General features: G+C 66.3%; 48 protein-coding genes (1 of these 48 running past the window's edge). 15 read left to right on the top strand and 33 right to left on the bottom strand.

From position 1 onward, the window contains the following. The 12 genes from J7J50_RS09965 to J7J50_RS09910 all read right to left on the bottom strand — a co-directional run. Positions 1–1,353, bottom strand: the 5' portion of a protein-coding gene (locus J7J50_RS09965; protein ID WP_215058211.1) for a M14 family zinc carboxypeptidase. The gene continues 930 nt to the left of window position 1, outside the view; 1,353 of the gene's 2,283 nt are visible here — the first part of the coding sequence; the start codon lies at positions 1,351–1,353; its stop codon lies off the left edge, out of view. A 304-nt stretch (positions 1,354–1,657) separates the two neighbouring features. Then, positions 1,658–3,670 (bottom strand): PKD domain-containing protein, encoded by a 2,013-nt coding sequence (locus J7J50_RS09960; protein ID WP_215058212.1) that lies wholly within the window; start codon positions 3,668–3,670, stop codon positions 1,658–1,660. 1,135 nt (positions 3,671–4,805) lie between these two features. After that, positions 4,806–6,818, bottom strand: a complete 2,013-nt coding sequence (locus J7J50_RS09955) for a proprotein convertase P-domain-containing protein (RefSeq protein WP_215058213.1) — start codon at positions 6,816–6,818, stop codon at positions 4,806–4,808. A gap of 279 nt (positions 6,819–7,097) precedes the next feature. Further along, the gene (locus J7J50_RS09950; protein ID WP_215058214.1) at positions 7,098–9,035 is read right to left on the bottom strand and encodes a M12 family metallo-peptidase; all 1,938 of its coding nucleotides are present in this window, start codon (positions 9,033–9,035) and stop codon (positions 7,098–7,100) included. A gap of 446 nt (positions 9,036–9,481) precedes the next feature. Further along, a complete protein-coding gene (locus J7J50_RS09945; RefSeq protein ID WP_215058215.1) occupies positions 9,482–9,979 on the bottom strand; it encodes a hypothetical protein in 498 nt (165 codons plus the stop codon). Positions 9,980–10,231: 252 nt separating this feature from the next. Further along, on the bottom strand, positions 10,232–10,915 hold the full coding sequence (locus tag J7J50_RS09940; RefSeq protein ID WP_215058216.1) for an NAD-dependent epimerase/dehydratase family protein: 684 nt from the start codon (positions 10,913–10,915) through the stop codon (positions 10,232–10,234). Next, a complete protein-coding gene (locus J7J50_RS09935; protein ID WP_215058217.1) occupies positions 10,912–11,913 on the bottom strand; it encodes an oxidoreductase in 1,002 nt (333 codons plus the stop codon). Before J7J50_RS09935 ends, J7J50_RS09940 begins: the two co-directional genes overlap by 4 nt. A 24-nt stretch (positions 11,914–11,937) precedes the next feature. After that, entirely contained in the window at positions 11,938–12,831 is an 894-nt protein-coding gene (locus tag J7J50_RS09930; RefSeq protein WP_215058218.1) for an SDR family NAD(P)-dependent oxidoreductase, read from the bottom strand. 100 nt (positions 12,832–12,931) lie between these two features. Further along, positions 12,932–13,507, bottom strand: a complete 576-nt coding sequence (locus J7J50_RS09925) for a TetR/AcrR family transcriptional regulator (RefSeq protein ID WP_215058219.1) — start codon at positions 13,505–13,507, stop codon at positions 12,932–12,934. A gap of 382 nt (positions 13,508–13,889) precedes the next feature. Next, the gene (locus J7J50_RS09920; RefSeq protein WP_215058220.1) at positions 13,890–15,395 is read right to left on the bottom strand and encodes a S8 family peptidase; all 1,506 of its coding nucleotides are present in this window, start codon (positions 15,393–15,395) and stop codon (positions 13,890–13,892) included. Positions 15,396–15,843: 448 nt separating this feature from the next. Continuing rightward, entirely contained in the window at positions 15,844–17,280 is a 1,437-nt protein-coding gene (locus J7J50_RS09915) for a S8 family serine peptidase (protein WP_215058221.1), read from the bottom strand. A 566-nt stretch (positions 17,281–17,846) separates the two neighbouring features. Beyond that, positions 17,847–18,257, bottom strand: coding sequence for a hypothetical protein (locus J7J50_RS09910; protein ID WP_215058222.1), 411 nt, complete (start codon positions 18,255–18,257; stop codon positions 17,847–17,849). Between the two features lie 71 nt (positions 18,258–18,328). On the opposite strand from J7J50_RS09910, the gene J7J50_RS09905 reads away from it, so the two are divergent. Next, a complete protein-coding gene (locus J7J50_RS09905; RefSeq protein ID WP_215058223.1) occupies positions 18,329–18,601 on the top strand; it encodes a hypothetical protein in 273 nt (90 codons plus the stop codon). Positions 18,602–18,675: 74 nt separating this feature from the next. Here J7J50_RS09905 and J7J50_RS09900 read toward each other — a convergent pair whose 3' ends face one another. The 6 genes from J7J50_RS09900 to sufT form a co-directional block, all read right to left on the bottom strand. Beyond that, a complete protein-coding gene (locus J7J50_RS09900) occupies positions 18,676–19,215 on the bottom strand; it encodes a relaxation protein (protein WP_215058224.1) in 540 nt (179 codons plus the stop codon). Positions 19,216–19,250: 35 nt separating this feature from the next. Beyond that, positions 19,251–20,948 (bottom strand): hypothetical protein, encoded by a 1,698-nt coding sequence (locus J7J50_RS09895; RefSeq protein WP_215058225.1) that lies wholly within the window; start codon positions 20,946–20,948, stop codon positions 19,251–19,253. Positions 20,949–20,951: 3 nt separating this feature from the next. Continuing rightward, a complete protein-coding gene (locus tag J7J50_RS09890; RefSeq protein ID WP_215058226.1) occupies positions 20,952–21,560 on the bottom strand; it encodes a hypothetical protein in 609 nt (202 codons plus the stop codon). Between the two features lie 390 nt (positions 21,561–21,950). Then, entirely contained in the window at positions 21,951–23,759 is a 1,809-nt protein-coding gene (locus J7J50_RS09885) for a S8 family serine peptidase (RefSeq protein WP_215058227.1), read from the bottom strand. A 1,154-nt stretch (positions 23,760–24,913) separates the two neighbouring features. Beyond that, positions 24,914–26,695, bottom strand: a complete 1,782-nt coding sequence (locus J7J50_RS09880; RefSeq protein ID WP_215058228.1) for a S8 family serine peptidase — start codon at positions 26,693–26,695, stop codon at positions 24,914–24,916. Positions 26,696–27,218: 523 nt separating this feature from the next. After that, positions 27,219–27,770, bottom strand: a complete 552-nt coding sequence (sufT, locus tag J7J50_RS09875; protein ID WP_215058229.1) for a putative Fe-S cluster assembly protein SufT — start codon at positions 27,768–27,770, stop codon at positions 27,219–27,221. A gap of 101 nt (positions 27,771–27,871) precedes the next feature. Here sufT and J7J50_RS09870 point away from each other — a divergent pair, with 101 nt between their 5' ends. Beyond that, the gene (locus J7J50_RS09870; protein ID WP_251044468.1) at positions 27,872–28,312 is read left to right on the top strand and encodes a hypothetical protein; all 441 of its coding nucleotides are present in this window, start codon (positions 27,872–27,874) and stop codon (positions 28,310–28,312) included. A 14-nt stretch (positions 28,313–28,326) separates the two neighbouring features. On the opposite strand, the gene J7J50_RS09865 is transcribed toward J7J50_RS09870, so the two are convergent. Further along, a complete protein-coding gene (locus J7J50_RS09865) occupies positions 28,327–29,781 on the bottom strand; it encodes a PLP-dependent aminotransferase family protein (protein WP_215058230.1) in 1,455 nt (484 codons plus the stop codon). Between the two features lie 275 nt (positions 29,782–30,056). On the opposite strand from J7J50_RS09865, the gene J7J50_RS09860 reads away from it, so the two are divergent. From J7J50_RS09860 to J7J50_RS09845, 4 genes are all read left to right on the top strand, one after another. Continuing rightward, positions 30,057–30,929 (top strand): AraC family transcriptional regulator, encoded by an 873-nt coding sequence (locus tag J7J50_RS09860; protein WP_215058231.1) that lies wholly within the window; start codon positions 30,057–30,059, stop codon positions 30,927–30,929. A 252-nt stretch (positions 30,930–31,181) separates the two neighbouring features. After that, complete coding sequence (locus J7J50_RS09855; RefSeq protein ID WP_215058232.1) at positions 31,182–31,682, top strand: hypothetical protein; 501 nt, start codon at positions 31,182–31,184, stop codon at positions 31,680–31,682. After that, the gene (locus J7J50_RS09850) at positions 31,672–32,283 is read left to right on the top strand and encodes a cytochrome P460 family protein (RefSeq protein WP_215058233.1); all 612 of its coding nucleotides are present in this window, start codon (positions 31,672–31,674) and stop codon (positions 32,281–32,283) included. The genes J7J50_RS09855 and J7J50_RS09850 overlap by 11 nt, the downstream gene beginning before the upstream one ends. A gap of 274 nt (positions 32,284–32,557) precedes the next feature. Continuing rightward, positions 32,558–33,031: a DUF1456 family protein gene (locus J7J50_RS09845; RefSeq protein ID WP_215058234.1), complete on the top strand. Its 474-nt coding sequence runs from the start codon at positions 32,558–32,560 to the stop codon at positions 33,029–33,031. 48 nt (positions 33,032–33,079) lie between these two features. On the opposite strand, the gene J7J50_RS09840 is transcribed toward J7J50_RS09845, so the two are convergent. Beyond that, positions 33,080–34,513, bottom strand: coding sequence for an NAD(P)(+) transhydrogenase (Re/Si-specific) subunit beta (locus J7J50_RS09840; protein ID WP_215058260.1), 1,434 nt, complete (start codon positions 34,511–34,513; stop codon positions 33,080–33,082). 131 nt (positions 34,514–34,644) lie between these two features. Beyond that, positions 34,645–34,950, bottom strand: a complete 306-nt coding sequence (locus J7J50_RS09835) for an NAD(P) transhydrogenase subunit alpha (RefSeq protein ID WP_215058235.1) — start codon at positions 34,948–34,950, stop codon at positions 34,645–34,647. A gap of 437 nt (positions 34,951–35,387) precedes the next feature. On the opposite strand from J7J50_RS09835, the gene J7J50_RS09830 reads away from it, so the two are divergent. Genes J7J50_RS09830 through J7J50_RS09820 form a run of 3 tightly spaced genes read left to right on the top strand, consistent with a single transcriptional unit; the run spans position 35,388 to position 36,904 of the window. After that, positions 35,388–35,951 (top strand): RNA polymerase sigma factor, encoded by a 564-nt coding sequence (locus J7J50_RS09830; RefSeq protein ID WP_251044471.1) that lies wholly within the window; start codon positions 35,388–35,390, stop codon positions 35,949–35,951. After that, on the top strand, positions 35,948–36,385 hold the full coding sequence (locus J7J50_RS09825; protein ID WP_215058237.1) for a hypothetical protein: 438 nt from the start codon (positions 35,948–35,950) through the stop codon (positions 36,383–36,385). The genes J7J50_RS09830 and J7J50_RS09825 overlap by 4 nt, the downstream gene beginning before the upstream one ends. A gap of 6 nt (positions 36,386–36,391) precedes the next feature. Further along, positions 36,392–36,904, top strand: coding sequence for a DUF3106 domain-containing protein (locus tag J7J50_RS09820; protein ID WP_215058238.1), 513 nt, complete (start codon positions 36,392–36,394; stop codon positions 36,902–36,904). Positions 36,905–37,580: 676 nt separating this feature from the next. On the opposite strand, the gene J7J50_RS09815 is transcribed toward J7J50_RS09820, so the two are convergent. The 4 genes from J7J50_RS09815 to J7J50_RS09800 form a co-directional block, all read right to left on the bottom strand. Further along, a complete protein-coding gene (locus J7J50_RS09815; protein ID WP_251044467.1) occupies positions 37,581–37,850 on the bottom strand; it encodes a hypothetical protein in 270 nt (89 codons plus the stop codon). A 106-nt stretch (positions 37,851–37,956) separates the two neighbouring features. Further along, entirely contained in the window at positions 37,957–38,628 is a 672-nt protein-coding gene (locus J7J50_RS09810; RefSeq protein WP_215058239.1) for a hypothetical protein, read from the bottom strand. A 6-nt stretch (positions 38,629–38,634) separates the two neighbouring features. Then, entirely contained in the window at positions 38,635–39,738 is a 1,104-nt protein-coding gene (locus J7J50_RS09805) for an NAD(P) transhydrogenase subunit alpha (RefSeq protein ID WP_215058240.1), read from the bottom strand. Positions 39,739–40,111: 373 nt separating this feature from the next. Further along, positions 40,112–42,418: a DUF1631 family protein gene (locus J7J50_RS09800; protein ID WP_215058241.1), complete on the bottom strand. Its 2,307-nt coding sequence runs from the start codon at positions 42,416–42,418 to the stop codon at positions 40,112–40,114. A gap of 123 nt (positions 42,419–42,541) precedes the next feature. On the opposite strand from J7J50_RS09800, the gene J7J50_RS09795 reads away from it, so the two are divergent. From J7J50_RS09795 to J7J50_RS09775, 5 genes are all read left to right on the top strand, one after another. Beyond that, complete coding sequence (locus J7J50_RS09795) at positions 42,542–43,126, top strand: nitroreductase (protein ID WP_215058242.1); 585 nt, start codon at positions 42,542–42,544, stop codon at positions 43,124–43,126. Between the two features lie 24 nt (positions 43,127–43,150). Beyond that, complete coding sequence (locus tag J7J50_RS09790) at positions 43,151–44,080, top strand: 5'-3' exonuclease H3TH domain-containing protein (RefSeq protein WP_215058243.1); 930 nt, start codon at positions 43,151–43,153, stop codon at positions 44,078–44,080. Between the two features lie 190 nt (positions 44,081–44,270). Then, a complete protein-coding gene (locus J7J50_RS09785) occupies positions 44,271–44,837 on the top strand; it encodes an NUDIX hydrolase (protein ID WP_215058244.1) in 567 nt (188 codons plus the stop codon). A 163-nt stretch (positions 44,838–45,000) separates the two neighbouring features. Further along, positions 45,001–45,972: a UDP-glucose 4-epimerase GalE gene (gene galE / locus J7J50_RS09780; protein WP_215058245.1), complete on the top strand. Its 972-nt coding sequence runs from the start codon at positions 45,001–45,003 to the stop codon at positions 45,970–45,972. A 49-nt stretch (positions 45,973–46,021) separates the two neighbouring features. Further along, the gene (locus tag J7J50_RS09775; protein WP_215058246.1) at positions 46,022–46,747 is read left to right on the top strand and encodes a methyltransferase domain-containing protein; all 726 of its coding nucleotides are present in this window, start codon (positions 46,022–46,024) and stop codon (positions 46,745–46,747) included. A 27-nt stretch (positions 46,748–46,774) separates the two neighbouring features. On the opposite strand, the gene J7J50_RS09770 is transcribed toward J7J50_RS09775, so the two are convergent. From J7J50_RS09770 to prmC, 7 genes are all read right to left on the bottom strand, one after another. Beyond that, complete coding sequence (locus J7J50_RS09770) at positions 46,775–47,878, bottom strand: glycosyltransferase family 61 protein (RefSeq protein WP_215058247.1); 1,104 nt, start codon at positions 47,876–47,878, stop codon at positions 46,775–46,777. Beyond that, a complete protein-coding gene (locus J7J50_RS09765) occupies positions 47,875–49,017 on the bottom strand; it encodes a polysaccharide pyruvyl transferase family protein (RefSeq protein ID WP_215058248.1) in 1,143 nt (380 codons plus the stop codon). Before J7J50_RS09765 ends, J7J50_RS09770 begins: the two co-directional genes overlap by 4 nt. Further along, on the bottom strand, positions 49,002–50,303 hold the full coding sequence (locus tag J7J50_RS09760; protein ID WP_215058249.1) for a glycosyltransferase: 1,302 nt from the start codon (positions 50,301–50,303) through the stop codon (positions 49,002–49,004). The genes J7J50_RS09765 and J7J50_RS09760 overlap by 16 nt, the downstream gene beginning before the upstream one ends. Continuing rightward, positions 50,300–52,123 (bottom strand): glycosyltransferase family 2 protein, encoded by a 1,824-nt coding sequence (locus J7J50_RS09755; RefSeq protein ID WP_215058250.1) that lies wholly within the window; start codon positions 52,121–52,123, stop codon positions 50,300–50,302. Before J7J50_RS09755 ends, J7J50_RS09760 begins: the two co-directional genes overlap by 4 nt. A gap of 100 nt (positions 52,124–52,223) precedes the next feature. After that, positions 52,224–52,763: a hypothetical protein gene (locus J7J50_RS09750; RefSeq protein WP_215058251.1), complete on the bottom strand. Its 540-nt coding sequence runs from the start codon at positions 52,761–52,763 to the stop codon at positions 52,224–52,226. Between the two features lie 410 nt (positions 52,764–53,173). Next, a complete protein-coding gene (pip, locus tag J7J50_RS09745; protein WP_215058252.1) occupies positions 53,174–54,115 on the bottom strand; it encodes a prolyl aminopeptidase in 942 nt (313 codons plus the stop codon). A 161-nt stretch (positions 54,116–54,276) separates the two neighbouring features. Then, entirely contained in the window at positions 54,277–55,152 is an 876-nt protein-coding gene (gene prmC, locus J7J50_RS09740) for a peptide chain release factor N(5)-glutamine methyltransferase (RefSeq protein WP_215058253.1), read from the bottom strand. A 525-nt stretch (positions 55,153–55,677) separates the two neighbouring features. Between prmC and J7J50_RS09735 the strand changes: the two genes are divergently transcribed. After that, positions 55,678–57,285, top strand: a complete 1,608-nt coding sequence (locus tag J7J50_RS09735) for a PKD domain-containing protein (RefSeq protein WP_251044465.1) — start codon at positions 55,678–55,680, stop codon at positions 57,283–57,285. Positions 57,286–57,339: 54 nt separating this feature from the next. On the opposite strand, the gene J7J50_RS09730 is transcribed toward J7J50_RS09735, so the two are convergent. After that, the coding region (locus J7J50_RS09730) for a hypothetical protein (RefSeq protein WP_215097490.1) at positions 57,340–57,671 on the bottom strand (332 nt) is incomplete at its 5' end.

The raw sequence follows: 57,671 nt of genomic DNA, 5'->3' as shown, positions 1-57,671 counted from the left end.
CACGTTGACCACCGTGGTATCCGGGCCGCTGGGCAGCGTGTACGGCGCCCACAGGCTGCGCGCGACGTAGCGCAGGGTCTTGAGGTTGTTGGGCAAGGTGGTGCCGGTGAAGCTGCTGCAGCTTTCGAAGAAACTGCCGCCCAGTTCGATCGTATAGGCCGGCACGCCGAGCAGACCGTACATGGTGTCGTCGGTGGTGCCGTCGGTGGCGTACAGCTCATCGGACTGCTGCGGGTAGTAGCCGTTGAAATACGCCATGCGCCGGCCGAGCGTGCGCAGACCGCTCATGTTCGGCGCGGGATTGCTGGTGTCGCCCCACGACCACAGCACCAGGTCGGCGGCGCTGTGGATATCGATGAACACGCCTTGCGTATCGTCGGGCGCGGCCGTGTTGACGTCGTCGGGACGGCGGTCGGCGAAGACGCCGCCGGTGTAGACGCCGTTGCTGCCGCGGGTGCCGGCGACCAGGCCCATCAGATTCTTCGTTTCCGGGTCCGACGCCGGCGTCGGGCCGCGATAAGTCTCCGCGCACTGATTGCCGCTGGAACCGCCCGGGGCGGTGTTCCAGTGATACGGGAAATTGCGGTTGAGATCGGTGCCGTAGCTGCTCGCGCTGCAGCTTCCGCCGTTGCTGTTGTTGACGTTCTTGCGCCACGAAGCGCCCGCTTCGGCCTTCTTGCGGCCATCGGGATTGGCCTGCAGCACCAGTTGGAAGGCGAAGTTGTCGAGCAGCCAGGTCGCTTCCGGATCGGTGCCGTAGCCGTTGACCAGGCCTTCGGCGAAACGGGTGACCAGTTCGGCCGGCGCGTATTCGCGGGCGTGGATCGAACCGAACAGCACCAGCGTGGGCTTGTTCGGCAGCGCGGTGTCGGTGGCGGTGTTGCTCAGCCGCAGCACGCGCATGTCGTAGCCGGTGCCGGCGTTCTGGGTCTTCTGCCAGGTCGGGCCGATGGTGGTGATGCGCGCCAGGTTCGGCTTGTTCGCCGCCAGCGTGTCCATCGTGGAATAGGTTTCTTCCACCGTGCGGAAGCAGGTGAAACCGGGAATGCTCTTGGCGCCGTTCAAGGAACTTTGCAGCGCGCTTTGCAGGCGCTGGAGCCTGGCGGTGGCGTCCTGATCGATTTCGTACTTGAAGCCGGCGCGGGTCAGCGCGGCCAGGTCTTCTGGCAGGGCCTCCACGCGCACCGTCTTGGCCCGGCGATCGACGTTGAGATGCTGGAAGCGCGAGGCGATGCGCTGCAGTTGCGCGGGATTTTCGTACTTGGCGGTGACGAAGACGGGTTGCTCATCGGCGGCCGCGGCGCTGGCGGACAAAGCCAGCAACAGCGGCAACGCGGCGTGTTGGAAGCGCATTGGGAAACTCTCCATGTACCGGTGCGGTGGGTAGCGACGCGGGGCGTGCCTGGTATCCATGCTGCGGATGAGTTCGAAGCACTGACAAGCACCGCTGGGCGCGCGAACGCGGCGCTTTCGTGATGTTCGCAGCAGAACGACGCGGCGAGGATCGATGCGCGAAGCAATCGCGCTTTCGAACGCGGTCGATGCGGGCGATGCGGCGGCGGCCGCGGCGCGCGTGGCTTGATCGCCGCTGCCTCTTTCCCAGGAAAAACGCCGCGGCTTTTTGGGCCGCGGCGTTCGGTCGATCAAACGCGGTGGATCAGAACGTGATGCTCCACTTGTCGATGCGGCCGGTATCGAGGGTCGCATTGTCGTTGACGCGCAGCTTCCACACGCCGTTGAGCGGCTCGCTCGACAGATTCTTCGTGTAGGTGCCGATGACGTTGTCGGCGCTGCCGCCGGTGCGGTTGTGCAGGTTGTAGACCGTGCCGTCCGGAGCCACCAGGTCCACCTTCAGATCGCTCTTGTAGGTGTGGTAGATCGTCACCTGGATCGACGTGCTCGGCAGACCGTTGCCGGTGCGGCCGGACACGGTGATCGGGCTTTCGACCGTGGCGTTGTCGGTAATGGCGACGTCGGTTTCGTTCGTGTAGGTCTGCGAACCCGGCGTGCCGGATACCGTGACCGAGCCGGTCTTGGTGTTGGTGGCGCCGCCGTTGTCGGTGACGGTCAGCGTGACGGTGTAGGTACCGGCGGCGCTGTAGGTCTTGGACGGGTTGGTCGCGGTCGAGGTCGTGCCGTCGCCGAAGTTCCAGCTGCGCGAGGCGATGCTGCCGTCGCTGTCGGTGGAGCTGTCGGTGAAGGTCGCGGTCAGGCCGCTGGTGGTCGAGGTGAAGTTCGCGACCGGCGGAGTGTTCGGCGTGCCGCCGCCGGAATCCAGACCGTCGATGAACTGCGCGCCGGTGTTGCCCGCATCGAGCCAGTCGCTCAAACGGGTGCTGGCCGTGCCGCCGCCGGTCCACGAGGTGAACACGCGGCCGTACTGGTCGCTGCGGTTGGTGCCGGTGGCGCTGCAGCTGGACGGACCGCCGTGCAGCTGGCCGATCACGCGCTTTTCAGGACTGTACAACGGCGAACCCGACGAACCGGGCTCGGTCACGCCGCCGCTGGGCTGCCACTGCACGTTCAAGTGCGTGGTGCCGGCGCCGCCGCCCCAGGCCACGAACGAAGTCGGGCTGGTGGACAGGCTGATGCGCTTCTCGGCGACGTTGGGATGATGAATGCCGATCGCGCTGGAGAAGTTCTGGTCGCGACGGTCCCAACCGGCCCAGTACAGATTGAACGCCGGGTTGGCCGCGGTGTTCAGTTCCAGCAGAGTGAAGTCGGAAGCGGCGTTGGTCGCCTTGACCGTCGAACCGGACTGGTTCTGGCTCATCGAGCCGTCGCCGTTGGCGCCGCTGGCCGGCGTGTTCGGCGCGCGGCAGGTCGAGTTCTGATAGTTCCAGTACACCACGATGCTGGCCGCGGTCGAAGCCGTGGTCATGCCGCAGTGATTGGCGGTCAGGAAGTACATCTTCTTGTCGTTGGCGGTGTTGTTGACCAGCGAACCGGTACACGCCAGCGAGCCGTTCTTCGAATACGCCGCGACCGAACGGATGATGTCGCGGCGGCCGTCGCCGTCGGGACAGACCACGTCCACGTTGCACTGGCCCGACACGCCCTTCTCGCCGCTGGCCGCGGCCAGACGGCGCGCGAGCGGACCGAAACCGACGTAGTCGTGGCCGACCTGGCCCAGCTTGAGCTTGAGCTCGCCGAGCTTGGCGCGCGGCACCACCACTTCGATCACCGCTTCCTGGCCCGGCACGATCGCCGTCCACAGCTGGCCCTGCGCGTTGTTGTCGCGCGCGGTGTATTCGCTGATGAGGTTGCGGTCGCCGGCGGCGGCCTGGGTGGCCGGGTAGACCAGCAGACGGCCGCCCTGCGGCATGTGGTATTCACTGAAACCGAAGTTCAGCGACAGCGCTTTTTCCGAACGCACGCGCTGACGCCAGATGACGTTGTCGGCATCGAGGTCTTCCCACACGCCCGAGTTGAGCGGGGTCATGTCGACCTTGATCGGGAAGGCGAAACGCGGGATGTCGCCGCGCTTGTCGCGCAGCAGGTCTTCGGCCTTCAGCTTGGCCACATCGACCGCGGGCATGGCGCGCACGGCGATCTTGTCCACGCTGGAAATATTGTGATGATCGAAAGCCGCCGGGCGCGAGGCCGGCGCGGCGAGTGCGGCGCTGATCGAGAGTCCGAGCAACAACAAGGAACCACAAATGCGTTTCATTGAGTCTCTCCGTCCGTGATTAGAGGCATGAGCTCGACGCCCGGCAGGGCCGGTGCTGGTATGGCGATAGCGTCGGATCAGGCGGTGGGAACTGGATGCTCCAGTGTTTGATGCAGGCGATGCCGCATGCTTCCCCTTCAGCGTGCGTTTGCAGCTACCACGCGTGGCGCGGATCGATCAACTTTTTGCACCACGGCGCGACTTTGCGGCAGCCGCGTCGCGCACAACAAGACGCAAATCCTCCGAATCGACATCGGATTTGTGCATCGCGTCACGCATACGAGCAAGATTTGTTTCTGATGAAATCGGTGTCCCGAACAGGAAATTGAAACTGAGACATCGCGCGAATTCATAATGCAATGCAGCTCACGATGAACGGGAACTTGCAGATGGGGTGGTGTGAAGGGGCGATGGCGACGCGTTGCGTCGCGGAGAAAAATCGCGGTTATTCCATAGCTGAGCAGCATCATGTTGCGCTGCACTAGTGGATGCGCGGGCGGTACATTCAGGCGCTCGCCGATGCGACGGGCCGCCCGCTATCGAACTTTCCATCGGTGTGCGACAGCCACGGCCTCTGTTGTGGGAGGGAGCTTTAGCCCCGATGCTTTTCGGGCAGGTCGCGATGCGATTTCAGACACAAAGCTTAGTGAATGCGGATGCATGGATATCTGTACGAAGAGCATCGGGGCTGAAGCTCCCTCCTACAACAGACCTCGAAGCGTCCGCGCGAACATGGAAAAAACCGGCGGGGCCACGTTCGGCTTGCAACGTACCGCCCCTCACCCGGCCATCGCTATACGAAAATCCGGACGATGCACGGCTTGGAAACATGCCATCCCATATCGGACTTGCCAGCCGTGTGCGAGCGCCACGGCGTCTGTTGTGGGAGGGAGCTTTAGCCCCGATGCTGTTCGGTCAGGTCGCCGTGCAATTTCAAACACAAGGGTTAGTGAATGCAGATACATGGATATCTGCACGAAGAGCATCGGGGCTAAAGCTCCCTCCCACAACAGGCCCCAAGCATCTACGCGAACATCAAAAAAAGAACCCCGGCCGAAGCCGGGGTTCTGCTTGCAACATATCAGCCCTCATCCGGACATCGCGACGCGATCGCCCGGACGACGACCCGCCTGGATCAGAACGTGATCGTCCACTTGTCGATCTTGCCGATATCGCCGCCGGCGTTGTCGTTGACGCGCAGCTTCCAGGTTCCGTTCAAGGCTTCGCTCGACAGGTTCTTGGTGTAGGTCTGGTTGATGTTGTCGGCGCTGCCGCCGGTGCGGTTGTGCAGGTTGTAGACCGTGCCGTCCGGCGCGACCAGATCGACCTTCAGATCGCCCCTGTAGGTGTGGACGATGGTGACCGCGATCGGCGTGCTGCTCGCCCCGTTGCCGCTGCGGCCCGACACCACGATCGGGCTTTCCACGGTGGCATTGTCGCTGATCGCCACGTCGGTCTCGTTGCTGTAGGTCTGCGGGCCGGTGCTACCGCCCACCGTAACCGACGCGGTCTTGGTGTTGGTGGCGCCGTCGTCGTCGGTGACGGTCAGGCTGACGGTGTAGGTGCCGGCCGCGCTGTAGGTCTTGCTCGGGCTGGCCGCGGTCGACGTGGTGCCGTCGCCGAAGTTCCAGCTGCGCGAGGCGATGGTGCCGTCGCTGTCGCTGGAGCCGTCGGTGAAGGCCACGGTCAGGCCGCTGGCGCTGGAGGTGAAGTTCGCGATCGGCGGATTGTTGACCGGCGGCGTGCCGCCCGAATCCAGGCCATCGATGAACTGCACGCCGGTGCCGCCCGCGTCGAGCCAGTCGCTCAGGCGGGTCGCCGCGGTGCCGCCGCCGGTCCACGAGGTGAACACGCGGCCGTAGTAGTCGCTGCGATCGGCGCCGGTGGCGCTGCAGCTGGACGGGCCGCCGTGCAACTGGCCCAGCACGCGCTTGTCGGGGCTGTAGATCGGCGAACCGGACGAACCCGGCTCGGTCACGCCGCCGCTGGCCTGCCAGAACACATGCAGGTGCGAGGTGCCGGTGGCACCGTTGTAGCCGCTGATCTGCGTGGCGACGGTCGAGTGACTGATGCGCTTCTCGGCGACGTTGGGATGATGGATCGCGGTGGCACCCGCGAAGTTCTGATCGCGGCGGTCCCAGCCGGCCCAGAACAGGTTGTAGGCCGGGTTGGCGGCGGTGTTGAGTTCCAGCAGGGTGAAGTCGGACGCGGCGTTGGTCGCGCGCACGACCGCGCCGGTCTGCGACTGCGCGAGCGAGCCGTCGCCGTTGGCGCCGCTGGAGGACGAGCCCGGCGCGCGGCAGGTCGAATTCTGGTAGTTCCAATACACGACCATGCTCGAGGCGATCGCCGCGGTGGTCATGCCGCAATGGTTCGCGGTCAGGAAGTACATCTTCTTGTCGTTGGCGGAGTTGTTCACCAGCGAGCCGGTGCACCACATCGTGCCCTGCTTGGAATACGCCGCGACCGAGCGGATCACGTCGCGATGGCCGTTGCCTTCCGGGCACACCACGTCGATGTTGCAGCTGCCCGACACGCCCTTGGCCTGATCCAGCGCGGCGTCGCGCGCGAGCTTGCCGATGCCGACGTAGTCGTGGTTGACCTCGCCCAGGCGCAGCTTGAGTTCGCCGGCCTTGGCCCGCGGCACCACCACTTCGATCACCGCTTCGTCGCCGATCACCACCGGCGTCCACAGCTGGCCGTCGGCCTGGTTGTCGGCCGAGGTGAAGCTGCGCACGAAGTTGGCGCTGGAGCCGGGGGTCTGGTCGGCCGGATAGATCAACATGCGCGCGCCGGTCGGCAGCTTGAACTGGGTGAAGTGGAAGTTCAGCGTCAGCGCGTTCTTGGATTCGATGCGGGTGCGCCACACCACGTGGTCGGCATCCAGGTCTTCCCAGGTGCCTGAGGTGAGCGTGTCGATGTTCAGCGGCAGCGCGGTGGCGAAGCGCGGAACTTCGCGGCGCGCGGCGCGCTGTACGTCCTCGGCGCGCAGCTTGGCGACGTCCACCGCCGGCATGCTGCGCAGGGCGATGCGGTCGATGCGGGAAATGCGCGCGTTGTCGAACGCGGCCGGGCGCAGCGCCGGGCCGGCGATCGCGGTGCCGATCGACAGGGCGAGCAGGCCTAGGGTCAGGGTGAATCGTTTCATGTCTGTCTCCGTCCAGTGGGAATGCAGGCGATGGTTCGCCGCGCATCGGCGTTGACGACGATGCGCGGCCTGGTCTTGCCAGGTGCTGCGTGAGCGACGGCCCGCGCCGCCGCGGTCCGGCCCGAGGCGGAACCGGCTGCGACGGCAGGGGCGGCGGCGGCCCGCGTCCGGACCGGCGCCTGTCGCCGCGCCCGCCGATGCACGGCGGGACGACACGCGGGTGACGATGCGCTGCGGTGAGCGCGTTGGAACTTCAACGACGGCGTGCGCGCACGCGGCTTAGAAGGTGATGCTCCAGGTGTCGATCTTGCCGACGTCGGCGGAGGCGCGATCGGCGGCGCGCAGCTTCCAGCTGCCGTTGAGCGCTTCGCTCGACAGATTGAGGGTGAACGTGCCGCTGACGTTGTCGGCGCTGCCGCCGGTGCGATTGTGGATGTTGTAGACCGAACCGTCCGGCGCGATCAGATCGACGATCAGGTCGCCCTTGTACGGATGCACGATGGTCACCGCGACCTGCGCATTGCTCGGCGCGTTGCCGGTACGGCCCGACACGGCGATGCTGCTCGACACGCCGGTCGCGTTGTTGTCCGGGATGTTGACGTCGGCGCCGTTGGTGTAGGTCTGCACACCGCTGGCGCTGACCGTGACCGAGGCGGTCTTGGTGTGGGTCAGGCCGCCGTTGTCGGTGACGGTCAGGGTGACGGTGTAGGTGCCGGCCGCGCTGTAGGTCTTGCTCGGATGGGTCGCGGTCGAAGTGGTGCCGTCGCCGAAGTTCCAGCTGCGCGAGGCGATGCTGCCGTCGCTGTCGCTGGAGCTGTCGGTGAAGCTCACCGTCAACCCGCTGGCGCTGGAGCTGAAGTTGGCCACCGGCGCGGTGTTGCCGCCCGGCGCGCCGCGGAACGCGGCCATCGCGGCCTTGGTCTGCACCAGCACGCGCTGGTTGTGGTTCTTGTCGGCCGTGCCCATCGCCACGCCGTTGTAGGTCACGTCCGGGTTCGACCAGTAGTTCAGACGCGGGCAGCCGCCGCTGCAGTTGTAGGCCATGATCGTGCGCCACTTGGCGCCGCCCGCCGGTTCATAGCGATAACCGTGGCCGTAGGCGTACGGCGTGTTGGTCGGATCGGCGGCCGGATCGTGGCGCGCCGACAGCAGGTGGCCGATTTCGTGCGCGAAGCTGTAGTAGCCGGTGGCGCAGTCGTAATGCACGGTCGCGAACGCGGTGGCCGCGGTCGAGCCGATCGAATGGGCCAGGCCGCAGTTGCCGCCGTCGTCGATGACCAGCACGCTGACGTCGGCGGCGTTGGCGTCGCGACTGGCATGGATGTCGTCCATGTAGCCGTCGCTGGGGTCGGAGAAGCGGTCTTCGTCGGTGAAGTGGCCGTCGCCGGCCGAGGTGTATTCGACGGTGCGGTAGTTGGCCAGTTCCAGCGTGATGCCGACATTGGAGTTGGTGTAGCCCTGGTTGCTCTCGGCCACGGCCAGCTCGACCAGCGCCTGCATGTCGCCGCCGTACGCGGCGATGGCCTGGTTGGTGGCCACGACCTGCACGCGGATGGTCGCGGTGGCGCCCGGATCGATCGCGCTCGGGCCGACGGCGTTGATCGCGGCGCGGGTGGCGGCGCGCATGTCGATCTGCGGCAGGTCGGAATCGCGGTAATTGGCCGGGTGATCCGGCGGCATGCGGCTTTCATCGACCTCGATCACCGCATGGCTGCCATCGGCGAGCGGGCGGATGCGATACAGATGGCCGTCCACGCGCACGTTGCCGGTGACGCCGTTGCCGCGGCGCACCAGGGCGACCGAGTTGCGTTCGTCGTGGCGCACTTCGCGCGCGTCGTGGCCGGCGGCTTTCGCGTTCTCGCGCAGATGGCCCAGCCACACGGTGCTGCCGCGGCCGGTGTCGCGCGCGCTGTCGAGCACGGCGTTGACCAGATGCGAGCCCAGGCGCAGTTCGATCTCGCGCGTGTCGGCGCTGACCAGGCTGGCGTCGGCGCGCTTGAGTTGCAGCGATGCGGTGGCCGGCGCGGCGGCCAGGGCTTGCGCGCGGCCGAGCGCGGAAGCGCCTTGCGCGGACACAGTGGCGGCGCGCGCGGGCGCGGCGTCGCCGATGAACAAGGGCTGCGCGGCGAACGCCGGCAGCGCCGCGATACCCGATGCGAATACGACGGCGCGCGCCGCATTCAGACCGCGCGAGCGGCCGGAAGACTTGCTGGACATGATTGAAACCCCCGAGAGTGGAAAGCCGCAAAGCGGCCGAAAGGTGACTTCAGCGGACCTCGAGGGTGGAGCTGACGCAAACCCGCCCGTGCATCGAAGCTTCGATGCGCGAATGGAACCGATGAGCGTGCGTGCCCTGCCCTTGCGAAGATCCGTTCGCGGGTCGAGGTCGTCGTCTCACCCGCATCACGACGCTAGCGGCTCGAAGCAAGCAGCGGCAATGGCATCGGAGGCGATTGAAGAGCCACGTTCGTGATGCTTGTCATGCATCGTAAATCTGCCTTCGCCGTGTCGCTTTCTTCCATGCAATGCCTGGAATCCGAAGAAATCGTCTTATTGCGCCGCAACGAAAAAACCCCGGCTTTCGCCGGGGTTCCTGAGGTCGTCCACCGCGCCGCACCGGCCGCCGGTTTCTGTGTCGCGCATCAACGAATCGACATCGCGCCTTATTTGTCCACCGGCTCCGGGCTGCGAATGATCGGACCGAGCGAGATGTGGTTGTCGGGCTCGATGAACTGCACATCCGGATCGTTGGCGAAGGTTTCCATCAACCGCACGGCTTCGGCGCGGTCGAGCGCCGGGCTGACGGCGAACACGTCGGCGTGGATGCCCATGCGGTGTTTCCAGGTCAGCTTCAGGCCGCTCTTGTTGGCCAGGCCGGCCTGCTTCGCGGTGCGGTCCAGGCGCGGCTGCACCGCCCCGGCCTGCGTCAGCGGCGCGGTGCCGTCGCGGTACTTGACGATGAACTGGGCGAACGGCCCGGCGCCGACCGGCGCGCCGACCTGGGCGCGGCCCGGCCTGGCTTGAGCGTCGTCGGGCTGGGCGTATTGCGGCGGCGCCTGCTCGGCCTGCGCCGGTTGCGATTGCGCCGCGGCGGGCGCGGCCGCCGGGGCCGGTTTGGCGGCGGCGGATTTCGGATCGGAAGGATTGCTGCCGGATGCCATGCAGGCGCTCACTGTGAAGGAAAGCAACAAAGCCGTGGCGGGCAGCCACCGTGCGCGGATCGAGGATGACATGCGGGCACCTCCTGGGATGGAGTAGGTTGCAACGCATGCGCGGGCGCTGCGGGGTCGATGTAAGCGCGCGGGCACCGAACCTGGGCTGAAAGCGGCGCGGCCGGCTCATTCTTGCACAGCGCGGATGGCGCCTAGCGCACGGCGCAACGCTGGCGCGGCGGGCGCGAACCCGCGATCGCCCTATCCCTCGCCGCGTTCGCGACGCGCGATCGCCTCGATATCGGGCGGATCGACGATCGCCTTGGCCGCGCCGCGACGCACGACGCCGAGCATCGCCAGGCCGATGGTTTCCGTGCTCGCGATCCGGTTCGGCCAAGCCGCGCGCGCCATGCGCCACAGCGGCCTGGTCAACCGGTACAGCGTGCGCAGGCGGGAATCCTTCGGCTCGATCCCGTGCAAGGGCAGGATCGCGCCGGGCCGGAACAGATACGTCGCCTTGAAGCCGAGCCTTTGCAACTCGTTTTCGGTGCGGCCCTTGACCCGCGCCCACATCGTGCGGCCCTGCTCGCTGCTGTCGGTGCCGGCGCCGGTGACGTAGGTGAAGACCATGCCCGGGTTCAACTTCGCCAGCGTGCGCGCGGCCGCCATCGTGTAGTCGTGGGTGATGCGGGTGTAGTCGGCTTCGTTCATGCCCAGAGAACTCACGCCCAGGCAGAAAAAACACGCGTCGAAGCCGCGCAGTTGTTCTTCCACCGCGCTGAAGTCGAGGAAGTCCGCGTGCACCACTTCGCGCAGCTTGGCCTCGCCGCCGCCGGTCGCGCTGCGGCCGACGGTCTGCACCTGCTCGACGTCCGGCGCGAGCAGGCACTCGCGCAACACGCCCTGCCCGACCATGCCGGTCGCGCCGAAGATCACTACCTTCATGCCGTGCGCTCCGAATTCCAATCCGCACCGCCGGCCGCGGTGCGCGCGGGCGCGGCGGTGTCGATCAAGGTGCTCGGCCAGCTTACTCCGGTCAGTCGGGCCGAAACGTCCCACAGGCGCGCGGCGATGGCTTCATCGAGCGCTCGCGCGCCGATCCTGGCTTCGCCCACCGGACCTTTCTGTTCGAACATGTCGCTGGGGCCGTAGTATCCGCCGCGCTTGGCCTGCGGCGCGGCCGCGGCGTAGACCGTCGGCATCGCACCGCTGGCGGCGGAGTGGCTGGTCCAGGGTTGAAGCCAGCGCACGCCCAGCCGCGTGTACCACGCATCGGTGCCGGGTCCGTTGGCGATCAGATCGGTGCGCGCATAGCCCGGATGGGCGCCGTTGCCGATCAGTCCCCAATCGCCGGCATCGCTGCGCCGCTGCAGTTCGAAGGCGAAGCTGAGCATGGCCAGCTTCGACTGCGCATACGCCCGCCACGGTTTGTAGCCGCGCTGCCATTGCAGATCGTCGAAGTGGATATCGGCCAGCAGCTTGTGCGCCAGGCTGCTGACGTTGACCACGCGCGGCGCGGCGCCCTTGCGCAACTGCGGCAGCAGCCGCGCGGTCAGCGCGTAGTGGCCCAGATAATTGGTGCCGAACTGCAGTTCGAAGCCGTCGGCGGTGGTCTGCCGCTGCGGCGGCGTCATCACGCCGGCGTTGTTGATCAACACATCGAGGCTGTCGTGCTGCGCGGCGTAACGCTCGGCGAACTGCTTCACCGAGGCCAGGCTGGCGAGGTCGAGGTGTTCGTAGCGCACCCGCGCGCGCGGATGCGCATCGCGGATGCGGCGCAAGGCGATCTCGCCCTTGTCGTTGTTGCGGCCGGTGACGATCACCTCGAAATCGGCGCCGGCCAACGCCAGCGCGGTTTCCAGGCCGATGCCGCCGGTGGCGCCGGTGATGACGACGCGGCGGCCGGGTTGCGGCGCGAGTTCGCGCACAGTCCAGGGTTTCATCGAATGGGTTCCTTGTCGGATGGATCAGGCGGTGGGGAATTGCGGGATCGGGCCGCGGGCTGCGACGTCGGTCGATTCGCTGACCGCGCGCCAGCGTTCGCCGGCTTGCGCGCGCTCGTCTTGCGCCGTCAGCGCGTAGTGGCGCGCGTCGCTGCCGAGCAGCAGATGCACCGGCGGCTGCGGGTGATCGGCGATGCCCAGCACCACTTGCGCGACCCGCGCCGGATCGCCGGCGGCGGCGTTGGCGATGTCTTGCGCGGAGCCGTCGCCTCCCACGATCTGGCGCCGCACCGCCAGCATGGCGCCGAGCGATTGCTGGTACTCCGGCAGCAGCTCGGGCATGTCGCGCATCGCCTCCACGGCCCAGCCGGTGCGCATGCCGCCGGGTTCGAGCGCGCAGACCTTGACGCCGAACACGCCGACTTCGCCGGCCAGCACTTCGCTGAAACCGCCGACCGCCCATTTCGCCGCCTGATACGCCGACAACCCCGGCGTGCCGATGCGGCCGCCGACGGAGGAGACCTGGATGATGTGGCCGCTGCGTTGCGCGCGCATCGACGGCAGCACCGCGCGCGACAGATTCACCACGCCGAACAGATTGGTTTCGACCTGATCGCGGAAGTCGTCCGCGCCGGTTTGTTCGAACGGCGCGAGGCGGCCGTAGCCGGCGTTGTTGACCAGCACATCGATGCGGCCGAAGGCATCGATCGCGGCGTTCACCGCGGCCTGCGCGGCGGCGGCATCGGTGACGTCCAGGGCGAACGCGCGCACGCGCTCGCCGTAGCGCGCGAGCAGATCGTCGAGCTGCGCCGGATCGCGCGCGGTGGCGAACAAACGGTCGCCGCGCGCGAGCACGGCTTCGGAAATATCGCGGCCGAGACCGCGGCCGCTACCGGTGACCAACCAGACTTTCGACATGACAGCACTCCTTGAGGATGGATACGACGTGGGGAAACAACTAAATGACTGATTACGCACTCATTAAAAGAGCGGAAAAATCCGCCGCGGGCCGCTGCCCTCAGGCGGAGATCGATTTCCAGAACGCTTCGAACCCGGCTTCGCGGTAATGCCCGACGCGCTCGGGTTCGCGGACGACGAAGTCCATCGTGACCTCGGCGATGGCGCCGAGCAGCGCGCCGACGAAGGTGGACGACGGACTGCAGATCAGCCCCTGCTCCACGCTGTTGTGCAGGCGGCTGTTGAACACCGCGAACGCGGCCGCGCCGGCGACGCGGTTTTCGGCGCTGATGCGATCGGACAAGGCCAACGTGCTGATCACCTTGCGCTTGTGCGGATGCATCACGCCCCAGTCGATGTAGGCCACCCAGAAACGGTGCGCCAGCTCGCGCAGATCCTCTTGGTCCACCTGCCGCAGGCCTTCGCTCATCACGTCGCGCATCTCGTACTTGAGTTCGAGATACAGCTGGTTGAGCAGTTCGTCCTTGTTCGCGAAGTAAGTGAACAAGGTGCCTTCCGCGACCCCGGCCTCGCGCGCGATCTTCGCCGTCGGCGCCGCCAGGCCCTGCTCGGCGAACACGCGGGTAGCGGCGCTGAGAATGGCGTTGCGTTTGTCTTCGCTGCGGGGGCGGGCCATGGCCGGACTGGATCAGTTAATGAGTGATTGCTCAATCATAATAGCGGCGGCGGCGATTGCAAGGGCATGGCGGGAGTGGCACCGGTCCCGGTGGTCCGCGTCAATCACAAAAACCCATGCAAGTTATTTATTTTAAAGGTAAAACATGATCATAAGCCGGGACCTGCCAGCGCCGCCGCTCCGACGAACGGCAGCTATCGCAGCAGCCGCCCGCTCCGAACGACGCGATCGGGAGGACGTGCCGCCCCGCCGCGATGCCATCCCGACCAGACCAGACGCAACAAAAAAACGGCGGTCGGATACTCCCCGGCCGCCGCCTCGCCCCATCGCGCTCGCCGGCGCGCGATACCCGCGCGCCGACGAACGCTTTCCACCCGTGGTTCTACTGCCCGTTCTTCGCCGCGTTGACCGCGGCGGCCGCATCGACGATGCCCGGGCCGATCGGCTTGTCGACCGCGGCCGGGAACGCGCGCGCGGTGCGCTTGAGCAGGGAACGCATCTGCTCCAGGGTCAGCGGCGTCGGCGCCGCCGACTGCACCAGCGCGGCGACGCCGGCGACGTGCGGCGAGGCCATCGAGGTGCCGTTCATGGCCTTGTAGCTTTCCGTCCCCGGGCCCTGGCTGCCGCTGTTGTGGGTCGACACGATGTTCGAGCCCGGCGCGGCGATATCGATCCCGGCGCCGTAGTTGGAGAAGCTGGAACGCGCGCCGCTCGAGGTGGTGGAGGCCACCGAAATGACCGAGCCGCAGTTGGTCATCGTATAGCCCACCGCCGCGCCAGCGGTGTCCGTGGCGGTAAGCGTATCCTTGTCGCTGTTGCCGGCCGCGACCACCACGATGCTGCCGCGCGCCGCCGCTCCACTCAGCGCGTCCTTGTAGATCTGCGGGCAAGCGGTCGGATTGCGGCTGCCCAGGCTCATATTGATCACATCGGCCGGGTTGGGATTGGCCGGAACGCCGGGCACGCTGCCGCCGGACGCCCAGGTGATCGCATCGGCGATATCCGAGCCATAGCCGCCGCATTTGCCGAGCACGCGCACCGGCACGACCTTGGCGGCCGACGCGGTGCCGGCCACGCCCTTGGCATTGTTGGTCACCGCCGCGACAGTGCCGCTGACATGGGTGCCGTGCCAGGTCGAGGAACCGTAGCCGCAGTACTTTTTCACGGATTCGTTGGAAAAGTATTCGCTGAAGCTGATCCCGTCGCCCGGATCGGCCGGATTGGCGTCGCGCCCGTTGCCGTCGTTGGCGATGTAGTAAGGATGCGGCAGGCCATCGGCCGGATCGTCGGCGCTGATCATGTCGTAGCCGGCGATCACGTTGGCGTTGAGGTCGCTGTGACTGGTGACGCCGGTATCGATCACCGCCACCACCGCGCCGTCGCCCTTGGTCACGTCCCAGGCCTGGGTGGCGCGGATGCCGCCGGCGCCGGTGCCGAAGCCGAACTGATCCTTGAACTTGGGATCGTTGGGAGTGAGATACGGCACCATCCGGATGTCGTTGCTCACCGCCAACACGTTCTCATCGGCGGCGATTTCCTTCATCAGGGTGATCGCTTCATCGCGGCTCAGCGCGCGGTTGCTCAGCACCACGTCCGTGCCCGTGGCGGTGCGGCGCAGGCGCTTGAGTTGAACCGCGTTGTTGCCACCGCCCAGGCGGTTGCTGGCCGCGCTCGCGGCCGCGCCGATCGCCTGGTTGAAGCTGGCCGCGTCGCGACGCGGCGCGGTGCCGGGCTTGTAGGTCACCAGCAGGCGGCCGAAGCTCTGGCTGCCGTCGGCATCGAGACTGCGCAGATCGACGCGATTGGCCGCGGAGGCCGAACCGGCGGCGCACAGCGCGAGCGCCATGGCGATGGTGAGTGCGTTGAAAGTGTTGGAACGGATGGACATTGATGCAGCTCCTTTATGTCATTAAGCCGCGATGGCGGCGACGGAGCGGATGCGACCGCGCGAAACATCCCCCGCGGCAACGATCCGGATACGGTGCCGGCCACGGTGTCGGCGATGGCTTGGCCCGGTCACGCTAATGCGGCTTCGAACTCGATAGAGATGCGATCGATACCGCAGTGCGCTGACCAAGTGATAACCCCATCACACGCCATTTGAATTAGGACAAGTCCTAAATCGCGGAGGCCGAGCGCGCCGGCGATGGGCGACGATGCGTCCGGCGGGCGTATCGCCGGCGTCGCGCTCATCGCGTGGTAGTCCCTGCTCCGGTCGGCGCGGCCAGGAGTGCCGCCCCGCCGCGATGCGGTCCCGGCCAGATCGGACGCAAGAAAAAGGCGGCGATCGGAACTTCCCCGGCCGCCGCCTCGCCCATCGCGCTCGTCGCCGGAACCTACTTCTTCGCCGCGGCCACCGCCGCCGCCGCATCGATGAGGCCGGCGCCGCAGCCCGTCGCACACTGGGTCAGCGGGATCGGCCGCGCGCTGCTCTTCAGGATCTGCTCGACCTGCGCCGGAGTCTTGGTCGGCGCGGCGGAAAGGATCAGCGCCGCGACACCGGCCACGTGCGGAGCGGCCATCGAGGTGCCGACGGCCAGGCCGTAACGGTCGGAGGCCACGGTGGAAGTAATAGCATCGGCGGCGCTCGTGCCGAACTCACCCGACGCGCCGCCGGGCGCAGTGAGATCAAGGGTGGCGCCCGACGCTGAGTAGGACGCAAGGGCACCGTTCTTGTCGCTGGCGGCAACCGAAATCACGTTGTTGCAGCCCGCGGGCGTCACCGTCGTGACCTCTTCCTTTTTGTTGCCCGCTGAAGCGACGACCGTGGACCCATTCGCCACCGCGGCGTTGATCGCGGACGTCCACCCCGGAGAGTCGTTGCACAAGGCCGGTAAAGCACCGGCGAGCGAAAGATTGATGACCTTGGCCGGATTGGCGTTGGCCGGCACACCCGCGACACTGCCGCCGGAGGCCCAGACGATCGCATCGTAGATGTCGGACTCTTTGCCGGCGCTTTGCTTACCCAACACACGAATCGGCAAAATTTTTGCGCCGTGGGCCACGCCCGCTATGCCGGTGGCGTTGTTGGTCAAGGCGCCGATGATGCCGGAGACATGGGTACCGTGCCCAACCTTCGACGTATCGATCGGATTGGCGTCGCGGCCATCGCCATCCTCGGGGCTGCCGCAGCCTGAGAGCTTGCCCATGGTCTTGCAATCGGCGTCACTCAGACCGGTCAGTGAACTGATGAAGTCGTAACCCGGCAGAATGTTGCCGTTGAGATCGGTATGCGAGTAGATACCGCTGTCGATCACCGCGACCACCACACCCGTGCCGGTGCTGCTGTCCCAGGCGGTGGGCGCCTGGATACCGGTCGCGGAATCGGCCAGGTTCCATTGCTGGGAAAATTTGCTGTCGTTCGGGAGCATCAGACCCCGCACGGCGCCGTCGCGCTGGACGAATTCGACATTCGGGTCGGCGGCGATCTGGCGCATCAGCGCCGCCGCATCGGCGCGATTGAGCGGCGTATCGGTGCCGATCACCCGTCCGCCCGGCAGGATCATCTGGCGCAACGCCCGCAGACCCGGCTTATCGTCCTTGCCCGACGACCAGGCCACACGCGAGGCGGCCGAGTCGAGCGAGGCCTTCATCGAGGCCGGACTGGTCGCGGGCGCACTGCCGCTGCGGTACTTGACGATGAACTGGCTGTTGCCGTCGGCGTTGAGACTGTCGAGATACGCATGGCCGGCGAACGCGGGTGCGGACAGACCGGCCAGGGCGATAGCGGCGGCGACGGACAGTGCGTTGAAACGCTTGGTGCGTGTGGACATCGGTGGAGCCCCTGAGTGTCATGAGCCGCGATAGCGGCGAAGGAGCGGATGCGGCCGTGCGAAACATCCCGCGCGGCCACGATCCGGGCACGGTGCCGGCCACGATGTCGGCGGTGGTCCGGCGCTGTCGCGCTGGTGCGACTGCGACTCCATGGGAGACGTGATCGATACCGCGGCGCGTGGGTCAAGTGATAACCCGATCACGCGCGGTTTGAATTAGGACGAGTCCTAAACCGCGGATGCGGCGCGCGCTGGCGATGCACGCCGGACCGCTCCGGGTTCGCGCGCGGAACCCGTTCATCGCATCGATGCTTCGCAAACGCTTGCCCGGTTCCGGCCGCGGCCGGCAGCCCGGGTCGGTCCTCCAACGCCACGCCGGAGAGTGTGCTCGATGTGTACTGGGTCGTCGTCGCATCGCGCCGCGCCGACGCGGCCGATGCGATGACGGGTTCCCCGGACTTCCAACTGCCGCCGGAAGTCCGGGCCCGTCTCCCCACCCAAGTTTTCGCCGCCTCGCGCGCGGCGTTCGATCAATACGAATCGCTTGCGTCCGCCATCGCCGCGGCTCAGGCCTTGCCGCTGGGCAACACGTATTCGATTTGCGGATCGCGGGCCAGACGGCGCATCAACGCGAGCGCTTCGGCGCGATCGAGCTGGCGATCGGCACGTATCAGATCGGCGCCGGTTGCGAGGCGGCGCACGCGGCGCAGACCGGCGGCCTGGACGAAGCCGGCTTCGGTGTCTTGCAAGGCGCGATGCAGGCGGTCTATGTCGCGGCGCGCGTGGCGGCCGCCGTGGTATTTCACGATGAACTCTTGCATGGATTGGCCGAGCGAAGCCGCCGCATCGTCCGCGCCTACGCCTACGCTGGGTATCGCGACCGTATCGCCGTCGCTCAAGGCGACGGCGGCGGCGATCGTGGAGATCGCCGCGAACAACGCAGGCCCGCGGGAACAAGGCGATGGAAGAACCGGCATGGATTCGATTCCGAAAGCGGCCGCGTTTGCGGCGTTGCCCTGCGCGCCTGGGCGAAGGGAGTGTGCTGCGGATGGAAGTCCTGGCTGCCACCCTCGGAATTGAAGTTACCCAGCGCGTCGCGGCGGAACCATCAGACGCGTCTGAAAGCACGTTAATGACGTCGAATATCGGCATGTCCGGGATCGATTTCGTTTACCGATACGCCGCGCGCCGGTTGCGAAACCGCGATATAGGCGCTCTGCCGAGCCAGCAACAACACAAAAAATCGATCGAGTCGGCATCCTCGTTGGCCTGCAGGACGCGCAAGAAATGGAGTCGGCGCGCCCGCGTGCAAAGCAATTGATCGAATCTGAATCAGCGGCCCGGATGGCGCTCGCAGATTACTCTGAGTACGACAGGCGCAGCAGGCGAAACCGCTCAGCGCGATTTGACAGGGACATAGTCGCTTTGCTGCTTGCCGCCAGCATCCACCTTTACGCATAGGCGACCGCCGCACAAAGTCACGTCCGCCTGGTTGTAGGCCTTCAGCAAATCGGCGGAAATCTGATTCTTTCGAATCTCGTCGTAGTAGTGCTTCGACAGCCAGGCGCCGCCCGACAAGAGCAGCACCAGACTGCCCAGCGTGATGCCGGTTACCTTCCATACCAGCTGCTTGTGCAATCGCTCCATGCGCTGAAGCTGCTTCGCCAGCGCCTGAGATCCGCTTTGCAGTAAACCGCCCGCTTCGTGCAGCCGCTGTTCGTAGGCGGCGACCGGCTGTTCGATACCATCTCGAACGCTGCCCATCACCTCACCGGGGATACGCCGCATCTGCTCGTCCGCCGATTGCCGCACCATACCGGGGACTTGCTGCGTGAGCTGCCGCAGTTCACGGTTGGTCTGCTCGCAGCGTCGGTCGAATTGCTCCACCAGAGCGGCGATCTTGCTGACCAAGATCGTAGCGGCTTCCTCATTCATATCTCCCCCTCTTCTCGTACCGTTCTTCAAGCCGGTCAGCGATGCATCCGCACGACCGGTGCTTCCATGTGTTGAACGCGTTGCTGGTCCATCTGTTGCTGCGCAGCCAGTTGTTCATGTCTATCCACCGTGGCGACCGCTTCGGCGCGTATCTCCCGTCCCGGCGGCAGGTCGGCCAAGGTCTGGGTCATCTTGCGGAAGCTGGCATCGTCGCCCGACCGCGCCGCGGCCAGCATCCGATCCAGGTAGGCGTGGAAGTCGTTCGTGGGCGAAAGCTCCTGCTGCGCGTTGGGCGCGTGAGCGGGGACGCCATCGTTCGGCTCGCCGCCGTCCCTGGATTTTCCGGGCGACGAACCCGGAGCCGCAGGGACATGCTGATGGCTGTTCTGACTCCCGGGCGGCGTATTGGTATGGTCGAAATGATGCAGGGCCGGCGGCGATTGGCTGGTGTCGTAATAGGACTGCGGCGTGCCGGGGTTGGCGGTGAGCGTAACGCCGTTGCGCTCCATCAAATCCTCGCGCAACCGAAGCTGCCCCATGTCGATCTGCATCCGCGGCGCCACGCCGTTGATCGGGTGCGCATGAGCGCGCTCGCTGGTGATGATGTTGGTTACCGCATTCGCGCCGTAGTAGTTCGGGTAGTCGGAGTCGCCGTGATGGCCGATGCCGGTGGTCTGATGCCGGGTGAATCCTGGGGTGCCTACCGGCGGCTTGTCGAAGTAGTTCTGACCCATCTGCGCCACGTTGGCGGGGGTCATAGATAGACTGGCGTCGGAATTGAAGGTTAGACCGGGGCGGGCTTGAGCTTGTTGAGGATTGGACTGATCGCGCTCAACGAAGTCGAGTACCCGCAAAGTTTTATAATTCTTGGCTAAAGCCCATATGTCCGTGAGGTCAGCGCCGGGCTTTATTTGCTGCTCACGGCTGAGTAACGCATTCCATCCGGCAATTTGGGCTCTAGCCTCGTCCTCTCGCCCCGCTTGGATCACAGCGCCAATGGGAGAGGTGTAGTCGTTGACCGGATTGGTATCCCGCGCGATCTGCCTAGCCAGGTTGTACGCGTTGTCGGTTGCGATTTTCTTGCCCGCAGCATTGAAGCCATGCTGGATTTCATGCCCCAATACGAAGGTAAGGTCTTCCGAACCGAAGCTGGCGGGAGGCACGGCCAGGCTGCTCGGCGGAAGGCTCATTGTGCGAGTCGTAGGGTTGTAGGTGCCGCCAGCCACCGTGCCGCTGAGCGAGGCGAAATGCTGCAAGGGTGCAGCTTGCCCATGACCCGGCGACGTGACGGCCCGCTTTACTTCGGCGGCCAGCACCGGCGATCCGTTGATGGTGGATTGCAGGTTGGTCACCATGTCCTGCGTTACCGCCCGGGTGATGCTGGCGGCGTCCACGTAACTGGTGTGAGCGAAGCGCAGCGACATGTCCTGCACGCGCAATGTGGCGATAAGGTCCACGCTAGGCGTAGTTCCGATTGGCGAGAAGTCGGTAGCCGGCAGCGTGACCACGGCCGATGCGATGTCGTAGGTTCCCGCCAGATTCGCAGTTGAACCGGCTTGCGACAACGCAAAGCCTTTGAGTTGACCGTTGGCCGCATTCTGATTGAGCTGTTGCAGCAAATTTGCATCCCAGGTGATGGCGGCGCGTAGCTGCGCTTCTTGATCAGGATTGATGCCGGGTTGCGCGGCAAATTGTCTAACTGCAGCCTGTAATTGTTGATTTAGGCTTGGCATGGCTTAATTTCCACTCATCCGGCCTACGCTGATCGCTTCTACACAGGCATGATGCCGCTTCGCTTCAGGCATATCGGCTTCGCGGCGCTCGCGAACCAGCACTCCAACATTGCCGCGCGTGAAAATATAGCCCGGTAGCCGAAAGAACCGGCGTTCCTCCGTCGTCCCATCCGGATTTACAGGAGGCATCGGGGAGTCGTATTGCGCCAAGTCTTCACGCTCTACGAACCCCACCTTGTTCAATTCAGCGACATAGGCATCTAGATCCATACCGCAAACCCTGGCCATATCGGCGCGGCCATCGTCATGGTTGAATTCAAAGGCTGCATTCGTATAGCGCGGATACTTGGCATCAATACGATAGCTAAAACTGTATTGCCAGCCGGAGTCTGGCATACGCAAGATCAAGTAGCCTCCACTCGTCTCAGGGGCGTTCACCATCGGCAAGTGCATCATGTCTTGCAAGCGCTCGACTGACAGATCATCAAACGACTTCAAGCTGTCGATCAACTTCAGGAATCGCCGACCGACCTCTTCCGGCGTCAATTCCGGAAATTCGTCCAGCGTGTGCAGACGCGGAGTACCCGTCGAATCGGGGCTGGTCGTGTTCATGGCGGCAATTTCCTCGATCGGCACAGGCGCGGGCCGACTGGTCGAATGCGCACATGCGGACAACGCCGCTAATAGCAGTGTCGAAAACATGAGTGGGTAACAAGCCATGGCTTGCATGGTACCCACCGGCAGCCAAGCCGCAACTCAACGTTTGGGCTCCTGCTGGCACACGCCTTGCCTAGCCCGCCGAACTTGTGCGCACGCAACACAATGACGATGCCGCTACCACTGATGAAGTTCCGCATCAGCCCGCAGCTGGATGTGCTGTTACTCACCCACTGCGGCGCAAAAAGAAACCCCGGCCGAAGCCGGGGTTTCGCTGCATTCCCTTGCCGCCGCGCAGGCGGCATACGCGCGGCCGGATCGCTCCGGCCGCGCGTAATCCGATCATCAGAACGTGATGCTCCAGGTGTCGATCTTGCCGACGTCCAGCGCGGCGCGATCGGCGGCGCGCAGCTTCCAGGTACCGTTGAGCGCTTCGCTCGACAGATTGACCTGGAAGGTGCCGCTGACGTTGTCGCTGCTGCTGCCGGTGCGGTTGTGGATGTTGTAGACCGAACCGTCCGGCGCGATCAGATCGACGATCAGGTCACCCTTGTACGGATGCACGATGTTCACCGAAACCGAGGCATTGCTCGGCGCGTTACCGGTACGGCCCGACACGGTGATGCTGCTCGACACGCCGGTGGCGTTGTTGTCCGGAATGCTGACGTCGGTGCCGTTGGTGTAGGTCTGCGTGCCGGTCGGCGGCGTGGTGCCGGCGGCCGCGGCGACCGCGGCGGCGGCGTCGATCAGGCCCGGGCCGCAACCGCCGCTGCACTTGCTCGTCGGGATCGGACGCGCGGTGCTGGCCAGCAGCGCCTGGATCTGCGCGGAGGTCTTCGGCGTCGCAGCGGCGGCCTGCATCAGCGCGACCACACCGGCGACGTGCGGCGACGCCATCGAGGTGCCCTGCATGTAGCCGTAGCCGTTGTTGGCGACGGTGGACAGGATGCCGTTGGGATCGCCCTCGAACGACTGCGCGCCGCCCGGCGCGGTGATGTCGATGCTCGCGCCCCAGCTGGAGTAGTACGAACGCGCGCCGCTCTTGTTGCTGGCGGCGACCGAGATCACGCCGTTGCAGCTGGCCGGCGTCGCGCCGGCGACGTCGATGTTGCTGTTGCCCGCGGCCGCGACCACGACCGAGCCGTTGACGATCGCGGTGTCGATCGCGGCCTGGTACGCCGGCGTGTCGCTGCACGGCGCGTCGCCGCCCAGCGACATGTTGATGACCTCGGCCGGGTTGGCGTTGGCCGGCACGCCGGCGACGGTGCCGCCGGAGGCCCAGACGATGGCGTCGGCGATGTCGGAATCGCTGCCGAAGCCCTGGTTGCCGAGCACGCGCAACGGCACGACCTTGGCGTTGTACGCAACGCCGGCCACGCCGGCGCCGTTGTTGGTCACCGCGGCGATGGTGCCGGCGACGTGGGTGCCGTGGACGACGTTGGAGGAATCGTTCGGGTTCGAATCGCGGCCGTCGCCGTCGTCGGATTTGCCGCAACCCGGGCTGGCGCCGGCCTGCTGGCATTCGGCGTTGCTGAAGCCGGTGGTGGAGCTGACCATGTCGTAGCCGGGCAGGATGTTGGCGTTGAGATCGGTATGCGACAGGATGCCGCTGTCGATCACCGCCACCACCACGCCGGTGCCGGTGCTGGTGTTCCACGCGGTCGGCGCGCGGATACCCACGGCGCTGTCGGCGTAATGCCACTGGTCGCCGAAGCGGGTGTCGTTGGGCACGGCCAGCGCGTGGCGGATGCCATCGATCTGGACGAACTCGACATTGGAATCGGAGGCGATCTGGCGCATCACCGCTTCGGCTTCGTCGCGGTTGAGGGCGACGTCGCTGGCCACGACCTGCGCGCCTGGCAGCATCATCCGGCGCACCGAGCGCAGGCCCAGCTTCTTGCCCTTGGACGCGGCCGGCAGCGCGGTGCGCGAGGCGGCGCTGCTCAGCGACGACGACACTTGCACGTCGCTGCTGGCGGCCGCGCTGTCGTTCTTGTACTTGACGATGAAGCGGCTGTACGTGCCATCGGCCTTCAGACCGGCCAGATGTGCCTGGCCGGCGATGGCCGGCGCGGCGACGACGGAACCCAGCGCAAGCGCCGTGGCTGCGGCGAGCAGGTGCAAGCGATGATTGCGGTTCGAGCGGGAAGTCATGTGGTGGAAACCCCAAGTAAGCGCCGGCATGCGGCGAAGTGGAACGTTCTTCCGGCGAATTTCGATCTTGCTTGCAGCCCGGAGAACGCTGCGATGGACGCGGACGACGCCGCGAAGCCGGGTTCCAAGCTAACGGTTCGGAAAAATCCGCGGCAAGGCGTCTGGGGAAAATTAATGCGCCTTCAAGACGCTTGCCGTCACACATCTACACACTGATTTTGTGTTGGGGACGACAACGAAAAAGTGCGAAATCACCCTACCCGTGTGCGAGATTATTCGTTGGAGGATCGCGATCGCGAGTAGCTGATGGTGGATGCTGGGGGTTACTTCCACTGATTGAGTGGTGTCTGATGCTATCGATGGCACATGTCATGTGCATTGGCAGTTGGGTGCGTCGAATGGGTCGTGCTGCTTCGATAGTGATGGCGATGCCAGCGTAGGCGTAGGCGTAGGCGAAACATCTTGCCGGTGACCGGTTTCGGCTTGCTATCTGTCGGCCATCGCGGCGGCGAAAACGGATACCCGAACTTCGGCTGTAACCGAAGCCCGGGTCCGTCCTCCAACACCACGCAGGAGCCTGTTCGGCCTGCTGTTTCCGCAGCCCACGCGAAGCGATGCGTCGCAGCAGGTCGAGGTCAACGCAGTCCCGGACTTCCGACCCCCGCCGGAAGTCCGGGTGCGCCCCCACACCATGAGTTGTATCGGGACGACGGCCTAATAACCTGCGTCACCTCGTCACCTCGTCACCTCGTCACCGCGTCACCGCGCCGACTGTCCCGTCTCCGCTTCTTTGCTCGTCATTCCCGCGAACGCGGGAATCCAGGGTCTTTCGTGCGAGAACCTTTGAAGTCGCTGGATACCGAAATAAAGCGGAGCCCGCGTTCGCGGGAATGACGAACCGGGGGTTTTCCCGAAACCTTGAACATGCTCCAGGCCGCCGTCCTTGTGATCAAAACTACGCAACCCCTCACCCCCACACCATCAGACGCGTCTGAAAGCACACTCAATACACCATAAACGCGAGTGTCCGCTCTCGACATCGCATAACGATTTCGCAGCCTCGCCTTCGCCGCATCTCACCGCCAAAACAAAACCCCGGCCGAAGCCGGGGTTCCGTGGAATCCAAAGCGGCCGCGAACGGCCGCCGGCCGGATTCAGAACGTGACGCTCCAGGTATCGATACGGCCCACGTCCAACGCCGCGGCATCGGCCGCGCGCAACTTCCACGCACCGTTGAGCGCTTCGCTCGACAGATTGATGGTGAAGGTGCCGGTGACGTTGTCGCTGCTGCTGCCGGTGCGGTTGTGGATGTTGTAGACCGAGCCGTCCGGCGCGATCAGATCGACCTTCAGGTCGCCCTTGTACGGATGGATGATGTTGACCGAAACCTGCGCGTTGCTCGGCGCGTTGCCGGTGCGGCCCGACACGGTGATGGTGCTCGACACGCCGGTGGCGTTGTTGTCCGGGATGTTGTAGTCGGTGCCGTTGCTGTAGGTCTGCGTGCCCGGGTTGGGGTTGCCGCCGTCGAGCGCATCCAGCGCCGCCTTGGCGTTGACGATGCCCACGCCGATCGGCTGGTCCGGCGTGGCCGGGAAGGCGCGCGCGGTGTTCTTCAGCAGGGTCTCGATCTCGGCCGGGGTCTTCGGCGTCGTCGCCTTGGCCTGGAGCAGCGCGACCACGCCGGCCACGTGCGGCGTCGCCATCGAGGTGCCGCCGTAGGAGGCGTAGCTCTCCGCGCCCGGCGTGGTGGTGCCGGCGTTGAGCGTGGACAGGATGTTCGAGCCCGGCCCGGCCACATCGACCACGGCGCCGTAGTTCGACTTCTGCGTGCTGCTCCACACCGAACGCGCACCGGCGCTATCGACCGCGCCGACGGTGATCACGCCGGTGCAGTTGGCCGGACGCGCGTTGGAGGCGTTGCCGTTGTTGTTGCCGGCGGCGACGACCACGGTCACGCCGCGCGACACCGCGCCGTTGATCGCGGTCTGGTAGGTCGAACCGCAGGTGCCGCTGCCGCCCAGGCTCATGTTGATGACTTCGGCCGGATTCGGATTGGCCGGGATGCCCGACACGGTACCGCCCGATGCCCAGGTGATGGCGTCGGCGATGTCGGCCAGGGTGCCGCCGCAACGGCCGAGCACGCGCACCGGAACCACCTTGGCGTTGTAAGCCACGCCCGACACGCCCTTGGCGTTGTTGGTCACCGCGGCGATGGTGCCGGCGACGTGGGTGCCGTGCCAGCTGGAGTTGCTGTTGTAGCTCACGCCGCAATCGGAGCCGACGAACCAGTCGCCCTGGTCGGCGGGGTTGGAATCGCGGCCGTTGCTGTCGCGCGCGGCGGTGGCGTCGCTGATGAAGTCGTAGCCGCCGATGATGTTGGCGTTGAGATCGCTGTGCGAGGTGATGCCGGTGTCGATCACCGCCACGACCACGCCGGTGCCGGTGCTCACGTCCCAGGCCTGGGTCGCGTTGATGCCCGAGGCGGTGGTGTAGCCCCATTGCTCGCCGAAGCGGGTGTCGTCCGGGGTGAAGAACGCGGTCATGCGCGCGTTGGGCTCGACGAACTCGACGTTCGGGTCGGCGGCGATCTGGCGCATCAGCGATTCGGCTTCGGCGCGATCGAGCTTGCGCGCGGCGCGCACGACGTCGGCGCCGATCGAGGTGCGGCGCACGTGCTTGAGACCCAGCGCGCGGCCGTTGCCGGAGAAGCCGGTGGAGGCGGCGCCGAGCGAGCTTTGCAGGGTGGCTTCGTTGCTGCGCGCGGCGCTGCCGTCGCGATACTTGACGATGAACTCATCCTGCTGGCTGGCGTTGGCCAGGGCGGTGAGGTTGATGCGATCCGCTGCGTAGGCCGATACGGCTACGCAGGACAGGGCGGTCACGGTGGCAGCGGCAAGCGCATGCTTGCGCAGTGCGCGCATGGAGCGGTCGGACATGGATGAAACCCCCAAAAACTGAAGTGCCGCGTTACGGCGTTTACGCGTGGTGGTCTGGGCGGCCACGTCCCTGTCTGCACACCACAGCGTCCACGCTGTTTGTGTACGGACTCGATGCTGTCCCGGCCCGCGCTAACACGCTACGGGGCCAGTTGTAGTGCCAACAAGCACTCAACGCCGTTCATGCAGGGGGTTATATGTGAGATGTGTCCCACATTTAGATTTTTTTGGACGGTGTTGTCCTGGCCGGATCGGGCACACGCAGTTTGTTGCGGCGCACTAAAAATGCGTCGCATCGGATGACAGAGTGTGCGGATGGATGCGGTTTTGTTTTCCTACGTTTTAAGTAGGAAATTAGCTCCGCGGATGAAGGCGCACAGCGACAGCGCAGGCGCCGGACGGCGCGCTCACGGCCGGCGTTCGAGGCAGAACCTGCTCTGCCCCATGTCTGTGTTTCGGGTGTTTTTACTTGTCATTCCCGCGAACACAGGGAATGACGGGCGCAGAGGCTTCGAGCCCGCCCTCAGAGCATCCCGGTCTCGAGCCGCGCCGCCTCGGACATCATGTTGCGGTTCCACGGCGGATCGAACACCAGCTCGACGTCGGCCTCGGCCACGGTCGGAATCATCTCGAGCTTGCTGCGCACGTCATCGACCAGGATGTCGCCCATGCCGCAGGCCGGCGCGGTCAGGGTCATGCGCACCTCGACCATGCGCTGGCCGTCGTCGCGATGCTTGACCACGGCCTCGTAGACCAGGCCCAGCTCGACCACGTTGATCGGGATTTCCGGATCGAAGCAGGTGCGCAGCTGCTTCCACACCAGTTGCTCGACCGCATCGTCGTCGGCGCCGGCGGGCAGTTCCAGCGGCTCCGGCGGTTCTTTGCCGATCGCGTCGGCATCGAGGCCGGAGATGCGGAACAGATTGCCCTCGACGAACACGGTGTAGCTGCCGCCCAGCGCCTGGGTGATATAGCCCACGCTGCCCGCGGGCAGGTTGACCTGCTCGCCTTGCGGCACGAGGACGGCGGCGCAATCGCGCTCGAAACGGACGGGTTCGCTGCTGCGGGAATACATGGCGGAAAGATGGGGATGCCGTGCCGCAGCACAAGTCGCGACATTCTACCGGTCGCGGCCGGCTATGCTGTAGGGCTTGCCCCGTCCACAGTGTTCCGCCCATGACCGTCGCCCCGCCCGAACGCTCCGCCGCCACGCCCGCCCGCGGCCGCCTGAGCCTGTTCTCGTGGCTGATGCTGGCGCTGGGCACGTTCGGCTTCGCCGCGTTCTGGGTGCTGCTGTCGCTGGCCTTCGACCGCCAGTACCACTGGATGGCGGTGATCGGCGCCCTCGATATCGCCTGGATGCTGCGCCTGGCCGGCTGGCGCCCGGGCCCCCGGCGGGCGCTGGCGGCGCTGATCGCGACCGCGCTGATCATCGTGACCGCCAACTGGGGCATCGCCGCGGGCCAGATCGGCGTGCTGATGGGGCTGGACCCGGTGGCCTCGGCGGCCAAGCTGGGGCCGCATTTTTTCTGGAACCTGTTCCAGCTGGCCAACAGCGGCCTGGAACTGGTGTGGCTGGCGATCGCGCTGGCGGTGGCGGCGCTGGCTTCGCGCTGACGCCGCGGCCGTCCTCAGACCGCCGCGTCCTCGAACGCCATCTCCTGCAGGCAACTGGCGAACAACTTCGCCGCCTCCTCGATCTCGGCCACCGACAAGGCGCCGTAGCCGAACAGCAGCCCGGCCCGTTCCAGCGGGTGGACGTAGTACGGCGCGATCGAATACAGCCCCAGGCCGCGGCTTTGCGCATAGGCGATGAAGGCCTCGCCCTCGGCCGCGTTGCGCCCGCGCAGCCACACCACCAGGTGCATGCCGGCATGCGAGTCGTCGATCCGCACGCCGTCGCCGGTCAGGCGCCGTAGCGCGCCCAGCAGCGCGTCGCGGCGCTGCTTCAAGGTCTTGGCGGTGCGGCGCAGATGGCGTTCGAAGCCGCCGTCGGCGAGGAAATGCGCGAGCGCGGCCTGCTCGATGCCGGGCGAGCCGAAATCGTCCACCCACTTGGCGCTGACGAAATCGTCGCGCAATCCCGGCGGCGCCACGATGTAGCCCAGCCGCAGCGACGGAAACAGCACTTTCGAGAACGTGCCGGCGTAGATCACCCGGCGGCTGTCGTCGAGCCCGCACAGCGCCGCGTGCGGCTGCGCGTCGTAGCGGAATTCGCCGTCGTAGTCGTCCTCGAAGATCCAGCAATCGTGGCGGTTGGCGTAGTCGAGCAGCGCGCGCCGGCGCGGCAGCGACATCAGCGCGCCGGTCGGGAACTGGTGCGAGGGCGTCACGCAGATCAGCCGTGGCGGCCGTTCGGGCAGCAGGTCGGTGCGCAGGCCGTCGCCGTCCACCGCCACCGGCACCAGCTTGGCGCCGTGGATCTGCAGCGCTTCGCGCACGGCGAAGTACTGCGGGTCTTCGATCACCACCTCTTCTCCTTCGTCGAGCACCACCCGCGCGGTCAGGCTGATCGCCTGCTGGGTGCCGGCGACGATGATCACGTCCTCGGGCGCGGCCTGCACCCCGCGGCGCAGCGACAGGTACTCGCACACCGCCGCGCGCAGCACCGGCAGGCCCTGCGCGGTCGGGTAGTTGGGCGGCGTGTAGGCGGCCGCGTGCGACAGCGCGCGCGCCCAGGCCGAGGTCAGCAGCGGATTGGTGAAGGGCACGCCGTACTGGAAGCTGTGCAAGGTGCCCGGCGCGCGCCGGCCGGGGATGTTGGCGTGGTCGTGGTAGCGCCGCAGCCGCCGCGAGTAGGCGCTTTGCGCGGCGATCCGCTGCGGCGGCTCGCTGCGCATCTGCACCGGCGAGCCCGGCAGGGCGACGAAACTGCCCGAGCCCACCCGCGCCTGCATGAAGCCTTCCGCGCGCAGCTGCTCGTAGGCCGCCAGCACGGTATTGCGCGACAGGCCGAGTTGCTGCGCCAGCAGCCGGGTCGGCGGAAACCGCACCCCGGCCGGCAAGCGGCCCCCCAGCACGGCGTCCTTGAGCGAGCGGACCAATTGGCCGTGCAAGGGCCCCCGGCCGTCCAACGGCAGATACATGGCGTGGCTCCGGATTGGCCCCCTCGGGCCCGGTCTCGCGCCGAGTGTGCCAAGCCAATCGGCGAGTTGCGAGACGGCGCCTGCGAGTCGGTCGTTCCCGGCACATCGACGGCACGAGACCGGCGCAATGCCGGATTGAGACGCCGATCCACGCCGAATCCGATTGGCTCCTTCGAGGCCAGGGTAATTGGCCCTCCTGATGACAGCTGCGGATGGCTAGCTTAGGGGCCAACCGATGTGGTTCCCCCCAGCCGCGATCCCCCGACGAGGGCCGCATGAGCCTGCATCACCACCGGATTCACTTCGCCGAACACCTGGATCTGTCCGCCGCCCGCCCAGGCCTGCACCTGATCCGCGCCTCCGGCCGCGCGGTCCAACTGGACCTGCCGGCCGGCTGGATGTCGCTGTGGCTGCCGCTGCGCGGGCCGCTGCGGCTGGAATCGACCGACAGCACCTGGGAGCTGGCCCCCGGCCACCTGCAGATCTGGCGCGACGGCCGCCTGCGCACCAGCGCGCGCCTGCCGTGCTGGTGGCTGTGCCTGAGCGGCCCCGAGCAGGCCTGGCGCCCGCATGTGCTCAACGCCCCGGACGAACAGAACAACGACCTGTTCCCGTGGGAGGGCGCGGCGCCGCGCGACGTGCAGCGGCTGATGGTGCGCCTGGCGCGGCTGGTCTCGCAGCCGGCCGAGCTGGCCGCCAACGGCGCCGCGCTGGTGCGCACGCTGTGCTCGCTGCTGCTGGAGCAGCAACGCGAACTGCAGGCGCGGCTGCCGCGCTGCAGCGGCCGCACCCAGCGCCGGCGCCAGCAGACCTTGCTGCGGCTGCTGCGGGTGCAGCATCTGATCCGCCGCCATCCGGAAATCCGCCTCGACCTCAACCGCCTGGCGCGCAGCGCCAACTACTCGCCCTGCCATCTGATCCGGATCTATCGCGAAGTGTTCGACGAAACCCCGACCGAATTCGCCGCGCGCCTGCGCTCGGACCGCGCTTGGCGCATGGTCCGCGAGACCCGCATGCCGGTGTGCGAGATCACCGAAGCGCTGGGCTTCGAAAGCCAGAGCGCGTTCTGCCGCGCGTTCAAGAACTCGTTCGGACTGACCGCGACCCAGGCGCGGCGGATGGAACGGCCGCAGGTGCGCGCGGCCTGAGTCGCGCGTTCCCGGTCGCGCAGCCGGGTATCCGCGCCATCCGTGCGGCACCGGTCGGGGTGACCAATGGGAGAGGCCCGCGCCGCCGCGATACGGCGAAATCGCGGGCATTCGCCTTCCGCACCGACGCCGCCGCTCCGGGCCGGCGGCAGGGAGGCTTCATCGCAATCGCAGCGTCCCGCGCCGTTCCGTCGTCGCACCGCACCCGCAGCACCGACGCATCCGTCCCTTCTCTCACTCGCGAGATCCGTCATGAACTACGCCGCACGCTCCACCCGCTCGTTGCCGTTGTGGACCGCGATCGGCGGCCTGATCGCGGGCACGCTCGACATCTGTTATGCGATCACCTACTGGGGCGTGACCGTGCACGTGCCGGCGCAACGCATCCTGCACAGCGTCGCCTCCGGCCTGATCGGGCGCGAGGCGGCGCTGGCCGGCGGCGCATCGACCGCGGCCCTGGGCTTGTTCCTGCATTACTTCATCGCCCTGGTGATGGCGGCGGTGTACGCCTTCGCCGCGACCCGGCTGGCGTGGATGCGCCAGCGCCCGTGGCTGGCATCGACCTTGTACGGGCTGTGGCTGTTCGTGGCGATGAACTTCATCGTCGTGCCGCTCTCGCGCGCCGGCGGCAAGGGCCTGCCCGACGATGTGGTGTGGATCGTGCTGAGCATCGCCGTGCACGTGGTCTTCGTCGCCTGGCCGATCGCCTGGGCGGTCAATCGCGCGATGAAGGGGGCTTCGAATGCGCGCTGACCGACGCGATCGCGCCTCGCACGGGCAAGCCGCGCGCAGCTTCGGCCTCGGCGACGCGGTGCTGGTCGCCGCGGTCGCCCTCGCCGTCGCGGTCGGCGGCATCGCCCAGGCCGCCGCCGCGCCGGCCGCGGCGCAGAGCGCCGACGCCGGCAAGGACGCGCCCGCCATCGCCTACCCCGCCGGCTACGCGCTGTGGACCCACATCAAGAGCGGCCTGATCACCTCCGCCCATGCCGCCTATCCACGATTCGGCGGCCTGCACCACGTCTACGGCAACGCCGCCGCGCTGCAGGGGTTCCGCAGCGGCAACTATCCCGACGGCGCGGTGCTGGTCTACGACCTGTTCGAAACCCGCGATCACGGCGACGGCATCATCGATCAGGGCCCGCGCCGGCATATCGACGTGATGGTCAAGGACAGCCGCCGTTTCGCCGCCACCGCCGGCTGGGGCTACGCCGAATTCGCCGCCGGCCAGCGCAACGACCGGCTGAAAACCGCCGAACGCGACGGCTGCGCCGCCTGCCACGCGACCCGCCGCCAGCACGGCGATGTCTTCAGCGAATGGGCCAACCAAGCCGAAACGGCCGCGACCGGCTCCTGAGATTCCTGCGTTTCGCCCGGACTGTGCACGGTCCGGGCGCCCGTTCGGGCCGCGGCCCGAGCGCCTGCCCGACCCGGCCCGCCGAGGCCGATCCGCCCGGACCTCGCCCGAAATGCGAGAATCCGCGTTCACCGACCGCCCCGAGCCACGCCCGACCACCGCGCCGGGCGCCGCATCGACGACGGCATCGCAGAACGAATCGGCCTCGCGCCCCGCGCACGGGGCCCGCAGGCATCACCACCGGCGCCACGGGCCCGGCCCGGCAGGACAGACCATGATCAACAACGATGTATTGCGCAGCATCCGCTACATGCTCGATCTGAGCGACAACAAAGTCGTGGAGATCGTCCATCTGGCCGACGCCGACTTCCCGATCGAAAAAGCCGACGTGCAGGCCTTCCTCAAGAAAGACGAAGACGAAGGCTACGCGCCCTGCGACGACGCGGTGCTGGCGCGTTTTCTCGACGGACTGGTGTTCCATTACCGCGGCCGCGACGAAAGCCTGCCGCCGCGACCGCTGGAAAAGCGCGTCAGCAACAATCTGGTGCTGAAGAAACTGCGCGTGGCCTTCGAGCTGAAGGACGTGGACATGCATCAGGCCTTCGCCGACGCCGGTTTCCCGGTGTCCAAGCCGGAGTTGAGCGCGCTGTTCCGCCAGCCCGACCACAAGAATTTCCGCCTGTGCGGCGATCAGATGCTGCGCAATTTCCTCAAGGGCCTGACGCTGCGCATCCGCGGCGGCAACTGACGGCCGCCGCGGGCGCGCAATCCGCGCCCGCCGGACCGCGACGAGGGCTCAATGCCCGCCGTCGAGCCCCTTCAACTCCGACACCAGCGCGCTGGCCATCTCGGCGCCGTCGCCGTAGAGCATGCGGGTGTTGTCGGCATAGAACAGCGCGTTCTCGATGCCGGCGAAACCGGTGCCCTTGCCGCGCTTGATCACGATGGTGTTCTTCGAATTGACCACGTCCAGGATCGGCATGCCGTAGATCGGCGAGGACGGATCGGTCTTGGCGACCGGATTGACCACGTCGTTGGCGCCGATCACCAGCGACACATCGGTGTTGGCGAATTCGGGATTGATGTCGTCCATGTCGGCGATCAGGTCGTAAGGCACGCCGGCCTCGGCCAACAGCACGTTCATGTGCCCGGGCATGCGGCCGGCGACCGGATGGATCGCGAATTTCACCTTGACCCCGCGATCCATCAGCTTCTGCGCCAGTTCCCAGATCTTGTGCTGCGCCTGCGCCACCGCCAGGCCGTAGCCGGGCACGATCACCACGCGTTCGGCGAAGGCCATCATCGCGGCCACATCGCCGGCTTCGATGGGCTTCTGCGTGCCGCTGATTTCCTGCGCCTGCCCGCCGCCGCCGAAGTTGGAGAACAGCACGCCGCTGATCGGCCGGTTCATGGCCTTGGCCATCAGGCGCGTCAACAGCATGCCGGCCGCGCCGACCATGGTGCCGGCGATGATCAAGGCCTCGTTGCCGAGCACATACCCTTCGAACGCCACCGCCAGACCGGTGAAGGCGTTGTACAGCGAGATCACCACCGGCATGTCGGCGCCGCCGATCGGCAGGGTCATCAACACGCCGAGCGCGAGCGCGGCGACGAAGAAGGCGATGATCACCGGCACGTTGAGGGTCATGAACGCGGCGATGCCGAGCACCAGCACCGCCAGCGCCACGATGGCGTTGAAGATCTGCTGGCCCGGGAACACCACGCGCCGGTCCAGGCGTCCGTCGAGCTTGGCCCAGGCGATCACCGAACCCGACAGCGAAATCGCGCCGATCGCCGCGCCGATCACCGCCAGCACCAGGCCCACGGTCGGGGTCTGCATCGCGATCACGCCGCGTTCGATCTGCGCCTGCAGCGGATCGGCCGGCATTTGTCCGGACAGGCGCAGCAGTTCCACCGCGCCGATCGCCGCCGCCGAGCCGCCGCCCATGCCGTTGTACAGCGCGACCATCTGCGGCATGTCGGTGATGGCGACTTTCTTGCCCGAGACCCACGCCAGGATCGTGCCGATGCCGACGGCCAGCACGATCAGCGCCAGATTGTGCAGGCCCGGCAGGAAGAACGTCGCCACCGTGGCGATGACCATGCCCGCGCCGGCCCAGCGGATGCCGCTGCGCGCGGTGACCGGCGAAGCCATGCGTTGCAGGCCCAGCAGGAACAGCGTCGCCGCGACCAGATAGCTGCTCTTGACCAGAATCGATAAGACATCCATCAGCGCGCGCGCTCCATAGAACGACAGCTGCCCGAGCGGCAGCAGGTAACCGAAGAAAGCAGGAGCGGCGAGCAGCCCCAGGCCGGCGAGAACGGCCGCGGCGGCCGCGGCGTATCGAATGAACCGATCATTCAACCGCCCGCCTTGCCGGCCGGCTTCTTGCTGGACTTGAACATCTCCAGCATGCGTTCGGTCACCACGTAGCCGCCGGCGGCGTTGCCCGCGCCGAGCAGCACGGCGAGAAATCCGATGGCTTTCTCCAAGGTGGTGTCGGCGTGGCCGAGCACCATGATCGCGCCGATCAGCACGATCCCGTGGATGAAGTTGGAACCCGACATCAGCGGCGTGTGCAGGATTACCGGCACCCGCGAGATGATCACGTGGCCGGCGATACCCGCCAGCATGAAGATGTACAGCGCCACGAACCCGTCGCTCATCCGATCTTTCCCCATGCGGTGTCATCCGCATCATAACCGTCCGTGAATACGGCGCCACCGCTGTCAACCGATCCGGGGCGGGGGCGTTTCCGGTTTGTGTAAGCGCCGCACATTCCGGTGCAGGTAAATGCCGATGCCGAACGCGACGAACCGCCATACGCGCCCCGCCCTTCCGCCCGGCCGCCGTTGAGGGACCCCAGGTGCTGCTACCGCCAAGCGCCCGTATGCTGGAGGCCGTGAGCGTCGAAAACGACCCGCTGCCGCCGAGCGACCCGCTCGATCACCGCTACGACCAGCGGCGGAACGGGCGCGTGCGCGAAGGCGGGCCGGCCGAACCGGGCTCCGCCCCGTCCGAAAGGCCGCGCGATCGCGCGCCGCCGGACGCGCCCGCCCCGGCTTCCGCCGCGGACCCGGCCTGGCACGACGACGCGGCGCCGCTGGAAGCCGTTGGCGGATTCGAGCCCGAAGCGGCCGCGCCGGCGGCGCGCCTGCCGGCGACGATCGAGGAATTCCTCGCCGGCCTGGGCACGCGCGCGTTCCGCTTCGCCGAACTGGGCCTGCGCCATCGCGAAGACGCGCTGGACGCGGTGCAGGACGCGATGATGAAGATGCTCGGCTACCGCGAGCGCCCCGCCTCGGAGTGGACGCCGCTGTTCTGGAGCATCCTGCGCAGCCGGATCGTCGATATCCAGCGTCGCCGCACCTTCCGTCTGCGTTGGCTGATGCCGGCTCCGCGCGACGACGACGATGCGCCGATGGACTGGGCCGACGACGGTCCCGACCCGCAGCGCACCCACGACGGCCGCGAGGCCTACGGCAAACTCGCCGACGCGCTGGGCAAACTGCCGCGCCGGCAACGCGAGGCGTTTTCCTTGCGGATTTTGGAAGAACTCGACGTCGCCACGACTGCGCGGGCGATGGGTTGCAGCGAAGGCGCGGTGAAAACCCATCTGTCGCGCGCGCGCGAAGCCCTGCAGCGGCAATTGGAGGAATGGCGATGAACACCCACGAACACTCTCAGGACCGCGCAAGCCCGCCTGCGGATGCGGACGCGCGCTTCGACGCCGCCATGCGCGATCTGCACGCGCACGCCGTCGAACGCGTCAGCCCGCAGATCCGCGCCCGCCTGCGCACGATCCGCAGCGAGGCCGCCGCCCAGCCGCATCGGCGCGGCGGCCTCCTCGGCTGGACCCTGGCCAGTTCCGGCGTGGCCGCGGTCGCGCTCGCGCTGGGCCTGCAGTTCGCCGGCAGCGGCGCTCCGCCCGGCAGCGCGCCGGTCGCGACCGGCCCGGCCGTCGTCGCGTCCACCAACGCCGCGCCGGCCGAGACCGGCTACGACCCCGACACCGCGGTCGCCGCGCTCGACGAAAATCCCGATCTCTACCTGTGGCTGGCGTCCAACACCGACGCCCTGCCCCGGACTCACACGGAGTAAACCGCCATGCGCCGCTTCGCCCCGCTACGCCGCGCCGGATTGGCACTCGCCCTGGGCGCGCTCGCGCTGCCCGCCGCGCTCGCCCCGGCCTGGGCGGCCCCGCCGCCGGGCCCGGCCGCCAAACCCGCGGTCAATCTGCCGGCCTGGGACCAGCTCAGCCAGGCCCAGCGCGAACAACTGATCGCACCGATGCGCGACCGCTGGAACAGCGCGCCCGAAGAGCGCCCGCGCATGCTCGAACACGCCCGCCGCTGGCAGCAGATGACGCCGGAAGAGCGCCAGGACGCGCGCCGCGGCATGAAGCGCTGGGAGCATCTGAATCCGGAAGAGCGCGGCCAGATGCGCGCGCTGTTCGGCCACATGCGCGGCCTGGACGACAACGCCCGCCGCGCGCTGATGGAGAAGTGGCGCACGATGACGCCGGAACAACGCCGCGCCTGGGTACAGGCCAATCCGCCGCCGCCGAAGCCGGAGCGGTCGGATCGGCCGGATCGGGGGCCCATGCCGCCTCGGGATTGAGTGATGCCGGGCTATAGGGAACGCAGATTCAAAAGTACAGAAACAGCGTTCCCTCCGGCCGTCATTCCCGCGAACGCGGGCTCCGCTTTACTTCCGCGGAGCCGAACATCCAGAGACTTCAGCGTCATCCTTCCAGATTCGTCATTCCCGCGAACGCGGGAATCCAGTGACTTCAAGCGTTCTCGCACGAAGAGCCCTAGATTCCCGCTTTCGCGGGAATGACAAGCAAAACGACTTCAAACGTTCTCGCACGAAGAGCCCTGGATTCCCGCCTTCGCGGGAATGACAAGCAAAACGACTTCAAACGTTCTCGCACGAAGAGCCCTGGATTCCCGCTTTCGCGGGAATGACGAGCAAAACGACTTCAAACGTTCTCGCACGAAGAGCCCTGGATTCCCGCGTTCGCGGGAATGACGAGCAAAGGCGAAGGCCGGCATCGGATGCCCGACGCACGACGCAGCAGAACACCGCGGAACTCAGAACTCAGAACTCAGAACAAAGCCAGCGTGATCGGCCACCGCAGCGCCTACCCACTCCAAGTTCCACCGTCATCCCCGCGAAGGCGGGGATCCAGGGCTTCATCGGGGCAGGACCATGAAGCCTCTGGATCTCCGCTTTCGCCGGGACTTCAAGCCCACGCGCCGGTTCACCGCGCGAAACAGCGCGCAGCCCCGCCCTACTTCAGTTCATCCTCGACCCGCGGCGCATCCGGCCGTTGCCGGTCCAGCGATTCGCGATAGCGCACGCAGCCGCGCAGGAACGCCGGCCATTGCGGCACCGCGATCTGCGGTTGAATCCGCTCGGGCAACAGATTCCAGAGCTGCGGGTGATGCCAGCACAACGCGTGCCCGCTGCTGTCGCGATGCGCGCGGATGCCGGCGCGCAGGCGCCGCACTTGCTCGCGCAACTCCTGCGCGCTCATCGATTGCAGGTCTTCGTCCATCATCGCCGCCTCGCCGTCGCTGATCTGGACCCGAGCCTGCGGCCTGCGGCGTTAATTCCATGCGTGCCGCCCATGAGCGCCGCGTAAGCCGCATCGGTACGGCGGCGCCTCAGCCCTTGCCGTCGAGGCGATGGCGGGCCCAGGGAAATTCGCGCGCATGCAGGGCGAAATACGGGCTCGGCAGATTCACGCCGACTCCGGCCAGACCATCGTGCAAGGCGTGTCGGATGGCTTCGTCGCCGGGTTCGGGCGGCTTGGTCAGGAACAGCGCCTCATGCGGGCGATAGCACAGGCTGTATTCGTACTCGACCGCGCCGCCCCAGAAGAACGCCGAGTGGTACAGCACCGGCACCGACAACTGCGCCGACAATTCGCCCAGATAACGGCGCAGCGACGGCGGCGGCAGCGAATCGACATCGTCGGCCGGGTTATCGGCCGACGCCGGCTCACCGGTGGTGCATTCGAGCAAGTACGCCGCCAGGCGCCGGCCGATCCGGTCCGGCTCCGGGCCTTGATGCTCGCGCGGCTGCAAACGCGACCAGTCCAGCGACGGCACGCCGTACCAGGAATCGTCTTCGTCGTCGCTGCGCGTGTCGCGCACTGGACGGATCGCGATCAGGCCGCCCTCGGGCAGCTCATGGCGATGCTCGTCGGAGAACCAGGCGTGGCCGTCCAGATCGCGCACCCAGTACGCGTACGGCGCCAGCAGCGGATCGCCGGACACCCGCGCGAGCGCTTGCGCGGTGGCCGGCAGCAGGATTTCGTCGGCGAACCAGGTCATGCGCGCTCAGGCCGTCGCGGCGCGCTCCGGCCAGATCGTCTTGGCCAGCAGTTCGTCGCCCCAGTCGAAGTTCACCGCGCCGTCGTTGACGAACAGGCTGACGAAGTTCAACACGTTGCGCGCATACATCTCGCTGGCGTGGACCGCGCCGCTGCTGGCCAGATTCAACGGCCCGGCGACGGTCACGCCGTCGGCGTCGATGGTCTGGCCGGGTTGGGTGAGTTCGCAGTTGCCGCCGGTCTCGGCGGCCAGATCGACCAGTACACTGCCCGGCTTCATCCCGGCGATCATCGCCGCGCTGACGATCTTCGGCGCCGGACGCCCCGGTACCGCCGCGGTGCAGACGATCACGTCGATGTTTTTCAGATGCTCGCCGAGGCGGCGCTGCTGTTCGGCGCGTTCCTCATCGGTGAGCTGGCGCGCGTAGCCGCCCTCGCCCGCGGCGCTGACGCCCAGGTCGAGGAACTTGCCGCCCAGCGATTCGATCTGTTCGCGCGTTTCCGGGCGCACGTCGAAGCCTTCCACCGCCGCTCCCAGGCGCTTGGCGGTGGCGATGGCCTGCAATCCGGCCACGCCGGCGCCGACGATCAGCACTTTGGACGGGCGGATGGTGCCGGCCGCGGTGGTCAGCATCGGAAAGAAGCGCGGCGCCAGTTGCGCGGCGATCAGCACGGCCTTGTAACCGGCCATGCCGGCCTGCGAGCTGAGCACGTCCATCGCCTGCGCGCGGGTGGTGCGCGGCAGGCGTTCGAGCGGGAAGGCGTTGAGCTTGCGCGCGACGATGGCCTCGCCGCGCGCGGCATCGGCCTGCGGCTGCAGCAGCCCGACCAGCGCCGCGCCTTCGCGCAGTTGCGCCAGCCGCGCCGGGTCAGGCGCTTGCACGCACAGCACCACGTCGGCCTCGCCGGTGGCGGCACTGGCGTCGTCGGCGAGTTCGGCGCCGGCCTGGACGTAGGCGTCGTCGGTGAAACTCGCGGCGCGGCCGGCGCCGCGCTCGATGCGCACGCGCGCACCGCGGGCGACCAGTTTCTTGCAGGTCTCCGGCGTCAGCGCTACGCGCTTTTCGCCGGATGCGGTTTCGCTCGCAACGCCAATGGTGATGCCCGACATGCTCCGCTCCGTGCCTCGTTCGATGCATCCTAGCGGAATGACCGGGGCGCGTGCGATCTCGGATCGATGACGGTGCGCCGGGGGATGTCGCGGAAGCGGATTGGGATCACAGCGCGGCGGGGGACAGGTCGGCTCGGAGGGCCGGTGTCGGCTACCTGCAAGCGCCGAAAGTCTTTTGTGAGAGGGGAGCTTTTTTGTGGAAGGGGCGCTCTTGTGGGAGGGGCTTCAGCCCCGATGCTGTTCGGTCAGGTCACTGCAGGACCACGACAGCGGACCGGAAAGCATCGGGGCTGAAGCCCCTCCCACAAAAGACTTCGGGGCTTTCGCCCCGATTCGTGTTCATGCGTATGCGCGAATCCGATCGCCCGCCGGCTCAGATCACCCGATCCAGATGCCGCCGCACCTGCCGCATCGCCTCGTCGAAGGCAGTGCGCTCGGCGCCGACCAGCAGCCGGCCGGACGCGGCCAGGATCGCCAGTTCTTCGGCCGAGGCCACCAGGGCGCGCACGCCGCGCCGGTTCACCAGCAGGAAACGCGAGGTCAGCGGGCTGACCCAGGCGACCTTCACCGCGATGGTCTCGCCCTGGATATTGGTCAGGCGCAGCCAGTCGCCCGGTTCGAGCTGACGCATGCGCTCGGCCAGCAGTGGATCGTGCGCGACCTGGGCGCTGCCGCTGGCCAAATACAGACGACGCTCCTCGGCCACGTCTTCTTCGATGTCCGACGCGCTCGGCAACGGATGCTCGCTGCGTTCCTTGTCCGGCGTGGACAAGGCGCGCACCAGCCCGGCCATGCCGTGCTGGGCGGCGCTGTCGTCGAGCCCGGAACTGGCCAGGCACTGGACGATGATCGGCTGCAAGGCGAGCAGCTGATCGGCCAGTTCGCGGCCGCGATTTTCCGCCGCCAACTTGTCCGCCATCACCAGCGCGTCGCCCAGCGCCATCGCCTGGGCGCGGCGCTTGGGGTCGTCGTTTTCGCGCAGCATCACCTGCACCAGATGATGCCGCCACGGCGTGGCGATGAAGTCCGCCACCGCCTGGGTCAGGCGCGATTCGCCGATGCGTTCGCGCACGGCCTGATCGGCCTGACTGCGCGCCGCGCCCAGGCGCTCGCGGCCATAGGTGGCCTTGGCCGCGCGCTGTTCCTGCAATTCGATCCGGCGCCGGTGCTGCGACAGCATCGCGTCGAGCTCGGCATGGGCCAGTTCGAACACGGCGAGGTCTTCGTTGTAGTCCGAGACGATGCGCTGGGAAATCTCCGAAGCGCGCTCGAGCAGATCGCGGTCCTGCGGCGTTTCGCCGTCGTTGCCTTCGCAGGCCTCGGTGATCGCGTCCAGCAGGCGCCGCGCCGGATGTTCGCGTTTGACGAACACCGCGTTGTCGGTCAGCGCGATCTTCACGTACGGCATCACCAGCCGCGCATACACGCGCCGGGCGCGGTCCTGCAGGGCGTGGTTGCGGAACAGCGAGTCGAACAGCAGCGCGACCAGATCGATGGCGTCGTCTTCTTCCGCGCTGAAACAGGTCTGGTCCGGATTGAAGCCCAGGCGCCGGGCGCCGTCGTAGAGCTGATCGCGGATGGTTTCGCCCAGGCGGCCGGACACGGCCAGCGCGCGCGCATAGGCGTCCGGCGGCTCGGGCTGCAGCAGCGAGGCCATGCCGAGCACCTCTTCCACCCGCAGTTCGCGTCGCGGCGCCATCGAGCGCTGCGGCTGTTGATGCGTCGGCGGCAGGCCGCCGGCCTTGATCAGGCCTTCGCGCCAGGCGTGCAGTTGCGAGCGCAGCTCGGCCAATTCGCTGGCCATCGCCGCGACATCGGCCTGCGAGGCCTGCTGCTGCGCGCCGTAACCCGCGCCTGCGTGAGCGGCGTGCGGATCGCCGCCGTAACCGGCGCCGGGCGCGCCGTTGTAGTCGTGGGGCACGGACGCGGCAGCCTCGCGATGCGGAACGGTGTCGAACACGTCGTCGAGCGTATTGCGGTCGCGGCGTTCCTCGGCCGCGCGCGCCGGCGCGTTGGGCGCCGCGCCGCCGGCCATGCCGACGCCGTAGCCGGCCGTGGCCAGCAGATTGTTGATGCGCGCGTACAGGTCGCCGAGCACGCGCGACAGCTCGTATTCGTACTGGCGGAACAGCCGCAGGCGCAGGCTTTCGTTGACCTGGGCATCGCTGTACAGCGCGGTGAAGGCGCGCACCAGGCGATACGGTCCGGACGGATTGGCGCCGGCGGGCGCGCCGATGGCCTGCGACAGCATCTTCAGGCGGCCGTCGAGCATTTCCAGCGGACGCAGATAGCGCTGTTCCAGCGCTTCGGTCAGGCGCTCGCCGTCGAGGTCGAACGCCAGTTGCTGCTCGCCGACCAGTTGCAGCGGCGAACCGCCCAGGCCGCCGACCGCCGCGCCGGGCGAGCGGAACGCCTCGAAGCCCAGGCCGACGTGCTGGCGAAACGCCATGACATGGCTGGCCTGTTGCTGGCGCAGCACCCACAATGCGGCCTGATCTTCGAAATGGTGATTGCGACCGTCGCCCTTGAGCGAATCGGCCTTGAGGGCTTCCTCGATCGGTCCGTACAGGGTGCCAGGCAGCCCCCCGAGTTGCTCGAGCGTCTGTCGTTTGATTTCTTCGAGCACGCGCGACGGGTCGGTGCGCGTGGTCTGAACGACGCCGTGCAAGTGACCGGACACGTACGGAGTTCCCCCTGGTGAATGCGGCATGTCCATTTGCGACTGCCGACGTCAGGATAGTGCCTAGATGCGACCGTTTATGTGTCGCCGTTCATTTTTGTGACAAGAGTTCAACTTACTTAAATGGCCATTCCCCACCCCGACTTGCTAACCGCTCTCGACAGCCGTCGTTCGATCCCCGCCAAGCAGCTTTCGGCGCCGGGACCGGACGAATCAACACTCAACCGTATGTTGACCTCCGCCGTGCGCGTGCCCGATCACGGCAAGCGCGTGGCCTTCCGCTTCCTGACCATCCAGGGCGACGCGCGCCACACCCTGGGCGAACGCCTGGCCGCGCGCGGCATCGAGAAATTCCCCGACGCCGGCGCGGCGGCGGTGGAAAAAGACCGCGGCCGCTTCTCGCATGCGCCCTTGATCGTCGCGGTGATCGCCCAACTCGGCCCGGACGAGAAAATCCCCGAGTTCGAGCGCACCCTCACCGCCGGCTGCGTCTGCTTCGCCCTGCTGCAGGCCGCGCAGGCCTTCGGTTTCGGCGCGGTCTGGCTGACCGGCTGGCCGGCCTACGACGAACAGGTCGCGAGCTGGCTGGGGCTGAAGGCGGATGAGCATGTCGCGGGATTCATCCATATTGGTACGGCGAAGATCGACGCGCCCGAGCGGGAACGCCCGGATGTGGCGGCGCTGCTCAGCGACTGGTCGCCGGTCTGAGGGGCCGCGTGTTTGAATGAGCGCATGAACGACGCACCGCGCACGCCGCTGTATCTGGTCGATGCCAGCCTGTACGTATTCCGGGCCTGGCATTCGATACCCGACGACTTCCAGGACGCCGAAGGCTGGCCGAGCAATGCCGTGCACGGCTTCGCCCGCTTCCTGCTGGAACTGATCGAACGCGAGAAGCCGCGCCACATCGCCGTCGCCTTCGACGAAGCGCTGGACTCGTGCTTCCGCAACGCGCTGTATCCGGCCTACAAGGCCAACCGCGAGCCGGCGCCGGACGCGCTCAAGCGCCAGTTCGGCCATTGCAAGGCGCTGTGCAGCGCGCTGGGCCTGTCGGTGCTGGCCGATGTGCAGTACGAGGCCGACGATCTGATCGGCAGCGCCATCGTCGCCATGCGCGGCCACGGCTATCGCGGCGTGATCGTCTCGGCCGACAAGGATCTGTCGCAGTTGCTGGTCGATAGCGACGAGCAATGGGACTTCGCCCGCGGCGTGCGCTGGACCGCCGACGGCGTGCCCGCGCGGCAGGGCGTGCTGGCGCGGCAGGTGGCCGACTATCTGGCCCTGACCGGCGACGCGGTCGACAACATTCCCGGCGTACCCGGCATCGGCGCCAAGACCGCGGCCGCCCTGCTCGGCCACTTCGACACCCTCGACGCGCTGCTGGCGCGGGTGGAAGAAGTGCCGTTCCTGCGCCTGCGCGGCGCCGCCAGCGCCGCGGCGCGGCTGCGCGAACACCGTGCCCAGGCCCTGCTGTGCCGGCAGCTGACCACGATCGCGGTGGACGCGCCGCTTGGCGACAGCAGCGGACACTTCGTGCGCGGCCAGGCCGATGCGGCGAACCTGCAGGCGCTGTGCGACCGCCTGCGCTTCGGGCCGATGACCCGGCGCCGGCTGTTCGACGCGGTCGGGCTCGACTTCGCCGCGTCACAGGTTCCGTCGTAGCATCGGGGCCCGCGGCCCGGGCCTCGATCGCATTGCCGCCCGCGCCGGCCGGACGCGATAGGCTTGCACGGCGAGCGCAGCGTCCATCGCTGCGGCCAGACCGGCCCGCCGCGTGCGGACCGGCCGACATCGAACTCACCATCCAGCGCAGCGGGCTCCGCGCCCGCGACGCGACCGAGCGAGGAACGCAATGACGTCAGCAGATCACGCAGCACACGACGAACCGGTCGAGACCATCTACACCGGCCAATGGCTGCGCATGATGCGCCGGGGTCACTGGGAATACGCCGAACGCACCCACGGCAAGGGCATGGCGGTGATCATCATCGCCGTCACCCCCGACGACAACATCCTGTTCGTCGAGCAATACCGCGTGCCGCTGGCCGCGCGCACCATCGAAATGCCGGCCGGCCTGGTCGGCGACGACCACGCCCACGACACTTTGGAATCGGCCGCCCAGCGCGAGCTGGTGGAAGAAACCGGCTGGAACCCGGCCCGCGTCGAAGTCCTGCTGACCGGCCCGACCTCGGCCGGCATGAGCAGCGAACGCATCGCCTTCGTGCGCGCCAGCGAGCTGAGCAAAGTCGGCGCCGGCGGCGGCGTCGCCGGCGAGGACATCATCGTCCACGAAGTCCCGCGCGCGCAGGCGCCGGTGTGGCTGATGCAGAAACAGGCGGAGGGTTTCGAACTGGACCTCAAGCTGTGGGCGGGGCTTTGGATGATCGAGCGCAATCCGGATGGGTCGGCGGCGGGGTGAGTCCACCATTGAGCCATACGAATGGCGTCCGTGGCCGCCGCACCGGGTCCATCATGACGTCCTGCATTCAGAGAAGCACTAAAAAAGCGTAGTTTTTCGAACTATTTCGTTCGAAGCCCCGCCGCTAAGCTGCCGACGTGTTCCTGGTTTCGCGTTGGTGGCGATGCATATTCTGGTATGCGGGGGGGCCGGCTACGTGGGTTCGCATACGGCTTATGTACTGGCCGAACGCGGCCATGAAGTAACCGTGCTCGATAATCTCAGCAGTGGCCACTCACAGGCCGCGCGCTGGGGACGGCTGATCGAAGCCGATCTGATGCGGCCGGGCACCCTGGACGCGGCCTTCGAACGCCCGGTCGACGCGGTCATGCATTTTTGCGCGCGCTCGTTGGTCGGCGAATCGGTTACCGCCCCCTATGACTACTACGACAACAACGTGGTCGGCAGCCTCAACCTGCTGCATGCGATGCGGCGCCACGAAGTCGAACGGCTGGTGTTTTCATCGACCGCGGCGGTGTTCGGTCAACCCGTCGCGGAGCTGATCGACGAAGCGCATCGCAAGATGCCGATCAACCCGTATGGCGCCAGCAAGCTGATGGTCGAGCGCATCCTCGCCGATGCCGCGCACGCCTACGGTCTGCGCTCGGTCTCGTTGCGCTACTTCAACGCCGCCGGCGCCGCGGCCGAAGCCGGGATCGGCGAATCGCATACCCCGGAAACGCATCTGATTCCCAACGTGCTGCGTTCGGCGCTCGGGATCGGCCCGCCGCTGAAGGTGTTCGGCCACGGCTACCCGACGCCGGACGGCACCTGCGTGCGCGATTACGTGCACGTGCTCGATCTAGCCGACGCCCATGTCCGCGCCATCGAATTCATGCACCGACATCCAGGCGCGCATGCGTTCAACCTCGGCAACGGGTCCGGCTTCAGCGTATTGCAGGTCATCGAGGCCGCGCGCCGCGCGACCGGGCAAGACATCCCATTCGAATTCGCCCCGTCCCGTCCCGGCGACCCGGCGACGTTGGTCGCGGCCAGCGACAAAGCGCGCGCGCAACTGGGCTGGCGCCCGGGCTTCGCCGAACTTGGCGATATCGTCGCAAGCGCCTGGAAATGGCACAGGGCCCCCGCCTACTAGATCGGTATCGCACCGATCGCCGGTGCGGGGCCTGCATGAAACCTCGCCTATGAAAATTCCGCACTTTCTCGCCAGCTACCTCAAACAAAGCAAGCAACTGCTGGAACGCCACGATGAGGCGCAGGCGATGTCGCTGGCGGTGGGCGGCGACTTCGACGCGGTCGGGACCTTGGAGCTTTGCCTGCTCAGGCAATGGGGCCTGCAGCCGCAGCATACAGTCGTCGACATCGGCTGCGGCAGCGGGCGCCTGGCCAGCAAGCTGTCGGCTTACCTGACCGGCCGCTATGTCGGCCTGGATGTCGTGCCCGAGTTGCTTGAGTACGCAAAAAAACTTTGCGTGCGTGAGGACTGGTCGTTCTACCCCGCTCCGGGCACCGGCATCCCCGAAGCCGACGACTCGGCCGACTACGTGGTGTTCTTCTCCGTATTCACCCACCTGCAGCACGAGGAGACGTTTCGCTATCTGCGCGAAGCCGCTCGCGTGCTCAAGCCCGAGGGCAGGATCGTCTTCTCGTTCCTGGAGTTCCGCATCCCCTCGCATTGGTACATTTTCGAACACTCCGTGGCCGACGAGCGCACAGACAAGGTACTCAACCAGTTCATCGACCGCGACATGATCGCTGCGTTCGCGAAGGCCCTGAATCTCAAGATCCTGACGATCCAGGATGGCGATCTTGCGCATATCCCTCTGGATCGCCACGTGCGCTGGGACGATGGTCGCGAAATGTCTGAACGCGGCAATCTGGGTCAGTCAGTCTGCGTGCTCAGCCATTGATTCGCGACCATGAAGAGCACCACCGGGTCAGGCGTAGTCCTTGACCCGATTGCACACCGCCGCGACATCCACTTCGAAGGGAACATGCGGCGCGGAACCATGGCCGGACACCGGAAGCCCCCAAACGAAACCATGGCGCAGGCCCAGCGACGAAAACAGGCTGGTATGCGCGTAGCTCCAGTTCGGTGACGATTCGATTTCTATCACCACCGCGTCGCGTGGCGCGAACACGGTATTGAACATGCCCGCCCCCGAGCAGCCGATGATCAGCGAGGCGTTCGCGAAGGCCGTAATCTGCTGACGCACATTGAGTTGATCGGGATGAATGATCTCGACCCCCAAGGCCCGAAGCTCGCTCTCGAGCGCTTGCTCGTTCAAGCACGTCCGCCCGCTTCGCGCGCCCAATCCCGCGCGCCTGGACACATAAAGACGTCGGCCCGACCAGGCGCGGAACCGGTCGGCCAACCGCGCAAGATCCGCTCGTGCGCTGGGCTCGAGATACAGGCTGTTGGTCGGCTCGGACATGTACAGGGCCGACGCGCATGTGTAGTTCCGACCGGGGTCATGGGGGACGATCCGCTCGCGCGACAGGCCGATGAGATCGAACAGGTCCAGACGCTGGGGCCCGCCGCAATAGGCCAGGATTCGATCCAGACCCATTTCACCGAAGCGAATGATCTTCGGCAATATCCGGCACAGGTAGCTGCCCCAGTTCGAAGGCTCGTTCGACACCGCCAGGCCGATTTCCGCGTCGATGCGATCAACTGGCCGGGGGACGAACCGGATCGCGCCATCCTCGAGCCGCATGCCCGATCGCAGATCGCAACGCAACAGGTCGGCGGGTCCGTCTTTCTGCGGCAGAACGCGATCGACGAACCAGGCGTCGTCGGACACGATGTTGCGAAGCCCGTCCAGCACCTCACCGCCTTCAAGACGCAATAGAAAACTCTCGAAATCTATGCGGGCCGGCAGCTTCGGGATGCGCCGCTCCAGCCCGAACGGATCGTCGTCGAATAGAAGTTTTTGTTCGCACAAGGCGGAACTGGAACCTTCCAGCAGACAGCGCCATCTGCCGTCTTTGCGAGGATCGCCTACTAGCTCCAGTTCCTGAGTCGCTTGCGCTTGCGTCATTCGATCAACGTCCTGCAGGCCAGACCATTGCGGTTCAGAAAATCCCGATAGCGCTGCGCCAGCTCCCGGCGATTTCGATCGAACTCGGCGCCGTCGAATTGCCACAAACCGGCCAGCTGCGACTTCGTAATGCCGCCGCCGAAGTCCCGCGCATTCAAGTAGGGGACCTTCATGATCTGGCAAAGCTCCAGCGTTCTCGAATCGTGCGCGATGCAAATCGCCGGAATGCCGGCCTGCAAGGCAAGCATGATCCCGTGGATGCGCGCGCCGATGACCAAGTCGTAGCGCCGCATGTACTCCATCCAGGCCGACACGTCGAAAAAGGACCGGGCGTGACGCATGAGCCAAGCCTTGAATTGCCCGACATCGAGGTGCGGAGCGCAAAAGTCCCGGCATTCACCGATCACCTGGTCGGATACGGCATGCAGGTCGCCTCGCCCCAACGCGACCATCTCGAATGGGCTTTGCATCACGTAAGCGCCATCGGTGGCGGCGGCGATGCTGGCCAGGGACGCTTCCAGACGTGCCAACTCCTTCCACTGGTAATGTCCGGCGACCACGCAGACCCGATCGACGCCATCGAACCGCGCGGTCAGTTTTTCCCCGAGCGCTGGGTCGTTGTTGATGAACAAGGTCGGACAACCCAGCACCTCCACGTTGTCCGCGAAGCCCAGCGATTCCATGACGCGTCGCGAGAACTCGCCCCGGACCGAGATGTTCGGGGCCGCGCCTGGCGCGCGCCGCACCAGCTCGCGTATCCATGCGACCGTGCCTTCGGGAACATTCGGGATCGTCATGTCCAGATTCGATTGCGCGCCCAGGCCCAGCGCGACGAGCTTCATTTGCGTGCCGGCGATTCTCGTGGCTTCGTGCTGCATGTCGATATGCACGCCGACCTGATTGGCGCACGGCATCACCGCCAAACGGCCGCCCGCATGAAATCCGGCGTCGGGCTCGCTCCACTCGACGTTGTCGAACAGTCCCAACTGCTGCGATATCGCCCAATGAAACGCAAGATTGCCGGTATTCTCCCCGACCTTGCGATAACAATCGGCGCTGCTCAGCAAAGCGCTGTTATGCAGCGATGGAGATATACCGAACAGAAACGCTCCCTCGTTTTTGATCACTCCCTCGTGCAAGACATCAACTCCAAGTGTTTTTGCGCGCAAATACGATGTGTATCCGGCCGCTCGATGCCCGAAGCCAACCGGGCCCACAGCCCATCGGACAGACAGTTGATCATGGCATCGCCCCATTGTTTGACGTTGCCGACACTGACATGCAAGCCGTCGATGCCATGCCGGACCTTCTCGGCCATTCCGCCGATGTTCGACACCAATAACGGCCTGCCATGCACGAAGGCCTCCTGGATCACCATCGGAGAGTTCTCCCACCACACCGAAGGCACCACCACCCAATCGACGCCGGCCATGCGATCTCGCAACTCATGGGGCTGATAAGAACCCATCCACTGCACCACGCCCTTTTTGATCAGCGGGTCCGCCAGGGCCTTGATCGTGTCGCGAAACTCGCCGCTCTGCGCTTCCAGATTCGCTCCATGGACTTCCAGGACGATGCTGTTGCGCTTGTCCTTCGGCAGTTCGTGCAACGCCTTCAGCAGCACGTTCAGCCCCTTGTAGGGATTGATCTGGCCGAAATAGCCGAAGCGGTTGCGTCGCTCGCCGGCCTCGATCGAGCGCGCCGGCAAAAGCTCGCCGTCGCCCTGGCCGTTCTCGATGACGCTGATGCGGTCCTCGGCAACGCCCCAGGACACATATCGCTGGCGCAGGAACTTCGACGGCGAAACGAAATGATCCACGTAATCGAAATGGCGCTGGATGAAATGCTTTCGGCGCCACAGGTCCTGCACGCTCAGCTGCGGGAAACAGCCCCGGCAATCTTCGAACGATTCGCGACTGCATAGCTGTCCGCTGGTCTTGATCATCTGCCCCTGGTTGTTGCAGATGGCCATGTACTCATGCAGGGTCAAATAGACCGCTATGCCCGGATCGACATCCTTGATGACACGCAAGAATTCCACGCCAAGATGCGCGTAGTGATGCGCATGCACGGCGGTCGGCCTCAGTGCGCCGATCAGCTCGGCGAACGCCTCGGTGACGCTTCGTCTTTGCGCGGCCTTCAACATGGTCCAGTCGTGGATACCCTGTTCCCATAGGTACTCGCCCTTCCGGCGCAGCATCATTCCGCCGCCCTGCCCCCGGCCCCGGTCGGCGCTGGCCAGAAACCAGGCCTCTTCCACCTGGTCGTTCTGGGAATACCCGCGATACATGTTGTAGGCGGCGATCTCCCCGCCTCCGAGGCTGAAATCGGGATGGCGGTGCGACATCACCAGAATTCTATGCGGCCGGCCGGACGGCGATACCGGCATCAGCCTCGCAGGGTCGAACCTCTCGAAACGATTCATGCGGCCGCCTCGCCCACTGACGCCTCGATGAGCCCGCGCCAGCGCTGCTGGTGCCGCATTGCGTTCCACAGGGTCACCCGCATCCGATAGCTGCCGTCGCCCAGAACGCTCATCGATTGGCGCTCAAGATGAACCAGCTCGACACTGGGCAGATACGCAATCGACAAGCCCGCGTCGCGCAATTTCAGGCACAGATCCGAATCCTCGAAATCGCCGATCAGATAACCGCTGTCCCAACCGCCGACCGCATCGAAATCGGCCTTGCGCACCATCATGCATGCACCGGTGATCGCCGGCATCAGGGTCAGGCCGACGTGCGGGTCCAGTTCTGGATCGAGGCCGAGGTACGGATGCCGGTTGATCCAGACCGCGTATTCCTCCAGGCGCTCGAATTTCATCCCGGCGTGCTGGATGCCTCCCTCGGCGAATATCAGGCGAGGGCCGACCGCGCCGATGTCCGGCCGGGCATCGAGGACATCGAGCAGCGGTTGAATCCATCCCGGCGATTGCGGAAACACGTCGCTGTTGAGGAACAGCAAGCACTCGCCTCTCGCCATCGACGCCCCCAGGTTGTTCGCCCCGGAGAAACCTCGATTCACGCCGCCCCAGGTCCAGCGAAACGGCACCTTGTACAGGCGATGCATCTCCTCCGCGAAGCTAGCGAACATGGGCACGAGCCGCGGATCGTCGATTACGTACAACAACTCGACATGCTCGCGCAACCAGTCGTCCCTTACCCATTCGACCATCTGGTTCTCTATGAAGTCGAACCGCGCATACAGCGGCACGATCACGCTGACCCGCGGATCGGGCGTCACGACGCCCATCTGCTTACGCAGCACGGGAAACTGATCCCACGCATTTCGCGAACGTTGTATCAGCGCGCCGAGCACCGGCCCTTCCACCAACTCGTGGTGCCGCGACAGTTCCGCTTCCGGCATCGAGATTCCGAACAGCCAATGGCTTATAGCCGAGGGGTCCGAGGACATTTGCGTACAGGCGATCTGATGCAACACGTGCACGCCGCTGGGGCTCATCGCCTTGAGCGTGAACGACCGTACCGGGCCGATATCGGTGAAGTGGGCGACGAACCCGGAACTGAGCGCGCGCGGCCCGAACTGCGAACCGACGCTGTCCATCACATCCTGGCGATCCCGCCAGGACACTCGATCCATCGAATGGACGTTGCCCAGATCGTCCTCCAACCAGAACGAAACATCCGGCGCCGACACGCGCCAGCCGCATACGATGGCATGTTCGGTATTCGAAGGAACGATCGCGCTCTCCAGATAGCCGCACGCCAGATGCGGAGCGGATTCTGTCGCCTGCGCCGTCAGCCGCTTCCAATCGTCGCTCGCGAACGCGAACTGCCGCGCCAGCAACGCGCGGGCCGGGCCCGGGATCGCAAGCAATGTCGAATCGATCTGGCTTGCGTCCGCTATCTGCAAAGGGATACGTCCGCGCTGCCCGGCGACGATCCAATCCAGATTGAGCTCGGCCGCTTCCCCGGCCTCGGCGATCATGACAAAACCCAGGTCGCCTTTGGCGTCGGGAAAATACTGCGAAACGTCGCCTCGCTCGATATTGTGCGTCGAACTGGAAATCCGCTTCTTGCCCGCCGTCAACGCGAGCTGGAATTCGCCGATTTTCCAGCCGCAGACCACGATCGACCTGCCCCATCGCATCGTTTGATCCACCATGATCCGGGCGGCGCGTTCACCGGCGAGCGTGATCACCACCGGCCTTCGTTCCGACGAATTGCTCGCGGCTTCGGGCAAGGCGGGATGAGCCGATCGGCCCGGGGAGAATCCGAACTTCATCTTGTTTTTCCGTGAGAGTAGAACGCACGAGCCTGGGTAGACAGAACACGGCCAGCGCATTCAAGCCCGCCTGGCGGGGCGACGATTTCCGCTGCTCGATTCATATCGTCTCGATCACGCTTCCGACGGCCATCTGCAATGGATAGCTGACCTGGTTTCGCGAATTTCCGATCGACACTCGCAGACGCACCGCGATATCGGACGGTTCGACAGGCGCATGGCCCGGCAGCGAGAATTTGAAACCGAACCGCCCTGCCCGCTTGGCAGTGGCCCGCAGGACATCGTCGCGACCGATGCGATCGAACCGGTCCAGAACGTGACGCTGCCCGTCGATCTCCACGCACAGCCGCTCCACTTCGCGCTCGCCACTGCCGATCGCCCAGCCTTCCACTTCGATCAGACTCTCGCGCAGACTGATTCGCTCGACGAATCCGCGCACGTCGCCGAACAAGCGCAGCGACAGCAGATACCAGCCCGGCGCCGGCAGCGCGGCGGCGGCGGGCGGGCGCAGTTCGAACTGCGGATCGTCGCCGTCCGTCCGGTACTCGCAACGCGTCTGCGTGCGCTGGACTTGCAACTGGTGCACGGGCACCAGTTGCAGTTGCCCGTCTTGCGCATCTACCAAACCTTCGTCCCCCATCGTGCCCTCCACACGCCCGTCCGTGTCGCGCGGTGTCGAATTCGCCGCGACGCGTGCTTCCCCTGTTTCAATCGGTGAAGTGACCCAAATAAATCCTGATTAGAGAATCACACCCAGATCAGAAAACTGTCAAGCACGCGAAAACCGCCCGATCGCGAGTCCGCGAGTGCGGTTTATCGTGGAAAACCTTGATGTGGTTTGCGTCCGCCCGAGCGGATGGCGCATTGGACGTGCCCTGAACCGGCACGAAAATACCTGGTTATCCGGCCATTACTTATGTAAGCCGCAGCGATGACCGCGGCGCCGACCACGCGATTGCGCGCGATCGGAGAACCGCCGGCCGGCTGCGTTCGCCGGAATCGACACCGGGAACGCAGCCATCCTGATCAGAAAACGTGCCTGTGGATGCCTTACGCGAAGCGATCCGTCGCCTTGACCAGGGCGTCCACGTTCTCGTCCTCGAACGCCGAATGCCCCGAAGCCGGAGTGATGGTCAGTTCCGCCTTCGGCCAGGCCTGCTTGAGTTCCCACGCGTTCTGCACCGGGCAGACCACGTCGTAGCGGCCGTGCACGATCACTCCGGGAATGTCCGCGATCTTGTGCGCGTCGCGCAGCAACTGGTCTTCGACTTCGAAGAAACCGCCGTTGACGAAGTAGTGGTTCTCGATGCGGGCGAAGGCCAGGGCGAACTGGGGATCTTCGTGGCCGCTGACGAAATCCTGGTCGACGTGCAGGAAGCTGGTCGCGCCTTCCCACACGCTCCATGCGCGCGCCGCGTCCAGGCGGGTCTTTTCGTCTTCGCTGGTGAGGCGGCGATGGAACGCGCTGATCAGGTCGTGGCGCTCGACCGGCGGAATCGCCTTGAGGTAGTGCTCCCACGCGTCCGGGAACAGGCGCGAGGCGCCTTCCTGATAGAACCATTCCAGTTCCCAGCGACGCAGCATGAAGATGCCGCGCAGGACCAGCTCGGTGACGCGCCGCGGATGGGTTTGCGCGTACGCCAGCGCCAGGGTCGAACCCCAGGAGCCGCCGAACACCTGCCAGCGTTCGATGCCGAGCTTGGCGCGCAGCTGTTCGATATCGGCCACCAGCTCCCAGGTGCCGTTGCCGACCAGGTCCGCGTGCGGCGTGGAACGGCCGCTACCGCGCTGATCGAACAGCACGATGCGGTACTTGACCGGATCGTGGAAGCGCCGCATCTTCGGGCTGCAGCCCGCGCCGGGACCGCCGTGCAGCAGCACCACCGGCTTGCCGTCGGGATTGCCGCACTGCTCGTAATACAAGGTGTGGCGGTCATCGACCTTGATCGTGCCGGTGTCGAAGGGTTCGATATCGGGATAGAGCGTGCGCATCGGAAGCCTCTTGTGCGGGATACCGCGCAGTCTAATCAAGGCCGGCGCGGCTTGCTGTGCACGCGGCCGGGCGAAGCCGGCGATGCGGCGAGGTATGGCGCGACGCGGCGAAGACCCTGGCTTTGCGCAATCGGCGCGATGGTCTCGAAACGGTGCAGGCGCTACGGCGCGGTCTCGGGCATGCGCGCCAAGGTGACGCGGTCCCGGTCTTCCCAATCGCGCTCGGTCGCCGCATCGACCAGCCCGGCGGCGAGCAACAGCCCGCGCACCGCCGCGCCCTGCTCCCATCCGTGCTCGATCAGCAGCCATCCGCCCGGATGCAGGTGCGCGGGCGCGCCGACCGCGATGGCGCGGATCGCATCGAGCCCGTCGGCGCCGGAGGCCAGCGCGCTCAGCGGTTCGTAACGCAGATCGCCTTGGCGCAGATGCTCATCGCGTTCTTCGATATACGGCGGGTTGGTCGCGATCAGATCGAAACGCTGGCCCGCCAGCGGCGCCCACCAGTCGCCTTCGCGGAATTCAACATTGGCCAGGCCCAGCGTCCGCGCGTTGCCGCGCGCGATCTCCAGCGCCGCGGCGCTGACATCCACCGCAATCACCTTCGCGCGCGGCCGCTCCGACGCCAACGCCAGGGCGATCGCGCCGCTGCCGGTGCCCAGGTCGGCCACGCTCAACTCGCGCTCTCGCGGCAGCCGTTCCAGCGCCAGTTCGACCAGCCGCTCGGTTTCCGGGCGCGGGATCAAGGTCGCCGGAGTCACCCGCAGGTCGAAGCGCCAGAAGCCGCGGTGGCCGATCAGATAAGCGACCGGCTCGCCTTCGATGCGGCGCTCGAGCAGATCGCGGAAACCTCGCGCCAACCGCGCATCCAGGCGGTAGTCGTCGTGCGCGAACAACCAGCTGCGCGAACGGCCCAGCACGTGGGCGAGCAAGATTTCGGCCTCGGCCGGATCGATGCGGCTGCGCGCCTCGCGCAGGACCGCCGCCACCGGCAGCGGGGAAAACGCGGCATCGCGCGGGGGCTCTGGGTCGGAAATCATCGCGACATGCTACCGGAGCCCGGCCGGAAGCGGCCTCGCAAGCCACTCGCAGGTGCGGCTTCGACCTGTCCATCGGCAGCGATGGCGTCTTGTCGCGGCATCCCATAACGGCATGGCTCGAAAGCGCGGCCGCCGTTCGGTTTCCACACCCGCCCCGCCCCTCGCATCGCACGCGGACACAGCGCGCGAATCCGACTCCGCGTCGCCTGAATCGCGCAGCGGCTTGCTGCGCCGCAACGCGTCGTTCGCGCAATCCGTGCGCGTGTTCGGATTCCGCCATCGCCGCGCGAATCCCCGCAGCGCCTTGATTGCTCGGGAAAAACCTTGAAAGCGCGCCTTGTTTAAACGTTTTTACCCGTTTAAATCGATCTAAATATTGACATGCCGGAATCGCCGCTCGCACTGTCAGCGCGTCGCCGCGCTTGGCGACGAGCGCGCATTCCCGGACCGCGAACGTCATCGCGGCAGGCCGATGCGCATTACCACCATTGCGTCGCCTTGACGCCCACCGCAGGGGATCGCTCCATGTCGAAGAAGTCGAACCAGACACCGTCCACCGCCAGTCGCCGCTTGATGCCGGCGCTCGCCGCGCTGAGCCTCGCCCTCGCCGCGCCGGCCGCGATCGGTGGCGAGTCGGCGATCTTCGGCGGAGGCCCGTTCTATTCCGGCGGCCAGACCGTCATCAACGGCCTGCGCGATTCGGGCTTCACCACGGTGTTTCTGTGGAGCATCCACATCGAGGACAACGGCGACCTGGTCTACAACGACATTCCGGTGGTCAAGAACGGTGCCTATGCCGGCGCCGACGCCGATTGGCCGGCGCGACTGGCTTCGCTGAAGACCGCGCCGACCTCGGTCAAGCGCGTGGAAGTCTCGATCGGCGCCTGGGGCGTGCCCGACTTCGAGCGCATGGCCAAACTGGCCAACGGCACCGCCGCCGGCTGCGGCACCACCATCGTCTGCGGCACCGGCAGCACCAGCATCCTGTACCGCAATTTCCAGGCGCTGAAGACCGCCACCGGCGCCGACGCGGTCAACTTCGACGACGAGAGTCATTACAACGTCGCCGACACCACCACCTTCGGCCAGATGCTGGTCGGGCTGGGCTACAAGATCACCTTCGCGCCGTACACCAATCAATCGTTCTGGAAGGGCGTCAAGGACAACCTGGGCAGTTCGGTCGATCGCATCTACCTGCAGGTGTACGACGGCGGCGCCGGAAACGATCCGGCGAACTGGAACACCGCGATGGGCATGACCGTCATGCCGGGCTTGTGGACCAAGCACGGCAGCGGCTGCACCTCGGGCGACAGCCCCTCGCAGGTGCAGACGCGCATGGCCGGCTGGAGGACCAACGCCGGCATCAGCGGCGGTTTCCTGTGGTTGTACGACGACATCCAGAAGTGCTGGGCGCAGGGCACCACCGCGCAGTACGCCTCGGCGATCAACGCCGCTGTCAGCGGCAACACTCCGCCGGTGGCGAACTTCGGCGTCAGCATCAGCGGCCTGACCGCGAACTTCAGCGATTCCTCCAGCGACGCCGACGGCAGCATCGCCTCGCGCAGCTGGAATTTCGGCGACGGCGGCACCTCCACCGCGACCAATCCCAGTCACGCCTATACCAGCGCCGGCAACTACACCGTCACCCTCACCGTGACCGACAACGGCGGCGCCACCCACACCAAGGCTTCGACCGTGTCGGTCGGCGCGGGCAACGTCAACCTGGCGCTCAACAAACCGACCACGAGTTCGGCCGCGTGCAACAGCAACGAATCCGGAGCCAAGGCGGTCAACGGCAGCGTTTCGGGGGGCAACACGGACAAGTTCTGTTCGCTGACCTCGCCGTCGTGGCTGCAGGTCGATCTGGGTTCGGCGCAGACCGTCAGCAGCTTCACCATCAAGCATGCCGGCGCGGGCGGCGAATCGGCGACGTGGAACAGCAAGGCTTTCACCATCCAAACCTCGAGCAACGGCACGAGCTGGAGCACGCCGGTGACGATCACCAACAACACCGGCAATTCGTCCACCCATTCGATCACGGCGACTTCGGCACGGTACGTGAAGCTCAATGTGACTGCGCCTACGCAGAATACGGACCCGGCGACTCGGATTTATGAGTTCGAGGTGAGGTGAGTAGCGTCAAGGGGATCTGATCGGCGCTAGGGCGCCGGTTTTGGGGCTGGGGTGTCAGGGGAGATCGGGGCCACCGTCATGCAGCGCATGGCGGTGGCTTTTTTTGTTTTGGCCTGGATGCGCGACGGAGCCCGCAAAGCCGTTGTTGTTGTTGTTGTTGTTGTTGTTGTTGTTGCTGTTGCTACCGTTGCCGTGCCGTTGCCGTTGCCGTTGCCGTTGCCGTTGCCGTTGCCAAGATTTTGCTTCGGCTTCGGCTTCGGCTTCGGCTTTGGCTTCGCCTTTGCTGTTGCTGTTGTTGGGCGCCGCTTGTAACTCGCGAGACCAGGGACACCCGGAGGGCGGCGCACATGGACGTGCGCCGGGTGCCACCTTGGGCAGGATGCCCA

This window comes from Lysobacter sp. ISL-50 (assembly GCF_018612875.1).
Taxonomy (GTDB): Bacteria; Pseudomonadota; Gammaproteobacteria; order Xanthomonadales; family Xanthomonadaceae; genus Lysobacter.
Note: the sequence above shows the minus strand (reverse complement) of the source record. Positions and strands in the feature narration are given on the sequence as shown.

What these genes read in the sequence shown, in the direction of transcription:
- J7J50_RS09960 (WP_215058212.1), bottom strand. Translation starts at nt 3,670, where the DNA reads ATGAAACGCATTTGTGGTTCCTTGTTGTTGCTCGGACTCTCGATCAGC.
- J7J50_RS09955 (WP_215058213.1), bottom strand. Translation starts at nt 6,818, where the DNA reads ATGAAACGATTCACCCTGACCCTAGGCCTGCTCGCCCTGTCGATCGGC.
- J7J50_RS09950 (WP_215058214.1), bottom strand. Translation starts at nt 9,035, where the DNA reads ATGTCCAGCAAGTCTTCCGGCCGCTCGCGCGGTCTGAATGCGGCGCGC.
- J7J50_RS09945 (WP_215058215.1), bottom strand. Translation starts at nt 9,979, where the DNA reads ATGGCATCCGGCAGCAATCCTTCCGATCCGAAATCCGCCGCCGCCAAA.
- J7J50_RS09940 (WP_215058216.1), bottom strand. Translation starts at nt 10,915, where the DNA reads ATGAAGGTAGTGATCTTCGGCGCGACCGGCATGGTCGGGCAGGGCGTG.
- J7J50_RS09935 (WP_215058217.1), bottom strand. Translation starts at nt 11,913, where the DNA reads ATGAAACCCTGGACTGTGCGCGAACTCGCGCCGCAACCCGGCCGCCGC.
- J7J50_RS09930 (WP_215058218.1), bottom strand. Translation starts at nt 12,831, where the DNA reads ATGTCGAAAGTCTGGTTGGTCACCGGTAGCGGCCGCGGTCTCGGCCGC.
- J7J50_RS09925 (WP_215058219.1), bottom strand. Translation starts at nt 13,507, where the DNA reads ATGGCCCGCCCCCGCAGCGAAGACAAACGCAACGCCATTCTCAGCGCC.
- J7J50_RS09920 (WP_215058220.1), bottom strand. Translation starts at nt 15,395, where the DNA reads ATGTCCATCCGTTCCAACACTTTCAACGCACTCACCATCGCCATGGCG.
- J7J50_RS09915 (WP_215058221.1), bottom strand. Translation starts at nt 17,280, where the DNA reads ATGTCCACACGCACCAAGCGTTTCAACGCACTGTCCGTCGCCGCCGCT.
- J7J50_RS09910 (WP_215058222.1), bottom strand. Translation starts at nt 18,257, where the DNA reads ATGCCGGTTCTTCCATCGCCTTGTTCCCGCGGGCCTGCGTTGTTCGCG.
- J7J50_RS09905 (WP_215058223.1), top strand. Translation starts at nt 18,329, where the DNA reads ATGGAAGTCCTGGCTGCCACCCTCGGAATTGAAGTTACCCAGCGCGTC.
- J7J50_RS09900 (WP_215058224.1), bottom strand. Translation starts at nt 19,215, where the DNA reads ATGAATGAGGAAGCCGCTACGATCTTGGTCAGCAAGATCGCCGCTCTG.
- J7J50_RS09895 (WP_215058225.1), bottom strand. Translation starts at nt 20,948, where the DNA reads ATGCCAAGCCTAAATCAACAATTACAGGCTGCAGTTAGACAATTTGCC.
- J7J50_RS09890 (WP_215058226.1), bottom strand. Translation starts at nt 21,560, where the DNA reads ATGAACACGACCAGCCCCGATTCGACGGGTACTCCGCGTCTGCACACG.
- J7J50_RS09885 (WP_215058227.1), bottom strand. Translation starts at nt 23,759, where the DNA reads ATGACTTCCCGCTCGAACCGCAATCATCGCTTGCACCTGCTCGCCGCA.
- J7J50_RS09880 (WP_215058228.1), bottom strand. Translation starts at nt 26,695, where the DNA reads ATGTCCGACCGCTCCATGCGCGCACTGCGCAAGCATGCGCTTGCCGCT.
- sufT (WP_215058229.1), bottom strand. Translation starts at nt 27,770, where the DNA reads ATGTATTCCCGCAGCAGCGAACCCGTCCGTTTCGAGCGCGATTGCGCC.
- J7J50_RS09870 (WP_251044468.1), top strand. Translation starts at nt 27,872, where the DNA reads ATGACCGTCGCCCCGCCCGAACGCTCCGCCGCCACGCCCGCCCGCGGC.
- J7J50_RS09865 (WP_215058230.1), bottom strand. Translation starts at nt 29,781, where the DNA reads ATGTATCTGCCGTTGGACGGCCGGGGGCCCTTGCACGGCCAATTGGTC.
- J7J50_RS09860 (WP_215058231.1), top strand. Translation starts at nt 30,057, where the DNA reads ATGAGCCTGCATCACCACCGGATTCACTTCGCCGAACACCTGGATCTG.
- J7J50_RS09855 (WP_215058232.1), top strand. Translation starts at nt 31,182, where the DNA reads ATGAACTACGCCGCACGCTCCACCCGCTCGTTGCCGTTGTGGACCGCG.
- J7J50_RS09850 (WP_215058233.1), top strand. Translation starts at nt 31,672, where the DNA reads ATGCGCGCTGACCGACGCGATCGCGCCTCGCACGGGCAAGCCGCGCGC.
- J7J50_RS09845 (WP_215058234.1), top strand. Translation starts at nt 32,558, where the DNA reads ATGATCAACAACGATGTATTGCGCAGCATCCGCTACATGCTCGATCTG.
- J7J50_RS09840 (WP_215058260.1), bottom strand. Translation starts at nt 34,513, where the DNA reads ATGGATGTCTTATCGATTCTGGTCAAGAGCAGCTATCTGGTCGCGGCG.
- J7J50_RS09835 (WP_215058235.1), bottom strand. Translation starts at nt 34,950, where the DNA reads ATGAGCGACGGGTTCGTGGCGCTGTACATCTTCATGCTGGCGGGTATC.
- J7J50_RS09825 (WP_215058237.1), top strand. Translation starts at nt 35,948, where the DNA reads ATGAACACCCACGAACACTCTCAGGACCGCGCAAGCCCGCCTGCGGAT.
- J7J50_RS09820 (WP_215058238.1), top strand. Translation starts at nt 36,392, where the DNA reads ATGCGCCGCTTCGCCCCGCTACGCCGCGCCGGATTGGCACTCGCCCTG.
- J7J50_RS09815 (WP_251044467.1), bottom strand. Translation starts at nt 37,850, where the DNA reads ATGATGGACGAAGACCTGCAATCGATGAGCGCGCAGGAGTTGCGCGAG.
- J7J50_RS09810 (WP_215058239.1), bottom strand. Translation starts at nt 38,628, where the DNA reads ATGACCTGGTTCGCCGACGAAATCCTGCTGCCGGCCACCGCGCAAGCG.
- J7J50_RS09805 (WP_215058240.1), bottom strand. Translation starts at nt 39,738, where the DNA reads ATGTCGGGCATCACCATTGGCGTTGCGAGCGAAACCGCATCCGGCGAA.
- J7J50_RS09795 (WP_215058242.1), top strand. Translation starts at nt 42,542, where the DNA reads ATGGCCATTCCCCACCCCGACTTGCTAACCGCTCTCGACAGCCGTCGT.
- J7J50_RS09790 (WP_215058243.1), top strand. Translation starts at nt 43,151, where the DNA reads ATGAACGACGCACCGCGCACGCCGCTGTATCTGGTCGATGCCAGCCTG.
- J7J50_RS09785 (WP_215058244.1), top strand. Translation starts at nt 44,271, where the DNA reads ATGACGTCAGCAGATCACGCAGCACACGACGAACCGGTCGAGACCATC.
- galE (WP_215058245.1), top strand. Translation starts at nt 45,001, where the DNA reads ATGCATATTCTGGTATGCGGGGGGGCCGGCTACGTGGGTTCGCATACG.
- J7J50_RS09775 (WP_215058246.1), top strand. Translation starts at nt 46,022, where the DNA reads ATGAAAATTCCGCACTTTCTCGCCAGCTACCTCAAACAAAGCAAGCAA.
- J7J50_RS09770 (WP_215058247.1), bottom strand. Translation starts at nt 47,878, where the DNA reads ATGACGCAAGCGCAAGCGACTCAGGAACTGGAGCTAGTAGGCGATCCT.
- J7J50_RS09760 (WP_215058249.1), bottom strand. Translation starts at nt 50,303, where the DNA reads ATGAATCGTTTCGAGAGGTTCGACCCTGCGAGGCTGATGCCGGTATCG.
- J7J50_RS09755 (WP_215058250.1), bottom strand. Translation starts at nt 52,123, where the DNA reads ATGAAGTTCGGATTCTCCCCGGGCCGATCGGCTCATCCCGCCTTGCCC.
- J7J50_RS09750 (WP_215058251.1), bottom strand. Translation starts at nt 52,763, where the DNA reads ATGGGGGACGAAGGTTTGGTAGATGCGCAAGACGGGCAACTGCAACTG.
- pip (WP_215058252.1), bottom strand. Translation starts at nt 54,115, where the DNA reads ATGCGCACGCTCTATCCCGATATCGAACCCTTCGACACCGGCACGATC.
- prmC (WP_215058253.1), bottom strand. Translation starts at nt 55,152, where the DNA reads ATGATTTCCGACCCAGAGCCCCCGCGCGATGCCGCGTTTTCCCCGCTG.
- J7J50_RS09735 (WP_251044465.1), top strand. Translation starts at nt 55,678, where the DNA reads ATGTCGAAGAAGTCGAACCAGACACCGTCCACCGCCAGTCGCCGCTTG.